Genomic DNA, 57,671 nt, shown 5'->3' with positions numbered 1-57,671 from the left:
GCTGGCCAAGTACAACGGCCGCGCCAATGCGCCGCTGGACGAACTGGCCAAGCTGTGCGGCTTTCCAGGCAAGCTGGGCATGGACGGCAGCAAGGTCTGGGAAGCCTGGAACCAGGGCAAGGCCGACGAGGTGCGCGCGTACTGCGAGACCGACGTGGTCAATACCTGGCTGGTGTACTGCCGCTTCCGCTTCCTGCGCGGCGAACTCGACCGCGTCGCCTACGACGCCGAGATCGCCCTGGTGCGCGACACGCTGGCGGCCAGCGACGCGCCGCACTGGCAGGAATACCTGGCGGCCTGGGACGCGGCATAAGGCGCGTCGGCAATCGACTGAAACAGATGGGCCGGGTGCGAAACCCGGCTGAAACCGCGCCGCCCGCACAATGGCAGCGCGTTTCAACCTTTCAGGAGATCACCATGTCCCGACACGCTATCCGTTCCACTCTGGCAGGCCTGACCCTGGCGCTTTCGGCGGGCGTCGTGGCGGCTCCCGCCCTCGCGGCCACCCAGGAAGGCCCGGCGGCCGGCCATATGAAAGAGCAGGGCCGTCACCACCACAAGAAGATGATGCGCGACGGCGTCTGGCTGCCGGGCGTCGGCCCGCTGTCCAAGGCGCAGATCGAGTCGCTCAAGCTGGACGCCAAGCAGCAGGGGCTGGTCGACCAGGCTCGCCAGGCGCAGCGCGATGTGCACAAGAGCCGCCGCGACGCGGGCGCCACGGGCCGCGACGCGCTGAAAGCGCAACTCGACAGCGGCAAGCTGGATCCGCGCGCGCTGTTGGCCGAATCGGACAAGCGGCACGAGCAGTTCCGCGCCCAGGCTACCCAGGTACGCGACAAATGGCTGGCGGTCTGGGATAGCCTGAACGAGGTCCAGCGCGGCCAGGTCACCGAGATCGCCAAGGCCAACCAGGCACGCATGAGCGAACGCCACGCCCGCATGCAGGAGCGCATGCAGAAGCGGCACGCCGAAGGCGGCCAGTCCGCCGCGCCGGCCGGCGCCGCCACGGCGAACTGATCCACGCCGATCCGCAGGAATGACGCCCCGGGGCTGCAACGCCCCGGGGCGTTTGCGTTGGCGCGCGAGCCAGCCTGGCGCGCCATGCGCCGAAACAAGGCGGAGCAGGGCCGGGGTGCACCGCTGCGGTGCGCCGCGGCGCCGTGCGCGCGCGCCATGCCGGCGCGGGCGGGCTGGCATGGAATGTGCTTTTCATGGGGTAAGCCGTCAGGGGAGGGGACTTGCCCCGCGGCTGGGAGGACGGCTGCATGCCGCGTCCTTATTCCAATCGATCAGGAACCGCACATCATGAAAAAGCCCTTGTTCGCCTTGCCCCTGGTACTGGCCGTCTGCGCCGCCGGCGCGCGCGCCGAGCCGACCGACCTGGGGGCGGGATTTTCGCTGAGCGGCAACGCCGCCATGGTCAGCGACTACCGTTTCCGGGGTTACTCGCAGACCGATTTCCGGCCTGCCATCCAGCTGGGGTTCGACCTCACCCACACTTCCGGCCTCTACCTGGGCAACTGGAATTCGAACGTCTCCGACTTCGTCTTCACCGACGGCAATCTCGAAATGGACTTCTATGGCGGCTGGAAGGGCGAGGCGGGCGGCGGCGTCGGCCTGGACGTGGGCGTGCTGCACTACTACTACCCGGGCTCCAGCTCGCCCAAGGGCGGCAACTACAACAACACCGACCTGTACCTGGGCGTGAGCTATGCGAACTACTCGCTGAAGTACTCGTACACGCCCGGCGATTTCTTCAGCACGCCCGATACCAAGGGCACCTGGTACCTGGACGGCACGGCGACGTTCGACCTGGGCGATGGCTGGGGGCTGGTCGGCCACCTGGGCTACCAGAAGCTGAAAAAGGCGCAGGACATGGACGGCGACGCGCTGGGCCACTACGTGGACTACAAGCTGGGCGTGACCAAGGACCTGAGCGGCTGGGTGCTGGGCCTGGCCGCAGTGGGCGCGACCCGCGACAATTGGCTGCCTACCAAGAACGGGCATCCCTCGGGCAGGCTGGGAGCGGTGTTTTCGGTGGCGCGGACCTTCTGAGGCGCTGCCGGGGACGTCCCGTCCGGTGGGGGACGGGGCGTCCGCTCGGACAGCCGTTTCCGGCATGGCCCGAGCTCTTTTACAATGCCGGCCTGCCTGTGTATCTGGACTGTGCGAGATGGTCGACGTTTTGAATATTGAGTCCCTGGACCTCGAGGCCCGGGGGATAGCCCACCGTGACGGCAAAGTGCTGTTCGTGGAAGGCGCCTTGCCCGGCGAGCGGGTCACGGTGCAGACGGTGCGCCGCAAGCCGTCCTACGAGATTGCCAAGGTCGAGGAGATCCTGCGCCCGTCCTCGCAGCGCGTGGCGCCGCGCTGCCCGCATTTCGGCGTTTGCGGCGGCTGTGCCATGCAGCACCTGGCGCCCGCGGCCCAGGTCGCCATCAAGCAGCGCGCGCTCGAAGACACTTTCTGGCACGTGGGCAAGCTCAAGCCGGCGCGCATCCTGCCGCCGCTCTATGGCCCGACCTGGGGCTACCGCTATCGCGCCCGCCTGTCGGTGCGCGTCGTGCCCAAGAAGGGCGGGGTGCTGGTGGGCTTTCATGAACGCAAGAGCAGCTACGTGGCCGACATGCGCGAATGCCATGTGCTGCCGCCGGCGGTCAGCCGCCTGCTGCTGCCCCTGCGCGCCATGATAGCGGCCATGTCGGCGCCGGACCGCATGCCCCAGATCGAGGTCGCGCTGGGCGATGAGGCGATCGTGCTGGTGTTGCGCCACCTGTTGCCGCTGACCGACGGCGATATCGCCGTGCTGCGCGCGTTTGCCGCCGAGCACGGGGTGCAGTGGTGGCTGCAGTCCAAGGGCCCGGATACCGTGCATCCGCTGGAGCGCGAGCATGCCGACGCGCTGGCCTATACCCTGCCGGAGTTCGGGCTGCGCATGCCTTACCGGCCGACGGATTTCACCCAGGTCAACCACGCCATCAACCGCGCCATGGTGTCGCGCGCCCTGAAGCTGCTGGATGTGCAGCCGCAGGACCGCGTGGCGGACCTGTTCTGCGGCCTGGGCAATTTCACGTTGCCGCTGGCCACCCAGGGGCGCGAGGCGGTGGGGGTGGAGGGCAGCAAGGCGCTGACCGACCGCGCGCACGAGGCGGCGGCGCGTCATGGGCTGGGCGAGCGCACCCGTTTCGCCACGCTCAACCTGTTCGAGGTCGATGTGCAATGGCTGCGCGGGCTGGGCTACTTCGACCGCATGCTGATCGACCCGCCGCGGGAAGGCGCGCAGGCTGTCGCGCAGGCGCTGTCGCTGCTGGCCCCCGGCGAGCGGCCGCGCCGCATCGTGTACGTCTCCTGTAATCCGGGCACCCTGGCGCGCGACGCCGCCATCATGGTGCACGAAGGCGGCTATGCGCTGCGCAGCGCTGGCGTCATCAACATGTTCCCGCATACCGGCCATGTCGAATCGATCGCAGTGTTCGAGTCGCTCGACGAGGCGACGGTGCTGCAAGCGCAGGCACAGGCGCGGCAGAAGGCGCGCGAGGAGGCCGAGCGCCTTGCCGAGGCGGCCGCTGCCTGAGGCGGCCGGCCGGGCGGCGGCGTTCAGCGCTGCCCGGTGTTGCTCAGTTCTTCGATGATCGGGCAGTCGGGCCGGGTGTCGCCATGGCAATGGTGCGCCAGGTGCTTCAGCGTGTCGGCCATCTGGCGCAATTCGTCCGCCTTGCGCTCCAGTGTGGCGACATGCTCGAGCGCAATGCGCTTGACGTCGGCGCTGGCGCGGCTGCGGTCGCGCCACAGCGCCAGCAGTTCGTTCATCTGTTCGACCGAGAAACCGAGATCGCGGGCGCGCCGCACGAAACGCAGCGTATGCAGTTCCGCATCGCCATAGACGCGATAGCCGGATTCGGTGCGCGCGGCAGGGCCGATCAGTCCGATGCTTTCGTAGTAGCGGATCATCTTGGCCGAAATGCCCGAGGCCTGGGCGGCGTCTCCGATATTCATGGGCAGTGTCCCTGGCCCGCCGACGGCGGGCCGGTTGCGCGCCTTCCGGCATGGAAGGCGTCGCTTCCATTCTACGCTTGACCTTCACATCATGGGAAGGTTTAAGCTCTCTCCAACGTTCGAAAACCGGACGCTGTCCGCCGGCGCAAGGCCGGCCCTCATCCAGGAGAAAACCATGACTATCGCCTTTCACGTTCCCGACATGACCTGCGGCCACTGCGTCAAGAGCATCACGCAGGCGGTGCAGCAGGCCGTGCCCCAGGCGCTGGTCCAGATCGACCTGGCGGCGCGCCGCGTGACGGTGGAAGGCGCGGCAGCGGCCGAGCCGGTTGCCCAGGCGATCCGCGCCGCCGGCTATGCCGTGCAAGCAGCTTAATCAATATTGAGTAGTCGATTGTTTATGGCTATCAATTAATTAGATTTATTAAATTTGATTAATTGATAGTCAACGGTTATCATCTCTTCATGGTGGTTGTTCCACAGAATGTCGCAAAGCTAATCCAAGGAGATATGAATGCTGCAGAATCGCGAAGGTCAACGTGTACCGAGCGTGACGTTTCCCGTCCGTGAAAACAATGCCTGGAAGCAGGTGACGACCGACGACGTCTTCAAGAACAAGACCGTCGTGGTGTTCTCGCTGCCCGGCGCCTTCACGCCGACCTGCTCGTCCACGCACCTGCCGCGCTACAACGAGCTGGCTCCCGCCTTCTTCGCCGCCGGCGTCGACAGCATTGTCTGCGTTTCCGTCAACGACACCTTCGTCATGAACGAGTGGGCGAAAGACCAGGAATCCGCCAATGTGACGCTGTTGCCCGACGGCAACGGCGAGTTCACCGATGGCATGGGCATGCTGGTCGACAAGAAGGACCTGGGCTTCGGCAAGCGCAGCTGGCGCTATGCCATGCTGGTCAAGGATGGCGTGGTCGAGAAGATGTTCATTGAGCCCGAGAAGGAAGGCGATCCGTTCGAGGTCTCGGATGCCGATACGATGCTCGCCTACGTCGCGCCCCAGGCCAGGAAGCCCGACCAGGTCGTGGTGTTCTCGAAGCCGGGCTGCCCGTTCTGCGTCGACGCCAAGGCCCTGCTCAAGGGCAAGGGCTTCGATCCGATCGAGATCCCGCTCGACAACAAGGTGCGCGGCCGTGTGATCGGCGCCGTCTCGGGTGGCGATACCGCGCCCCAGGTGTTCATCAACGGCAAGCTGATCGGCGGTTTCGACGCCCTCAAGGCCTACCTGGCCTGATGCCTGGCCGGCGGCGCTGCCGCCGCCGGCTTTTCCCTCCCTTCGTGCCGACGCTGGCCGCTTCGCGGCGGCCAGCGCGTCTGCCTGTCCGCGCGCCGCCTGGGCGGCGCGCCCGCACTCATGAGGATAATCGATGAAAACCTTGCACACTGACGTGGCCATCATAGGCGCCGGCACGGCCGGCCTGGCGGCCTATCGCGCCGCGCGCGCCGCCGGCAAGCGCGCCTTGCTGATCGAAGGCGGCCAGTACGGCACGACTTGCGCGCGCGTGGGTTGCATGCCGTCCAAGCTGTTGATCGCGGCCGCCGAGGCGGCCCATGCGGCGGCGCACGGCGGGCCCTTCGGCGTGCATATCGATGGCGCGGTGCGGATCGACGGAGCGCAGGTCATGGCGCGCGTCAAGAGCGAGCGCGACCGCTTCGTCGGCTTCGTGCTCGAGGGCGTGGAGAACATCCCGGCCGAGGACAAGCTGCGCGGCATGGCGCGCTTTGTCGAAGACACGGTGCTGCGCGTGGATGGGCACACCGAGGTGCGCGCCGGCAGCGTGGTCATCGCCAGCGGCTCGCGGCCCGCGGTGCCCCCGCCGTTCCTGGCGCTGGGCGACCGCCTGGTGGTCAACGACGACGTCTTTGCCTGGGACACGCTGCCGGCGCGCGTCGCGGTGTTCGGGCCCGGCGTGATCGGGCTGGAACTGGGCCAGGCGCTGGCGCGCCTGGGCGTGCAGGTGCGCGTTTTCGGCGTGAGCGGCAGCCTGGGCGGCATCACCGACCCGCGCGTGCGCCAGAGCGCCCGCAAGGCCTTCCAGCAGGAGTTCTACCTGGATCCGGACGCGCGCGTGCTGGAAACCAAGCGCGTCGGCGACGAGGTCGAAGTGCGCTACGTGGCGCTGGACAATACCGAGCGCACCGAGCGCTTCGACTACGCCCTGGTCGCGACCGGCCGGCGACCCAATGTCGATGGCCTCGATCTGCACAACACCAGCCTGGCGCTCGATGCGCGCGGCGTGCCGCATTTCGACCGCCATACCATGCAGGCGGGCCAGGCGCCGGTGTTCATCGCCGGCGACGCCAACGCCGACGCGCCGCTGCTGCATGAAGCGGCCGACGAAGGGCGCATCGCCGGCGAGAACGCCGCGCGCTATCCGGACGTCGCGCCGGGCCTGCGCCGGGCGGCGCTGGGCGTGGTGTTCTCCGATCCGCAGATCGCGCTGGTGGGCACGCCGTTCGCGCGGCTGGAAAGCGGCACCTTCGTGGCCGGCGAAGTCGATTTCGGCGACCAGGGCCGTTCGCGCGTCATGCTGCGCAATCGCGGCATGCTGCGCGTCTATGCCGACATCGAGTCGGGGCGTTTCGTGGGCGCGGAAATGGTCGGTCCCAGCGCCGAGCACATCGGCCACCTGCTGGCCTGGGCGGCGCAACAGTCGCTGACGGTGGCGCAGATGCTGGAAATGCCGTTCTACCACCCCGTGGTGGAAGAGGGGTTGCGCACCGCCTTGCGCGACGCCGCGGCGCGCCTGGCGCAGGCCCGCCCGCAGCGCCTGGCGGCCTGAGCCTCAGGGGTTCTCGCGGTACTGCAGCGTGAAACCGGCCCGGTCGTCCTGGGCCAGTTCGCGCGCCAGCAGCGGCATGGCCGGCTTGAGCGCGTCGTGCAGCGTCCAGGGCGGGTTGACCAGGAACATGCCGCTGCCGTGCAGCCCGAAGCCGTCGGCGGCGGGTTTGCGTACGGTCAGCGTGGCGTGCAGCCAGCTCTTGACCGGCAGCCGCTCCAGCTGGCGCGCCATCTCCGATGCCTCGCGGCGCTGCACCAGCGGGTACCAGACGACAAAGGTGCCGGTGGCAAAGCGCTTGACGCCTTCACGCACGGCAGTCAGCGTGCGCCGGTAGTCCTGCTTGTCCTCGTAGGAAGGATCGATGAGCACCAGGCCGCGGCGCGTCGGCGGCGGCAGCAGCGCCTTGACGCCCTCGAAGCCATCCGCGGCGAAGACCGTGGTCTGGCGCAGGGCGGTGCGCTCGTTGCGCCGTTCCAGGTTCCTGACCAGCACGTCCGACTCGCTCGGGTGCATCTCGAACAGGCGCAGGCGGTCGCGTTCGCGCAGCACGTCCAGGGTCAGCCAGGGCGAGCCCGGGTAATGGCGCAGGACGCCGTCCGTGTTGTAGTCGCGGATGCGGGCGACATAGTCGGCCAGCAGCGCAGGCAGGCCGGAGAGCTCCCACAGGCGCGCCACGCCGTCGGCATGCTCGGCGTTCTTGCTGGCCCAGTCGCTGCCGAGCGCGTACAGGCCGGCGCCGGCGTGCGTGTCCACCACCCAATAGGGCGCTTCCTTGCGATTCATGTAGTCCAGCACGTGGACCAGAATGGCGTGCTTGAGGACGTCGGCGTGGTTGCCGGCGTGAAAGGCGTGTCGGTAACTGAACAAGGCGGCTCCGCGTCAGACGGCGGGCCGGATGGTGGCCAGCTCGTCGGTGAAAATGGCGTCCATGCCCCAATCCAGCAGCAGCCGGGCGCGGGCCGGGTCGTTGACGGTCCAGGCGGCGATGCGGTAGCCGGCCTGGTGCACGGCGTCGACCAACTCGCGGCTGGCGTCGCGCTGGTTGATGTTCAGCGCGATGCAATCGTATTTGCGCAGCCGTTCGAGCCAGTCGGCCGGCACGCGTTCCACCAGCAGCGCGCGGGGCAGCTGCGGGGCGGCGCCGCGGGCCGCGTGCAGCGCGGGCTCGGCAAACGAGGACAGCAGCGGGGCGGGCTGGGCATCCTGCCACAGCGCGGCGGCCGCGCGCGCCACGGCCGCGCCGGTCTCGGCCTCGCGGCCCGGGCAGGGTTTGATCTCGACATTGCAGGCGATGCCGTTGGCCAGCGCATAGCGCGCCACCGCCGAAAAAGTGGGGACGGGCTCACCCGCGTACTGCGGCGCATACCAGCTGCCGGCGTCCAGCTGGGCCAGCTCGGCGTACGTCTTGGACGCCGCCGGGCCGTGGCCATTGCTGGTGCGGTCCACGTCGTCATCGTGCAGCAACACCTCGACATTGTCGCGGCTGAGCTTGACGTCGAATTCGAACATGGTGAACCCATGGGCCGCGCCGACGCGCATGGCGGCCAGGGTGTTTTCGGGCGCCAGGCGGCCGCCGCCGCGGTGCGCGATATAGGGAGAATAGGGCCAGGCGGGAAGGGGTGCGGTCATGATGCTCGGTTTCGGGAAATGGGGCTGCGCACAGCCGCGCTCAAGCCTGCAAGCATACCCCGAACGCCGCCTTCTTCCGTGCACGGCGGGGGTGGTTCGCCGGCCTGTTGGTGGTAAACTCCGGCGGCTGATCCGGTACAGTTTCCGGCACGGAGTAAGGCGAATCGGGTTCGCCTTTTTTTATGCGTTTTCTTGCGGCTTGGCGCGGCGAAGGTTCGCGCAAGCGCGGCAACAGGGGTTCCATGTTTGAAATAATTCGCACCCATCGACGCTGGATGCAACTCATCCTGCTGCTATTGATCGTGCCGTCGTTCATGCTGGTCGGCGTCCAAGGTTACGACAGTTTCATCAATCGTGAGCCCGAACTGGCCACCGTGGCCGGGCAGCCCGTCACCCGCTCCGAGTTCGACCAGGCCCACCGCAACCAGCTCGAGCAGCTGCGCCAGCGGCTGGGCTCGCAGTTCGACCCGGCCATGATCGATACCCCGGCGATGCGCGAGCAGTTGCTCAACCAGCTGATCGACCAGCGCCTGCTGGCCGTGGTCGCCGCCGACAATGGCTTCTCGGTGTCGGACGGCACGCTGCGCAACACGATCGCCGCCATCCCGCAGGTCCAGGACAACGGCCGCTTCTCGCCCGAGCGCTACCGCCAGGTGCTGGCCGCGCAAGGCATGTCCCCGACCTCGTTCGAAGCCGGGCTGCGGCGCGACCTGGCGGTGGCGCGCGTGCTCGATCCGATCAGCCAGTCGGCCAGCGTGCCGGCCGAAGTGGCCAGGTCGGTCGAAGCCGCCCTGACGCAGCGGCGCACGGTGCAGCTGCGCCAGTTCGCCGCCTCCGACTTCCGCGCCAAGGTCACCGTGTCCCCGCAGGACATCCAGGCCTGGTACGACGCCAACCAGGAGCAGTTGCGCGTGCCCGAGCAGGTCCAGGCCCAGTACCTGGTGCTCGACGAGGCGGCCGCGACCGAAGGCGTGCAGGTCAAGGACGAGGACATCGCCAGCTATTACGAGCAGAACAAGTCGCGCTTCGGCCAGCCCGAGCGGCGGCGCGTCAGCCACATCATGATTTCCATCCCGCCCGGCGCCTCGGAGGAGGCGCGCAAGGCCGCCGCGGCCAAGGCGCAGGAAATCGCTGCCCAGGCGGCCGCCGATCCGGCCGGGTTCGCCGAGCTGGCGCGCAAGAACTCGCAGGACACGGGTTCGGCCGCGCAGGGCGGCGACCTGGGCTGGGCGCCCCTGCCGGCGCCGCTGCAGCAGGCCGCGCAGGCCCTCGCCAAGGACCAGGTCTCGGGCGTGGTAGACACCCCCACCGCCTTCCACATCCTCAAGGTCACCGACTTCCAGCCGGGCTCGGTCAAGCCCCTGGCCGAGGTCAAGGACGAGGTCGTGAGCGAGATCCGCAAGCAATTGGCCTCGGCCCGCTTCGCCGACATGGCCACGGACATGACCAGGCTGGTCTATGACCAGCGCGACAGCCTGCAGCCCACCGCCGACAAGCTGGGCCTGAAGCTGCGTACCGCCGGCGGCATCACCCGCACCGGCCTGCTGCCGGCCGAGCAGGCCGGCGCCGGTTCCGCCGCCGGTGGCGACGATGCGCAACTGCTGGACAACCCGCGCGTGCGCCAGGTGCTGTTCTCGCCCGATGTGCTGCGCGAGAAACTCAATTCCGGCGTGATCGAGCTGACGCCCGATACCATGCTGGCCGTACGCGTGGCGGCGGTCGAGCCCTCGCACATTCCGCCGCTGGAGCAGGTCCGCGCCAGCATCGAAGACCGCCTGCTCGGAGAGCGCGCCGCCCAGGCTGCGCGCCAGGCCGGCGAGGCCGCGCTCAAGAGCGTGCAGGCCGACGCTTCGGCAACGCCGGAGGGGTTCGCGCCGGCCATCGTGGTCTCGCGCCAGGATGCGCAGAACCTGCCGCGCCGCGTGCTCGACGCCGTCATGCGCCAGGCGCCGTCGCCGCTGCCCGCCTACACCGGGGTGGAACTGGGCGCCGACTACGTCGTGGCGCGCATCGAGAAGGTCGAGGCGGGCCAGAGCACCGAGCAGGACCTCGACCTGCTCAAGACGCAGCTCTCGGGGGCCTGGGGCCAGGCCGAGGACGCGGCGGTGCTCAGGCAGCTGCGCGACCAGTACAAGGTGCAGATCCTGCCGGAGGCCGCCGAAGCCATCAAGGGCGACGCTCAGTCGGCCGCGGGCTGAGCCAGCATCGGCTCGAGCACGGGCCAGACATTGTCAAGCAGCGCCGGCTGGGCGTCCTCGTTGGGATGGATGCCGTCGGCCTGGAACATGGCCCGGTTGGTGGCGATTCCTTCCATGAGGAACGGCACCAGCCGGGCTTTTTCCTGTTCGGCCACGGCTGGAAAGACCTGCGCGAAGCGCTGTGTGTAGTCGCGGCCGTAGTTCGGCGGGATCTGCATGCCGACCACCAGCACCGATGCGCCGGCCTGGCGCGACGCCTGCGCCATGGCGCGCAGATTGCGCTCGGTCATGTCCAGCGCCAGGCCGCGCAGGGCATCGTTGGACCCCAGTTCCAGCACGACGACGGCCGGCGCGTGCTGGCGCAGCAGCGCCGGCAGGCGCGCCAGCCCGCCGCTGGTCGTATCGCCGCTGATGCTGGCATTGACGACGCGGTAGTTGGGGTATTGTTGCGAAACCCGCTGGGCCAGCATCGGCACCCAGCCGGACCCGCGCCGCAGGCCATATTCGGCCGACAGGCTGTCGCCGACCACCAGGACGGCGTGCGGTGCGGAACCTGTGGGCGCGGCCGCGGTCTGAGCCTGGGCCGGCAAGGTGGCGGCGAGCGCGATGGCGGCAAGGCAAGGTGCGAGCAAACGGAAAACAATGCGCATGGATAACGGCAACTCGATTGAAGTGAAAGGGCTGGGCAAGCGTGTGGCCGACGCCGGCGGTGAACTGTCGATCCTCGATGGCATCGATTTTACGGTCCGGGCCGGCAGCGCCGTGGCCATCACCGGCAGTTCCGGCTCGGGCAAGTCCACCTTGCTCGGACTGCTGGCGGGCCTGGACGTTCCCTCGTCAGGCAGCGTGCACCTGGCCGGCCAGGATCTTTTCGCCCTCGACGAGGATGGCCGGGCGCGCCTGCGCGCCAGCCATGTGGGCTTCGTATTCCAGTCTTTCCAGCTGCTGCCCAACCTCACGGCGCTGGAAAACGTCATGCTGCCGCTGGAGCTGGCCGGCCAGCCGGCGCGCGAGGCGGCGCAGGCGATGCTGCGGCGGGTAGGCCTGGGCGAGCGGCTGCACCACTACCCGCGTACGTTGTCCGGGGGCGAGCAGCAGCGGGTGTCGCTGGCGCGCGCCTTCGTGGTCCAGCCCGATCTGCTGTTCGCCGACGAGCCCACCGGCAGCCTCGATGCGGCCACCGGCGAAACCGTCATCGACCTGATGTTCGATCTGCACCGCGAGCACGGCACGACGCTGGTGCTGGTCACCCACGACCCCGAACTGGCCGCGCGCTGCGGCCGGCAACTGGTGCTGGCCGCGGGCCGCCTGCAGGACTGAGCCTCAGGTGGCCGCGGGCGCCAGGCGGCGCCCGCGGCGCCATTCCAGCACGCCGATGACGCTGCCGCTGGCGCAGATGATGGCGATGCCCAGCCAGGTGATCGCGTCGGGGAAATGCCCCCAGAAGAGCCAGCCTATGGTGGTTGCGCTGACGATCTGCAGGTACACGAAGGGGGCCAGCGTGGAAGCGGCCGCATTGCGGTAGGCGCCGATCTGCAGCAGGTGGCCCAGCGCCCCGGACACGCCGGTCGACAGCAGCAGCAGCCAGTTCCCCAGGCTCAGTTCGCGCAGCACCGGCATGGCCGGCGGCAGGATGAAGGGCAGGGCCGCGGTCAGGCACAGCGCGCCGACCGCGCCGCTCCAGATGAGCGAGGTATAGGGATCGTCGCCGGCCACCTTGCGGGTGGCGATGTACTGCGCGGCAAAGCAGCAGGCCGTCAGCAGGCCGAACATCACGCCCAGCGGATGCAGGCCGCCGTCGGGCCGGATGACGATCAGTACGCCCAGGAACGCCACGCCGGCCGCCACCCAGCGCGACAGGCGCGGCGGCTCTTTGAGCACCCAGGGCGCGATCGACAGCACGATCAGCGGCGCCAGGAAATTGATGGCGGTGGCCTCGGCCTGCGGCAGGTAGCTCAGGGTCGTGAAAAAAAGCAGGGTGGCGCAGAACATGGCCGCCCCGCGCACGATCTGTTCGCGCGGACGGGTGGCGCGCAGGATGCGCAGGCCGCGGGCGGGCAGCACCAGCGTCAGCACCAGCACCAGGTGCACCAGGTAGCGCACCCAGCACAGCACCAGCAGCGGCACGCCGGCGGCCATGACCCACTTGCCGCTCGCGTCCAGCCCCGACAGCGTCCACATGGACAGGATCAACAGCGCCACCCCGATCAGCGGGCGCGCGGTGAAGGGCGTCGGGGTGGTCGAGGCCGGCGGGCGCGCGGCCAGGCCGGACTGGCGCCGGTGCATGGTGGTCTCCTGTTTCGATCGCGGTTGCGCGGCGGCCGCCGCCGGTGGGCGGCCAATCCGGCACGGCGGTCATGATACGCTCATCCGGCTATAGGAACGGCACATGATAGACCTCAAACACATCGAGACCTTCTTCTGGGTGTCCACGCTGGGCAGTTTCCGCGCCGCGGCCGAGAAACTGAACACCACGCAGCCTGCGATTTCGCAGCGCATCGCCTCGCTGGAAGCCGACCTCGGTGTGCGCCTGTTCGAGCGCGACGCCCGCGGGGTCTCGCTGACCGGCAAGGGTCAGGAGCTGCTTTCGCATGCCGAGCGCATGCTGCAGATGCGCCACGACCTGATGCAGGCCGCGCGCGAGCAGAATGTCATGAGCGGCACGGTGCGCATCGGCGTGGCCGAAACCATCGTCCAGACCTGGCTGCCGGCGCTGATCGAACATGTGCACGCCGCCTATCCGGCCCTGGTGCTGCAGATCGAGGTCGACACCACGCATGTGCTGCGCGGGCAACTGATGGCGCGCCAGATCGACGTCGCCTTCCTGATGGGCCCCATCCTGGAGGCGCGCATGGAAAACATTCCCTTGTGCGCCTATCCGCTGGCCTGGGTGGCCAGCCCCTTGCTGGAGCTCGGCCCCGAGCCGCTGACGCTCGAGCGCATCGGCACCTTGCCCGTCATTACCTATCCGTCCAGCAGCGAGCCGTACCGCCAGGTGCGCGACATGCTCACGCGCGCCGGCGTGGCGGCGCCGCGCATGTACGGCAGCGCATCGCTGGCCATGGTGGTGCGCATGACCAAGGATGGCATCGGCACCAGCGTGATCGCGCCGGTGTTCCTCGACGAGGAACTGGCCCGCGGCGAGCTGCGCCTGCTCAACGTGCAGGCCGACCCGCTGCCCGACCTGAGTTTCACCGCCAGCTGGGTGCAGGGACCGGACAGCCACGCCGCGCGCGCCATCGCGCTGCTGGCGCAGCGCACCGCGGCCGAGCACGGCGGCGCCATCGGCGCCGGCTAGCCCCAAGGGCCTGCGTTCGCCGCTTCGGGCGCCGCAAGCGCCTAGGGGATTTCCCTGACGAAACGCCTGCTCCCGGCTGCGGGCGCGGCGTCGGCGCGTCCATGGCGCGGCTGGCCCGTCACCCCGCAAGCCACGTGGATACTGGCTTTGCGCGACACGCCCGGGCGCGGCGCCGCGAGGGTTAAGAAAAATTTATACCCCCTCATCCCAACTAACGATTGGACGCTGCCGTTGGCGTGCAGTGCAATGGCGCCGATTGACAAGGCCGATGGCATACGCGCGCCGCCAGGGTAACGGGGCCCCGGCGCGTATCCGATATCCCGCCTGCAAGGAGAGTTGCCCATGAAGAAGCCTTTTGTTTTCGCCGCCGCCTTCGCCGTGGCCGCGTTGACCGGCGCCGTGCACGCGCAGGACCTGCCCAAGACCAAGGTCAAGGTGGTCGGCGGGCTGAGCAACCTGACTGCCTACAACGATTACGAAAAGCCGTTCTGGACCAAGACCGTGCCCGAACTGTCCAAGGGGCAGGTCACCGCCGACATCAAGGGTTTCAACGAGATGGGCCTGAAGGGGCCCGAGATCCTGCGCCTCATGTCGCAGGGCGTGATCGAGTTCGGCACCGCGACGCTGGCCTATTTCGCCTCCGACAACCCCATCAACGAAGCGATCGACCTGGCCGGCCTGGCGCCCGACGTCAAGACGGCGCGCCAGGTGACCGACGCGTTCGAGCCGGTGTATGCCAAGCTGTACGGCGAAGGCGCCAACGTCAAGCTGCTGGGCATCTCCACCTATCCGGCGCAGGTGCTGTTCTGCAATGCCGAGATCACGGGCCTGGCCGACATCAAGGGCAAGAAGGTGCGCACCAGCAGCCGCACCACCGCCGAGTTTGTCGAGGCGCTGGGCGGCTCCAGTGTCACCATGGCGTTCGGCGAAGTCGTTCCGGCCCTGCAGAACAAGGTAGTCGATTGCGCCATCACCGGCTCGCTGTCCGGCTACTCGGCCAAGTGGTACGAAGTGTCGACGCACCTGTATGCCTTGCCGATCAACTGGAACCAGCAGATCCACGCCGTCAACCAGAAGGCGTGGGACAAGCTGGACCCCAAGGTGCGCACGTTCCTGCAGGACAACATCAAGAACCTGGTCGACCAGATCTGGGATGCCGCCGCGCGCCAGACGCAGGAAGGCTATGACTGCAACACCGGCGCGGCCGCGTGCCCGTATCCGGTCAAGGGCAAGATGGTGCTGGTGCAGCCTACCGACGCCGACCGGGCGTTGCTGAAGAAAGTGACCGAAGAGGCGGTGCTGCCCAAGTGGGCCGCCCGGTGCTCGGCGCAGTGCGTCAGCGACTTCAACGCCACCATCGGCAAGACGCTGGGTCTGGTCGCCAAGAAGTAAGTCCGGACGCGGGCCGGCCGGCCCGCCCCAATGCTGCAACGCGCGCCGCGGCCCGGTCGCGGCGCGCCTGGTTTTTCGCCACCGCGGGCATGCCCGCAGAGGTTCATTCATGACCCGATCCGAACATTTTCGCGCCCTGGGTGGGCTGCTGCGGCGCGCCGAGTCGCTGTCGCGCCTGGCCGTATGGGTCGGCGGCGCGCTGACCATCGCCAGCGTGCTGCTGATTTCCTTCGACGTGCTGGCGCGCAAATTCTTTGGTTTTACTACCGGAGGCGCCGACGAGCTGTCGAGCTACGCCTTCGCGATCAGCACCTCGTGGGCGCTGGCCTTCGCCACCTTGCAGCGCGCCAACGTGCGCGTCGACGTCGTCTATCAATACCTGCCCGTACGCGTATCGGCCGTGCTCGACTGGATCGCCCTGGTCGCGTTGGGCGTCTTCATGGTTTTCATGACGTATTACGCCTATGAGGTCGTGCAGACCTCCTGGGCGCAGAAATCGGCCGCCAACACGCCGTTGGCCACGCCGCTGTGGATTCCGCAAGGCCTGTGGGCGCTGGGGCTGGCGTGGATGTGCGTGACAGTGGCATTGATGCTGGTGCGTGCCTCGGCCGCGTTGGTCACTGGCGACCTCGACCTGGTCAAGGAAATCTGCGGCGTGCGCTCGGCGCAGGAAGAAGCCGAAGAGGAAGCCGCCGCCGGCGAACGCATGGTCAAGGGAGCCTCCGCATGATCGCCACCGCCCTGATCCTGCTGCTGGTCCTGATCGGCATTTCCATTCCGGTGGGCGCCGCGCTAGGCGTGCTGGGCCTGATCCTCGATCCGCTTTACTCGATGCTGCCGCTGACGCGCGCCATCGGCGAGGTGACCTGGAGCGCCAACAACGAATTCCTGCTGGTCGCCATCCCGCTGTTCATCATGCTGGGCGAGGTGCTGCTGCGCGCCGGTTTTGCCGAACGCATGTATGCCGCCATGAGCCTGTGGCTGTCCTGGCTGCCGGGCGGGCTGATGCACGCCAACATCGGCGCCTCCACGCTGTTCTCCGCCACATCCGGCTCCAGCGTGGCCACCGCCGCCACGGTGGGCACGGTAGCGATCCCGCAGATCAAGAAGTACGGCTATAACGAGCCGCTGTTCCTGGGCAGCCTGGCCGCCGGCGGCACGCTGGGCATCCTCATCCCGCCGTCCATCAACCTGGTGATCTACGGCGTGCTGACCAACTCGTCGGTACCCAAGCTGTACCTGGCCGGCATCATCCCCGGGTTCGCCATGGCGGCCTTGTTCATGATGACGGTCGTGGTGGCCTGCGTCGCCAAGCCGTCATGGGGCGGACACCGCATCCAGGCCTCCTGGGCCCAGCGCATCGCCAGCCTGGTGCACCTCGGGCCGCCCATGGCGATCTTCTTCCTGGTGGTCGGGTCGATCTACGCCGGCCTGGCCACGCCGACCGAAGCTGCCGCGCTCGGCGTGCTGGGCGCGCTGATCCTGGCAGCCTGGTTCCGCCGCCTGACCTGGACCATGCTGCGCGAGGCGATCGAAGGCACCATGCGCTCGACCGCCATGATCATGCTGATCGTGCTGGCGGCCAGCTTCCTGAACTTCGTCATGTCGGCCACCGGCCTGACCGATGCGCTGGTGCAGTCCATCACGGGGCTGGGGCTGTCGCCGGGCTGGATGCTGCTGATCGTGGTGATTTTCTATCTGGTGCTGGGCTGCTTCATGGAAACGCTGTCCATGATGATCACCACGATCCCGATCGTGGCGCCCATCATGATCGCGCTGGGCTATGACCCGATCTGGCTGGGCATCCTGATCATCGTGCTGGTCGAGGCCGCCCTCATCACGCCGCCCGTCGGCCTGAACCTGTTCGTGGTGCAAAGCCTGCGCAAGAGCGGTTCGATGACGGCCGTCATCAACGGCGCGCTGCCATTCGTGCTGGCCATGTTCGTCATGCTGGCGCTGCTGGCCTTCTTCCCCGACCTGGCGCTGTGGCTGCCGCGCGTGTTCGGGTAATCGTCCAGGGACAGGCGCGGCCATGGCGGCCGCGCGTTTTACTGCAAGGTATCAAATGAAAATCGCATTCCAAGTCCAGGCCGATGGCGCCACCCGCACTGTCGAGACCGAAATCCGCAACCTGGTCGTGGCCGGGTGGGCCGGACGCGACCGCGCCGCCATCGAACACCACATCGAGGAACTCGCGGAACTGGGCGTACCGCGCCCGAGCAGCGTGCCGCTGTATTACCGCATCGCCGAGAACCAGTTGAGCCAGGCCGGCCGCGTGCAGGCCGTCGGCCCCGATTCGTCGGGCGAGGCCGAAACCTTCGTCTTCAGCGTCGGCGGCGAACTGTACGTCAGCCTGGCCTCCGACCATACGGACCGCAAGCTGGAGGCCCATAGCGTCGCCCTGTCCAAGCAGGTCTGCGTCAAGCCGGTGGCCAGCGACGCATGGCGCCATGCCGACGTGGCCGAGTACTGGGACGAACTGGTGCTGCGCTCGTATATCGTCGAGAACGGCGCCGAGGTGCTGTACCAGGAGGGGACGCTGGCCTCGCTGCGTACGCCGCAGGACCTGATCGCCGGCTACACGCAGGGCCAGGCATCGCTGCCCGAGGGCACGGGCATGACCTGCGGCACGGTGGCCGCCATCGGCGGCATCCGCGCCTCGACCACGTTCATCATGGAGCTGCACGACCCGCGCCGCCAGCGCACCCTGCGGCACCGCTATGATGTGGAAGTATTGCCGGAAATCGCCTGAGCGGCCGGCGGGCCTTTCCTCAACCCCCAACCGCCGCGGCGCGGCACACGGATTGTTCCCATGCTACCGACGTTGACACAACAAAGCCTGGCCTTGCAGGAAGGCCGCGACACTTCCAGCGGGCTGACGCAAGCCGCCCTGGCGCGCGCCGCCGATCCGGCCGGGGAGGGCGCGCGCGTCTTTACGCGCGTGTACGCCGAGCAGGCCCGCGCCGAGGCCCGCGCGGCCGATGCGCTGCGCGCCGCCGGCGTCACGCGCTCGGCCATCGACGGCCTGCCCATCTCGATCAAGGACCTGTTCGACGTCGCGGGCGAAACCACCATGGCCGGTTCGGTCGCGCGCCAGGACGAGCCCGCCGCGGTCCGCGACGCGGTGGTGGTGCGCCGCCTGCGCGCCGCCGGCGCGGTCATCGTCGGACGCACCAACATGACCGAGTTCGCCTATTCGGGCCTGGGCCTGAACCCGCACTACGGCACGCCCCGCAACCCCTGGGACCGCGCCACCGGGCGCATTCCCGGCGGCTCCTCTTCCGGCGCGGCCGTCTCGGTGACCGACGGCATGGCCAGCGGGGCCATCGGTTCGGACACCGGCGGATCGGTGCGCATTCCGGCCGCGCTGTGCGGCCTCGCCGGTTTCAAGCCCAGCGCGCAGCGTGTGTCCATGCAGGGCGTGTTGCCGCTGTCGGCCAACCTCGATTCGATTGGCCCGCTGGCGCCCTCGGTGCGGTGCTGCGCCACGCTCGACGCCATCCTGGCCGGCGGCGACGACGCGGACATACCAGTGCCGGCCGCGCTGCTCGGCCTGCGCCTGGCAGTACCGACTACGCTCGCGCTCGACGGCCTGGATGCGCATGTGTCGGCCACTTTTGCCGCGACGCTGGCGAAACTGGCCGAGGCGGGAGCGTGTATCGACGAAATCGCCGTGCCCGAGTTCGCGCAACTGGCCGACATCAACAGCAAGGGCGGCTTTACCGCGGCCGAGGCCTGGGCCTGGCACCGCGACTTGATCGAACGCGCCGCCGATCGCTACGACCCGCGCGTCGTGGCGCGTATCCGCCGCGGCGCCGACATGTCCGCGGCCGACTACATCGATCTGCTGGCGGCCCGGCAAGCCTGGCGGGCCCGGGTCGAGGCGCGCATCGCCGGCTACGATGCCCTGGTCCTGCCGACCGTGCCGGTCGTCGCGCCCGCCATCGCCGACCTGGAAGCCTCCGATGCCTTGTTCGGCTCCACCAACCTGCTGATCCTGCGCAATCCCACGCTGATCAACTTCCTCGACGGCAGCGCGCTCAGCCTGCCTTGCCACGAGGCAGGCACCGCCCCGGTCGGGCTGATGGTCGCCGCGGCCAATGGCTCGGACCGGCGCGTGCTCGCCATCGGCATGGCCATCGAAGACCTGCTGGGCGGGTAACCATCCGGCGGGCCGGCGGTGCGCCGGCCCGTCCCTTACCATCGAGTTGCTGCCATCATGACGATTCTTTCCCTGGCCGGCGCGGGCCATCAGGCGCGCCTGGACGCGCGCGGCGGGATGCTGACCGGGCCCACGGCCAACCTCGCGCCCGGCCATGTACAGGCCAACCTGGCCATCCTGCCGCAGGCCGTGGCGGGCGACTTCCTGCGCTTCTGCCAGCGCAATCCCAAGCCATGCCCCTTGCTGGCGGTCTCCGAACCCGGCGACCCGTCCTTGCCCGAGCTCGGCCTCGATATCGACATCCGTACCGATGTGCCGCGCTACCGCGTCTGGCGCGACGGCAAGCTGGTGGACGAGCCGCTCGACGTGCGCGGCCTGTGGCGCGACGATCTGGTGGCCTTCCTCATCGGCTGCTCCTTCTCGTTCGAGGAGGCCATGCTCGAGAATGGCCTGCCGGTCCGCCACATCGAGCAGGGCTGCAACGTGCCCATGTACCGTACCAACATCGCCACGCATCCAGCCGGCCCGTTCTCGGGGCCGCTGGTGGTTTCGATGCGGCCGCTGAAGGCGGCGGACGCAATCCGCGCCATCCAGGTCACGTCGCGCTTTCCGTCCGTGCATGGCGCGCCCGTCCATCTGGGCGACCCCGCATTGATCGGCATCGCCGACCTCGGCCGCCCGGACTACGGCGACGCGGTCGAAATCCGCGCCGGCGAGATACCGGTTTTCTGGGCCTGCGGCGTTACCCCGCAATCGGTTGTCGCGGCCGTGCGTCCGGAATTCTGCATCACCCATGCGCCCGGCCACATGCTGGTCACCGATCTGCTCAACAGCCGGCTGGCCGCCTTCTGAGAGATGGGCGAACGCGCCCACGCAGTACGATTGGGAAAAGTACGGCGGACATGTGAGTTGTGTCCTATGGCTTGGATGGCATCGGTCCATTCCAATATGACGTTGTTCATTTCGCCAACGTCAGTACTGCTCCATGATCCACTGGACCAACAGCGCTCGCAGCAGCTTCGAGGCTTCCCTCAGTCCGTCCCGGCGCACCCTGCGCGCCCGGCTGGCGCCCGTCGAAGGGCCCACCGTCGCAGAACTGCGCGCCGCGCTCAAGCGCGATGAATTCATTCCCGCATTCCAGCCCGTGGTCGATGCCGGCACGGGCAGCCTGTTCGGCGTGGCCACGACGATACAGTGGGCGCACCGGCATTGGGGGCTGGTGCCCGAGCACTGCTACATGGCCGCCTTGGTGCGCGACAACCTGCATATCGCGCTGGCGCAACAGCTGCTGGCGCAGGTTTTCGACCTGGCCGCGGCCATGCGCCGCGGCAACCGCCATGTGGGGCTGTTCATCCAGCCAGAGCCCATATGCCTCATGAGCCGCAGCTACAGCGACGACGTCCTGCGCAATCTGGACCACCGCGGCCTGCCCCCGTTTGCGCTGACGCTGGCCGTTTCGCCCAGCCTGCTTCAGTCGCCCTATGGCCAGCAAAGCCTGCATAGCCTGCGGCGGCTGCACCGGGCCGGATGCAATCTGGTGCTTACCGTCAGTACGTTCGATGCCGAGTCGCCGCCGCACCTGGACGCGCTGGAAATCTGCGGCATCGCCCTGATGCCAGAACTCATGTATGCCCTGCGCCAAGGCGGCAGGGCCGGCGAGGCGTGCCGTGCCATCGCACAGCAGGCTTCGGCGCAGCGGATTCCCGTCATGGCCACCGGCGTGGTCGACGAGGCCATGGCCCAGGCCGCCGATCTGCTGCCATGCCGGTATCTGCTGGGCGACCATGTGGCCCCGCCCATGACGGGCCAGCGCTTCCTGTATTGGTACTACCGCCGCGAGATGCCGCCCAATTATCCGTAAGGTCCGCGCAAGCAGGGATGCCTGTTCGGGCGGGTGCGTCGTGGCTTCAGGGCTGGCCTTGATGCGGCCGTTGCTCCAGCCAGGCGCGTAGTTGCGTCTCCAGCGCGGCGGACTGCGCCGCAAGCGTACGTACCATGCCGTCGATTTCGGGCGAGGGGCCAGCCTGGCCTTGCGCTTTTTTCTCCAGCGCCAGCGCAGTGTCTATCATGGCCTTGGCATCGACCACGCGCGCGCCGCCGGCCAGCCTGTGCGCCATGTCCGAGACCTTCGGCCAATCGGCCTGCTGGTGCAGCTTCTGCAATTGATCGACGTCCGCCCGGTTGGTGCGAATCACTTCTTCGAGCAATTGCCGGATCAGCGCCTCATCGTTCTGCGTCAGGGCAAGAATCGACTCGGCCGAGAACGCCGCCGGGGTGGCGTCGTGCGTGGCCGGCGCGGCAGCCTGGGGCGAGGGGGGCGTGGGGAGCGCGGCCCGTGCCGCGGCTTCGTTCAAGCGTTGCCGCAAGGCGTCCACGCCGATCGGCTTGAACAGGCAGTCGTCCATGCCGGCGGCGCGGCAGCGCTGCGCTTCGTCCATCTGCGCCGAAGCCGTGAAGCCGAACAGAATGCACCGCGTACGTCCGTAACCGGGCGCGGCCTCGGCGGCGCGTATGCGGCGCGCCAATTCGTAGCCGTTGATACCGGGCATGTTGCAATCGGTGATCACGACGTCGAACGCATGCTCGTGCCACAGGGCCAGGGCGGCTTCGCCGGAGTCGGCGGCGACGACACGCTGGCCCAGGTAGTCCAGCTGCTGGCGCAGCAGCATCAGGTTGGGCTTGTGGTCATCGACGACCAGCACGCGCAGCGATACCTGCGGCTTGGATGGCGTGGCCTGAGCGGCCGCAGCGGGCGGCGTGGCCTGCGCGGATTTTTCGACCATGGTCAGCCTCAGGTCCACCGAAACCGTTGTGCCCACCCCTGGCGCGCTGCGCATGACCAGCGTTCCCCCCATCAATTCGACGAGGCGGCGGCTGATGGACAGGCCCAGGCCAGTGCCCGGCGCCGGCCCGGCCTCGGCGCTGCCGCCCACCTGCGAGAACGGTTTGAACAGCTGCCGTTGGTCGGCCTCGCTGATGCCGCAGCCGGTGTCGCTCACGCTGAACTGCACGTGCGCGGCCTCGCCGTCGGGGCGCGCGGTCACGGTAAGGACAACCTGGCCTTCGGTGGTGAACTTGATGGCGTTGCCCACCAGGTTCGAGAGCACTTGCTTCATGCGCAAGGGGTCTATCAATACATCGTCCACGCCCACGATGTCGGTCTTCAATACCAGCTCTATGCCTTTCTGGCGCGCCAACCCGTCGAAGACGCGGATCGCCCCTTCGGGTAGGGCGCGCAGCGCCGTGCGCACCGGCGCCAGGTCGAATTTTCCCGCCTCGATCTTCGCAATGTCCAGGATGTCGCCTATCAGCTCCAGCAGGCTGCGGGCCGAGTCGTACGCGACCTGGATGGACTGGCGGTCCGGCTCCTGGTCGGCCGGACGGAGCAGCGCCAGCTCCAGCATGCCGATGATCGCGTTCATCGGCGTGCGGATCTCGTGGCTCATCGTTGCCAGGAACGTGGTCTTGGCCCGGTTGGCGGCGTCGGCGCTTTCCTTGGCGTCGTGCAGCTCGCGCAGCAGCTCGGCGCGTTCGGTAATGTCGATCCAGCCGCCGATGATGCCCTTGAGTTCGCCCAGCGAGTCGCCGTACGGAACCGTCCACTGGTAGACATGGCGGGTGCGGCCGTGCAGCGTGACATCGCGGTCCTCGAAGCGCGGCTCGCGCTCGGCGGACATGCGCGTGAGCAGGAACTCGTGCATCTCGCGAGCCAGCGCCGGGTCGCCCACCACGTTGGCCTCCGGGATGGTCTTGCCCAGTACCGCATCGGCAGTCACGCCAAAGGTGTCGAGGTAGGCGTCATTGCACAACAGCATGCGGCCTTCCTTATCGCGCACATAGATGGGGTTGGGCGTGCCGTCGATGAGCACGCGCATGAATTCCAGCTGGTCGTTCAGCGCCCGCTCGGCCCGCTTGCGCTGGCGGATCTGGCGCCGCAGGTAGACGATCCAGCTCAGGAACAGCAGGGCCGACAACAGGCCCAGCCCGATCAGCAGGTAGATCTCGTTGCGGTAGGCGTACCAGGTGCGCGGATCGCCGTCGCTGCCGCGCCAGCGGCTGACGATGGAGGCGAGTTCGTCGTTCGAAATGCTGTAGAGCGCCTTGTTCAGGATGGATATCAGCTCGGTCTGGCCGCGCGCCGTCGCCAGCGCGATCTCGGCCGGCGGCAGGTCCAGCGCCGAGGCAATGCGCAGTTTTCCGGCGAAGTAGCGGTTGACGTAGTAGCTGGCGCTGATCTGCGTCTGCACGACGGCGTCGGCCTGGCCATCGGCCACCAGCAGCATGGCTTCGGTCGGGTTGTCGGCGGTCACGACCTTCGCCTGGGGATAGCGCTGCTGCAGGAGCGGGATGGCGGCGCTGTTGCGCACCATCGCAATCGTGCGGCCGTCGAGGTGATCGGCGTCGGCGGGCGCGGCGGGGTCCTGGCGCGTGACGATCACCATGCCATTGCGCACATACGGCCGGCTGAAGCTGAGGACGGATTCCCGCGCGGCATTGACGAACAGGGCGCCGGCCATGTCGGCTTCGCCCGAGCGCAGCTTGGCGATCAGCTCCTCGACCGTGTCGACGCCGATGATCTGGAAATCCAGGCCGGTGCGCAACTGCAGCAGTTGCAGCACGGCGGCACTGATGCCGCCGAACTGTTCATCGGTGCGAAACAGGGTGAAGGGCGCGAACAGGTTCAGGACCGCCACCTTGACGACCGGATGGTTTGCCATCCACTGCTGCTCGCGCGCTGAATAGGCGGGGCGCGCGAAATCGAGCGAAATGCTGCTGCCCAGGCCCCAGCGGTAGATCAGGCTGCGGCGCTCGGAGGCCGGAATGGCTTCGAGCACGGCATTGACCACCCGCAGCAGGCGGGTATTGTCGGCGCGCACGCCGAAGGATTCCCCGCCCGTCACGATCTGGGCCGGGGCGACGACGCGAACGTCGTTGAAGTAGCTTTGCGAAACGAGGTGCGAGGTGGTCAGCGCATCGCCGATGAACACGTCGGCTTGTCCATAGGCCACCGCGGCCAGCGCCTGTTCGGACGATGGGAAGTAATGCAGCGTTGCCTGGGGATAGGCCTGCTGCAGCGTTTCCCTGGGCAAGTAGTTGGCGTCAACCGCCAACCGCTGGCCTGCCAGGTCCGCGGGCGGAGCGCGGCGCGCGCCGATGGGCATGACCAGCACCGGGTGGTCGGCCGCGTAGGGAACACTCAGGCGCAGGCTCTGCAGCCGGCCCTCGATGCCATTGACGGTGCCGATGAGGTCGATCTGTCCGCTTTCCAGTGCGCCGACGGCTTGCTCGCGCGTGGGGTAGCGCAGCACTTTTGCCTGGACGCCCAGGTTGTGCGCGATGATCGCCATGTAGTCGGCCGTCAGGCCTTCGTAGCGCTCGTCATAGGTGACGTCGAACGGGGGAATGTCCGGCGCGTACACGCCCAGCGTCAGCACCCGCTTGCGCGCCAGCCAGCGCCAGTCGTCGCCGTCGAGCGTGATCTCGACGTCGGGAACGGCAGCCTTGCCGACCAGGGTCAGCTCCTGGCTTGCCTGCGCGGGCGCCCATGCCAGCAAAGCCCATGCCAATAGCGCCTGAGCCAGGCAGATCAGACTGCGGGGGTACAGGCGGTGCGGGGCGGGCATGCGCGGCGCTAGGCGAGATTGTTGCGTTTGGCGAGGTCTATCAGTTCCACCAGCGACGTGGCGTTCAGCTTCTGCAGCAGGCGCGTCTTGTAGGTGCTGACGGTCTTGTTGCTGAGGAACATGCTGTCGGCGATGTCCTTGTTGGACATGCCTTGCGCCAGCAGTTGCAGGACGGTCAGTTCGCGGTTGGACAACACGCTGATGAGCGTACTGTCGCTCTTGGCGTTGTCGCCCATGCGCATCTCGCTGAGCGTGGTGCTGGGGAAGTAGGTGTAGCCGGCCATCACCGCCTTGGCGGCATTGATGACCTCGTGCAGGTTCTCGTGTTTGCACACGAAGCCTGCGGCGCCGGAGTTCAGGCAGCGGCGGGCGAACAGCGAAGGCGGCTGGCCGGTCAGCACCAGAACGCGTAGCGGCAACCCCAGCGATTGCAGCCGGGCGATGACTTCCAGCCCGTCCAGCTTGGGAATGCCGATGTCGAGTACGACGAGGTTGGGAATTTTCTCGCGGGCGATCTTGAGTCCGTCGATACCGTTATCGGTTTCGCCGATGACTTCGAATCCTTCCTTTTCCATCAGGACCCGGACGGCGAATCTCAGTACAGGGTGATCGTCAATGATGAGGACTTTGTTGTACATGATAAGAAGAATATGCTTTAAGTTTCGTGGCGAGAAAAAAATCCTGCAACGCATAATGCATTGATGCGTCAAAGGAATGGCTGCGAAATTTCACATTCTCCTATACGTCAGCAAGCGACGATACGGGCATGAGTACTGCTAAACAGTATCCTACACCCAAATAGGAAAATTCTGAATTCCCGTGCGGGCGCCCGCGGCGAGCCAGGGGAGCGGGTTGTCGGCGCGTGCCCATGCGTGCCGCACAAGGTTTGATGGTTGGTATAAGAATTTTCCTACAAGCCCTGCAGAAATATCCGCTGATGGATGGGCGTATTACTGACTGACGAAGTGCTGAGGTTTATCCAGACTACTGCGCTGGATTTCAAAACCTAAAACGAGCAGGCCGATAACGGATTCTGCCGATTACTTCACTTCGCTGGTCGGAATATGAACACGAACCTGTATAGGCTGGTCTTCAGCCATGTTCGCGGCATGCTTGTTCCCGTGAGCGAGCATTGCACCGTCGGAAACACCTCCTGTGGGCGCACGCGTGGTCAAGCGCGAAGCGGGGCCCGCGCCACGAGCCTGTCCGTAGCGCCCAACGCGCTGGCCTGGGCCCTGATGTTGGCGTGTGCGGGCCTTCCGTTAGTAACGCACGCCCAGGGCTTGGTTCCTCAGGGGCAGACACAGGTGCTGCAGGGCGGCAACAAGGTTCCCGTTGTCAATATCGCCAACCCAAATTCCGGCGGCGTCTCGCACAACAAGTTCCAGCAGTTCAACGTCGCCAACCCTGGCGTGGTCTTCAACAACGGCCTGACCGACGGCGTATCCAGGATCGGCGGGGCGCTGACCAAGAACCCCAACCTGACTCGCCAGGCCTCGGCCATTCTTGCCGAAGTCACGGGCACTTCGCCCAGCCGCCTGGCCGGTACGCTCGAAGTCTATGGCAAGGGCGCCGACCTCATCATCGCCAACCCCAACGGCATCAGCGTCAACGGCCTGAGCACGCTCAACGCCAGCAACCTGACGCTCACGACGGGTCGTCCCAGCGTCAACGGCGGCCGCATCGGCCTTGATGTCCAACAGGGCACCGTCACGATCGAACGAGGCGGCGTCAATGTCACCGGCCTGGGCTATTTCGACGTGGTGGCGCGCCTGGTCAAGCTGCAGGGCGCCGTGTCGAGCGAGCAGGGCAAGCCCCTGGCCGATATCGCGGTGGTCGCCGGCGCCAACCGGTACGACCACGCAACCCGCCGCGCCACGCCGATCGCCGCAGGCGCGCGCGGCGCCGCCGCTGGCGCCTACGCGATCGACGGCACGGCGGCGGGCGCCATGTACGGCAAGCACATCACGCTGGTGTCCAGCGATTCAGGCCTGGGCGTGCGCCAGCTCGGCAGCCTGTCCTCGCCATCGGCCATCACCGTGTCGTCGCAGGGCGAAATCGCGCTGGGCGACGCCACGGTCCAGCGCGGCCCGCTCAGCCTCAAGGGCGCGGGAGCCGTGTCGGCCGGCAAGCTGGCCTCCGGTGGCGCGGTGCGCGTCGCGGGCGGCGGAGCGGTGAAGATCGCGTCGGCCAGCAGCGTTGGAAACCTCGCGGTGCAAGGCGGCGGCAAGGTGCAGGCCACGCTGTTGAATGCCGGGGGGACGTTGCAGGTGTCGGGCCGCCAGGCCGTCCAGCTTGGTACGGCGAGCAGCCGCCAGGTGCTGTCCGTGAACGCGGGCGGCGCCCTCAAGGCGGACCAGCTGTCGGCGACGGGACGGCTCGAGGTGGACGGCAAGCAGGCCGTCACGCTGGGTTCGGCCGCCAGCCGCAACGCGCTGTCGGTGCGTGCCGGCGGCGCCCTCAAGGCGGACAAGCTGTCGGCAACGGGACGGCTTGAGGTGGACGGCAAGCAGGCCGTTACGCTGGGTTCGGCCGCCAGCGGCGACGCGTTGTCCGTGAGCGCGGGCGCCGCGCTCCGGGCCGACAAGCTGTCGGCGACGGGGCGGCTCGACGTGGACGGCAAGCAGGCCGTCACGCTGGGTTCGGCCGCCAGCGGCGACGCGTTGTCCGTGAGCGCGGGAGCCGCGCTCCGGGCGGACCAGCTGTCGGCGACGGGGCGGCTCGACGTGGACGGCAAGCAGGCCGTCACGCTGGGTTCGGCCGCCAGCGGCGACGCGTTGTCCGTGAGCGCGGGCGCCGCGCTCCGGGCCGACAAGCTGTCGGCGACGCGGCGGCTCGGCGTGGACGGCAAGCAGGCCGTCACGCTGGGTTCGGTTGCCAGCGACGGTGCGCTGTCGGTAAGCGCTGGCGGGAACCTGCAGGCGAAGCAATTGGTCTCCAATGCCGGACTGGACGTGCGCGGCCAGCGGGAGGTTTCGCTGGAAGCGGCGTCCAGCGTGCGCGGCATGACCGTGGCTGCCGCAGGGACATTGGCGGCGCGCAATCTGCAGTCCAAGGGCGCCATCCGCGTACAGGGTGGAGAGGCGGTCAGCGTGGCCAACGCGAACAGCGACGCGGAACTGCACGTGTCCGGGCGCGGCCAGGTGGATCTGGGCGATCTGAGCGCAGCGCGCGGCGCGGATATCACCGGCGAGCAACGCGTCAGCATCGGCCGTGCGCACAGCGATGGCGATGTGAATGTCGCCGCGCGCGGCGCCTTGTCGATCGATAGCATGACGGCCCTCGGTGCGATCGGCGTCCAGGCAGGCGACAGCGTGTCGGCCAAGGATATGCGCAGCCGTGGCGCCGTCACAGTCAGCGGCGGCGGCTCCGTCAACCTGGGCGATGTCCAGTCGGATGGGCAGGTCCGCGCCACCAGCGCGGGCGCCATGACGGTGCGAGACGCCGCGGCTGCCGCCGACCTTGCGCTGCAGGCCGGCGGCGCATTGCAGGCCGGATTCCTGAAATCGGCCGGCGCCATGACCGTGAACGGCCGCGATGCGGTGCGACTGGATGGCGCGCAGGCGGGCGGGCAACTGCGGGTTTCCAGCGACGGGCAGGCTGCGTTGGGCAGCCTCGCGGCCAAGGGCGCGCTGACGGTATCGGCCGCGCGCGCGGCGACCGTGGCCGAGTTGAAGTCGCTGGACAGCATCTCCGTGACGGGCGGCGAACGCGTATCGGTTCAGAGCGTCAACAGCGCGTCCAGGGTCGCCATTTCGGCGCACGGCGCGCTGGAGGTAGGCAAGGTTTCCGCCAAGAGCGGTATCGGGATCGAAGGCTGGGGCGCGGTCGCAGCGGACTCCCTCGGTTCCGACGGCGCGATCAGCGTGTCCGGGCGCGATGCGGTCAGGGTCGATCACGCCCGCAGTCTTGCCGACATTTCGCTGGGGGCGGAAGGCGGCGCCACGTTGGGCGCGGTGGAGGCCGCCGGTTCGATCGACGTGCGCGGCGGATCCACGGTGGCGGCGAACTCGCTGCGCGCCAATCGCGACGTTCGGGTCAGCGGCAAGGACGCGGTGCGCGTAACGGCCGCCACCAGCGGGGGCGGTCTGCATGTGTCGAGCGGCCGCCAGCTCGATCTGGGCGCCGTGCAGGCGCGCGGCGCGCTGGCCCTGGACGGCGGCGCCGGCGTGGCGCTGCAATCGGCCAAGGCTGGCGGCACGCTGCATGTGCAGGGTGGCGAGCACCTGGATCTGGGCACGTTGGCTGCTGTAGGGGCCGTGGACGTCAATGGCGCGGGAGACGTGCGCGTTGCGAAGCTGGTGAGCGATGCAGGCGCCGATCTGCAAGCGGGGCGCTCCATGACGCTGGGTACCGTCGACACGACCGGCGATCTGCAGGCGCGCGCGCAGCAGGCGCTGGAGCTCGGGTCGGTCAAGACCGAAGGCGGCCTTCAGGCCGCCGCCGGCGGGGCCCTCAGCCTGGCGGCGGCGGAAGTCGCAGGGGCGCTGGAGCTCTCGGGCCACGGCGTCACCGTGGACCGGGCCAGCGCCGGCCGGGCACGCATCGACAGCACCGGTTCGGTCGGCATCGGCGCGCTGAAGGCAGGCGCTGTCGAGGCCGCTTCGCCACGGCGGGCGCGCCGCGCGCTGCGGCAGGATTTCTTCACGCCCGGCAGCGTGGTGGTCCGCGCCCAGGGCAATGTCACGGTCGGGCGCGGCGATCCGCATCAGGGCGTGCTGGCCCAGGGCGACATCGTCATGGATGCGAAGGGCGGCACCTTGCTGCTGCGCAACGACGTCTTGACCGAGAACGGGACGGTCACCATATCGGCCGATTCGGCCGTGCTCGAGCATTCCACCATCGAGAGCAAGATCAGCCAGAGCGCGCTGGCTGCCGAGGGGGACAAGGGCAAGCCGGCGGTGTCGGTGAAGGTCGCGAAGAAGCTGTTTCTCAATGGTACGTTGCGGGCCGTCAACGACAACGAGGAAACCATGCCCGGGCGCCAGATCGACGTCGTGGACGGACGTCCGCAGATCACCGACGCGGTCACGGGCGAAGAGCGTAAGGACGAATCGGTTGTGTCCGACGCCGCGCTCGTGGCCGATGGCGGTCCGATCGTGGTCGAGGCCGGCGAGCTGGTCAGCCATGCCGGCGGTATCGGCAACGGCCGCAACAAGGGGGATGGCGCCGACGTCACCGTGCGCACGACGGGCAACGTGATGAACAAGGGCTACATCTCGGCCGGCAAGCAGGGCGTGCTCGAGGTGGGCGGCACCTTGACGAACGAGTTCCTGGTCAGCTCGGACGGCACCCAGCGTATCGAGGCGCAGCGCATCGAGAACAGGGGCACCTTCCAGAGCCAGGCGCCGGCCGGCACGGCCGGCGCCCTGGTGGTCAAGGCTGCCGAGGCCATCGTGCACGACGGTGTCATGGCTACCGAAGGCGAGATGCAGATCGCTGGCAAGGGCGGCAGGTCTCCGGCCGTCACCGCCGGCGCAAAGGCGACGACCAGCGCGAACAAGCTGAGCGCCGACGTGGCGAGCTGGGACAACGCGGGAAGCCTGGATATCAAGAAGGGCGGCGCGCGGGTCACGGCGACCGGGCGCTACGCCGAGCACGGCAAGGTTTCGATACAGGGCGATTACACGGTCTCGGCCGACGCCATCGCGCTGGCGGCGCAGATCACCCAGCGTGGCGGCGCCGCGGACCTGACCTCGCGGCACGATACCCGTTTCTCCAACAACATTCGCCTGATGGGGCCGTTGCAGGTCAGCGCTGGCGGCGCGGTGTCCAACACCGGCAATCTGAAAGTGCGCGAGGGCGTGCGCGTGACGGCGGCGTCGTTCGACAACGAGGCCGGGGCCGAGGTCATGGCCAAGAGCGCCGCGCTAACGACTTCCGGGGCCGTGCGCAACGCGGGCAAGATGCAGGTCAAGGAGGCCGCCACGATCGTTGCCGCCAGTGTTTCCAATCCCGGCACATTCACGGCCGGCAAGGATCTCACTGTTACTTCGCGCGGAGGATTCGACAACGACGGCAAGATGGAGTCCAACAAGGACATCGTCATCAAGACGGAACAGTTCGGCAATGCCGGGATTCTCGATGCCAAGCATGATCTGACGGTCACGGCGAGCGGGCAGGCGGACAACCGGGGCAGCCTGAAGGCCGGCCACGATTTCACGGTGCAGGCCCAGCGTATCGACAACAGCGGCACCATGGCCGCCGGCCACGACGCCACGCTGAAGGCGCCGCACCTGCGCAATACGGGGCAGATCGTGGCGGGACACGACATCCATATCATCAACAGCGCCAAGCTGGAGAACACCGGGCGCGTGGATGCGCGCAACGATCTCGTGCTGGATGTGGCGGATTTCACCAACACGGGATCCCTCTACGCCGAGCATGACGCGACGCTGACGCTTGCGCAAGGCACGCAGCGCGATCTGGTGGTGGACCAGGATCATATTCTGCCGGTTGCGCAGGAAACCTTGCGGGTCAAGGCCAAGTCGCTGACCACCGAAATCGAGACCGGCAATTCCGGCAGCCTGATCGCCGAGGTGCAGGAAAATATCGACAACAAGCAGGCCATCGTCGTCGGCAAGGACCTGACGCTGAGTTCGGCGCACGGCAATGTGGCCAACGAAGCGAACGCGCTGCTGTGGGCCGCCGGGGACCTGACCGTCAAGGCGCAGAACATCACCAATGAACGGGCCGCGCTGATCGAGGCGGGCGGCAACGCCAGGCTGACGGCGGCCGTTGCCTTGCTCAACAAGCTGGGCCGCATTCGCGCGGGCGAGGACATGCATCTGGATGCGCCGCGCATCGAGAACACCGCGAAACTGAGCGGCGAGGTGCAACGCAAAGGCGTGCAGTACGTCGGGGGAGGCACGTATGGCCGGTGGAGCGGTATCGGCTATGTCAACTACCACTTGAGTTCCGGCTCCGGCGCTATCGCGGCGCCGTGGTACGGCAGTGATCTGACGGCGGAACAGTCGCTCATCGAGGTCGGCAAGGATCTCTATCTGAATGCCGATGCGCGCAAGGACGAACATCGCCGTCTTCTCAATGAAGGCGTGATCCAGGCGGTCGGCCATGGCCACATCGGCGGCGACGTGGACAATCGGTCGGTCATGCGCACCGTGTCCGCCATGGAGTATTTCAAGACGCCTCTCCCGGTGAGCCTGACAGCCCTGGACAATCGTGCCGGCTTGTCTCCGGCGAGCTGGAACTTCAACTCCACGTATGAACTCCTGGATTATCTGCTGGACCAGAATCGCTACGAGTACATTTGGGGGGTGTATCCGACCTACACCGAATGGTCGGTCAATACGCTGAAGAACCTCAACCTGGGCTACCAGGCCAAGCCGGCTCCCACCGCGCCGCCGATGCCCAAGATGCCCACGCTCGATCTGCGCGGGCACACGCAGGAGTCGGCCGAAGGCCGGAAGATCTTTGCCGAGTACAAGAAGCAGCAAGGCGAGTACGAGAAGGCGAAGGCGGCCGTCCAGGCCGTGGAGGCTTACGGCGAAGCCACTCGGCGCGTCCATGATCAGCTGGGCCAACGTTATGGTAAGGCCCTGGGCGGCATGGACGCCGAGACCAAGGAGGTCGATGGCATCATCCAGGCGTTTGCCGCGGATCTGCGAACGGTCTATGCGAAGCAGGCCGACCAGGCGACCATCGACGCGGAGGCGGACAAGGTCGCCCAGCGCTACAAGTCGCAGATCGACGCGGTGCAGCTGGAGGCGATCCAGCCTGGCCGGGTCATGCTGGCCAAGGCGCTGTCGGCCGCGCTGGGAGCCGATTGGCGCGCGCTGGGCCACGCCGAATTGATGCAGCGCTGGAAGGATTTCAAGGCGGGCAAGCGCGGCGCGAACATCGCGTTCTATCCCAAGGAGCAGACCGTGCTGGCCGCCGGCGCCGGGCTGACCCTGTCCAACGGGGCGGTCCACAACGGCGAGAACGCCGCGCAGAATCGCGGCCGGCCGGAAAACCTGAAAATCGGCGCACACTCGGCGACTTCGGTGGGCGGCTCGTTCGATGCCTTGCGCGACGTGGGGCTGGAAAAGCGGCTGGATATCGACGATGCGCTGGCTGCCGTGCTCGTGAATCCGCATATTTTCACGCGGATCGGGGCGGTCCAGGCATCCCTTTCCGACGCCGCCGCAGGGCCGGCGCTGGCGCGCCAGGCCAGGCAAGCGCCGGGGACCGACGGCATGGTGGATGCGCGAGGGCTGGGCAGCGCCGACGCGCTCGCTTCCCTGGCCAGCCTGGACGCGGCGCAAGGGCTGGAGGTATCCGGCAGGCGCAATGCGCAGGTGGCCGACGCCCGGCTTGCCGGGCCGAGCGCCGTCGCGGCGCCGGCCGTCGGGGCGGCCGATGTCGGCGTGGAGCCTGTCGCGGGGGACCAGGTCGACCAGCCTGTCGTGGCGGTCGGGCTCGAGCAGCCTGCCGCGGCGGTCCGGGTCGCGCCGCCAGCCGTCGCGTTGCCGCGGCCGCTGTTCGAAACCCGCATCAAGTTTATCGACCAGAGCAAATTCTACGGCTCGCGTTATTTCTTCGAGCAGATCGGCTACCAGCCCGATCGCGCCGCGCGGGTGGCGGGCGACAACTATTTCGATACCACGCTGGTGCGCGAGCAGGTGCGGCGCGCCCTGGGCGGCTACGAAAGCCGCTTGCCCGTGCGCGGTGTCGCGTTGGTGGCCAAGCTGATGGATTCGGCCGGGACGGTCGGCAAGGCGCTGGGCCTGAAGGTGGGTGTCGCGCCGACCGCGCAGCAGCTCAAGCAGGCGGATCGCGATTTCGTCTGGTACGTGGATACCGTGATCGACGGCCAGAAGGTCCTCGCTCCCCGGCTGTACCTGACCGAGGCGACGCGCCAGGGCATCACGGATCAGTACGCCGGCGGCGGGGCGTTGATTGCCTCCGGCGGCGACGTGAACGTCGACACGAACGGCCATGACGTCAGTTCGGTCAACGGGCTGATCCAGGGCAAGCGCGTCAAGGTGGATGCCGGCAAGGGTAAGGTCCTGGTGGCCGACAACAAGGGGATGGGCAGCGGCATCGAGGCCGATGACGAGGTCGACGTCTCAGCCCAGGATATCGACATCGAGGGCGGCAAGCTGCGCGGCAAGGATGTCAAGCTCAAGGCCGACACGGTCAAGGTCGCGACCTCGATGCGTTACGACGACAAGGGCAGGCTGGCGGCGCGCGGCGACGGTGCCCTGGATGCCCAAGGCGGCCAGCTGCATATCGAGGCCAAGCGCCTGGAGACAGCCGGCGCGACGCTCAAGGGCAGCAAGGTGAAGCTGGATGTCGATGACGTCAAGCTGGGCGGCGTGTACGAGGCGGGGTCCAGCTACGAGAACAAGAGCTCGACGCCGCTGGGCAGCCTGTTCGCCATCCTGTCGTCGACGACGGAAACCAACCAGTCGGCGCGCGCGAACCATTACGGTACGCGCATCGCAGCCGGCACGCTGGAAGGAAAGATGCAGAACCTGGAGATCGAGGGCGGTTCGGTCGAGGCCGCGCATACGGACCTGTCCGTGGCGCGCGACGCGAGGTTCAAGGCCGCCGCGGATTTCTCGCACGCCGAGCACGAGAAGGACGTGCGCCAACTGTTTGTCAGCGCCAAGGCGGGGGCTGGCGGCTACGAGGCGGGTTTCAGCCTGGGCAGCGAAAAAGGTCTGGAGGCGCACGCCGGCCGCGGCAAGACCGCGGGCGCTGAAGTCAGGGTGGGTTATCAGGCATCGCACGAGCAATCCTCGGAAACCGAAAAGTCCTATCGCAACGCGAACCTCAATTTCGGTGGAGGCTCTGTCGAGGCTGGCAATGTCCTGGATATCGGCGGCGCCGACATCAACCGGAACCGGTACGGCGGCGCCGCGGAGGGGAAAGCAGGGGCCGAGGAGGCCTTGCGCATGCGCGCCAAGAAGGTCGAGTCCACCAAGTACGTCAGCGAGCAGACGAGCCAAAGCTCCGGCTGGAGCGTGGAGGTGGGAGCGACGGGCAGTGCCCGTTCCAGCGTGCTGACGGCCGCCACGCGCCTGGGCGACAGCGTGGCGCAGAATGTCGAGGACGGCCGCGAGATCCGCGGCGAGCTGATGGCTGCGCAAGCCGCCGCGGAGGCCACGCAACTGGTAACCGCCGACACGGCGGCGCTGGCGGTAAGCCTCGGAATCAGTGCCGACTTCGACAGCAGCCAGAGCCGCTCCACGTCGCAGAATACCCAATATCTGGGTGGGAACTTGTCCATCGAGGCCACCGAGGGCGATGCGACGCTGGTGGGCGCGAAGTTCAGCGGCGGTGATCAGGTCAGCTTGAAGGCAGCGCAGAGCGTGAACCTCATGGCGGCCGAATCGACCTACGAGTCGCATTCGGAAAGCCACAACTTCCACGCCTCCGCCGACGCGAACCTTGGCGCCAACGCCGTGCAAGGCGCCGTTGGCCTGGGGTTGACCGCGGGCATGGGGACGTCGCATCAGATTACGAGCGAAACCGGCAAGACCTATGCCGGGAGCTCGGTGGCCGCAGCGAACGTGTCGATCGATGCAGGCAAGGATCTGAATCTTTCCGGGTCCCGCGTGCGGGGCCAGCGCGTTGTTCTGGGTGTCGAGGGCGATATCAATGCGACCAGCAAGCAGGACGAACGCAATTACAACTCCAGCGGTGGCGGTTGGGATGGCTCCGCAGGCGTGGCGATTCAGAATCGTACGCTGGTTGCGCCCGTGGGGTCTGCCGGCTTCAATTTCAATACGGAACACGACAATTCGCGCCTGACCAATGACGGGGCGGCGGGTGTCGTTGCCAGCGACGGGTTGACGGGCCATGTAAAAGGCGACGCTAACCTGACCGGCGCGACCATTGCCGATTTGTCGGGCGAGGGCAATTTCAAGGTCGACGGCGCGGTCAATGCGCAAAATCTGAAAGATTACCGCGACAAGGACGGCGGCAGCGGCGGCCTGACGGTGGGCATTTCGTCCACTACGCTGGCGCCCACCGTGGGCGTTGCGTTCGGCAGGGTGGCCGGAGAGGATTACCAGGCCGAGCAACGCGCCACGATCGACGTCGGTCAAACCAAGGATCCGTCGCGCCTGCAGGTCGGCGGCGGCATCAAGGGCGCCCTCAATGAGGATGCTGCGAAGGCCACGGTCGTTCAGCGCAACAAGCACTGGGCCGGCGGCGGGTCGGAATTCTCGGTGGCAGGCAAGTCACCGAAGAAGAAGAACCAGGTCCGCCCGGTGGAGACGCCGACGCCCACGCCGGATGTCGTGGATGGACCGCCCAGCCGCCCCGCTACGCCGCCGGCGTCGCCGCAGCCGATTCGCGCGACGGTCGAGATCAGTTCGCCGCCGCCGACGTCCGTGGCTAAGGTGGAAGTTGTGCCGCGGCCGAAGGTCGAAACGGCCCAGCCGCTTCCGCCCCGGCCGGTGCCGGCCAAGGCGGTGCCGGTGGTGCCTCCCAAGGTGGAGGTCGCCAAGGTGGAGGTCGTGCCGCGGCCGAAGGTCGAAACGGCTCAGCCGCTTCCGCCCCGGCCGGTGGTGGCCGAGAAGGTGACGACGCCGGCGGTCCAGCCCCAGCTTGCCAAGGTGGAGACGGTGCAGCCGGTGAAGCCCGAAACCGCCAAGCCGTTGCCCAAGCCGCTGCCGGTGGCGAAGGTGCAGGAAGCGCCGCCGCCGGTCGTGGCGACCACCCAGCCGCTGCCGCCTGTCAAGGCGCAGCAGGCGACCCCTGGTCCCGTGGCGGAGGCTGGCAAGGCTACGGTTACGACGGTGCAGGTGCAGAGCGCGCCGGCCAAGCCGGCCCCGGTGGTCAAGCAGGCGCAGCCCGCGCCCGCGCCCGCGCCCGCGCCCGCGCCCGCGCCCGCACCGAAGCCCAAGCCCAAGCCCAAGCCCAAGCCCAAGCCCAAGGCCGAGCGTCCGAAGCCGGGCAAGACGACGCCCTTGAGCGGGCGCCACGTGGTGCAACAGCAGGTGCAGGTCTTGCAGCGGCAAGCGAGTGACATCAACAACACCAAGAGCCTGCCTGGCGGGAAGCTGCCCAAGCCGGTCACCGTGAAGCTGACAGACGAGAACGGCAAGCCGCAGACGTACACGATTAACCGGCGCGAGGATCTGATGAAGCTCAACGGCAAGGTGCTGTCCACCAAGACGACACTGGGCCTGGAGCAGACCTTCCGCCTGCGGGTCGAGGATATCGGCGGCAAGAACTACCGGGTTTTCTATGAAACCAACAAATAGGTAGTCGCTGCCCGCCGTCGGCCCGGCGCATGGGGATTCGCAGGGTTCTCATGCGCCGGTCAATGCCGGCCAACGGCGCCGCCTTTCCACCCTATTGCAGCCCATCCTTTCGGATGGGCTTTTTGTTGAAATTTCCTACACGATCAATTGAATTGGACTACGCGTAATTGCGCGTAGGACTGCAGGAAAGTTGGATGAGAATTTTTAGAATTCTTCCCGTTGTTGATTTGTTTCCTTCATCTCTAGATGAATATTCCCAGGCATCGGGCTCCATTCCTGGATTCGTTTTTCACGGAGCGCCGATCGCCTGGTTTTCGGATTAACAGGGGTCGATCATGAATCTCAAATTTGCAGGAATCGCACTGGGCCTGACCGCCTGTGCATTGACGTACCAGCATCAGGTTTTCGCGGCGGACGGCACGCTCGTGATTACCGGCGCCATCACGGATACGACGTGCAAGATCAATGGCGCGGAGCCTCCCACCAACATAGCGGTGCAATTGCCGACCATTTCGCGTACCGCGCTCAAGGACGTAGGGTCGACGGCAGGCGGGACAGTTTTTGACGTGAAACTGACCGAGTGTCCGCAGGCATTGAATGGTCAGCAAGTGGGATTGTTCTTCGAACCTGGTGGCACGGTTGACTATACGTCGGGAAATCTGTTTGCGTACCGGGCCGATAGTCAGGGCGTAGAACAGGTGCCGCAGACGAAAGCCGACAACGTGCAATTCCAGCTTGCCAATCTGGATGGTTCCGCCATTCATTTGGGTCGCAACAAGGGTGCGCAGGCTGCTCAGACGTTTCTGGTATCGCAGACGGCAGGGTCGTCGACGTACGGGACGACCCTGCGCTATCTGGCACGCTACATCCGTTCGGGCGCTGGCTCCATCGTTGCGGGGAATCTCCGCAGCCAGGTGGGGTTCTCCGTGATGTATCCGTAGCCCGTGAAAGAGGGGCCACCCATTGCGGGGGGCCCCGGTACGGGATGGTCGGCTTGTCACGAGATTCTTGTTTTCCATTTCTTTCTTTTCACGCGGTCGCAGCGCCAGCTTGATGCATGCAAAGCATCGATAGCTACGAACGGCCGCGATTCTTGAATCATGAATACATACGCTTGTGACGGGGCGCTCGCGCAGAGCCGGCCCCAGGGATGGTTTACGCCTGCATTTACGGTAAAGCGGCAAGGCAGCATGGCGCGCTGGCGCCGGCGGCTGGGCGTCGCGGCGCTGGGCGCCGCCATGCTGGCGAGCCTGGCGCCGGCCGCCCGGGCCAGCCTCGTCATCACGGGTACGCGCGTGATCTACAACGCGGGCTCGCCCGAGACCACGGTGAAGATGAGCAACGAGGGGCAGGCCCCCGCGCTGATGCAGGCATGGATCGATGACGGCAATGCCGAGGCGAAGCCGGACGAAGTCCAGGTGCCGTTCTTCCTGACGCCTCCGCTGGCGCGGGTGGACCCTGGCAAGGGGCAGACCTTGCGCATTTTCTTCAATGGCTACCCGGATGGCAAGACGCTGCCGTCCGACCGCGAATCGGTCTTCTGGCTGAACGTTCTCGAAGTGCCGCCCAAGGCGACGCCCGAGGAAGGCCACGGGGTCCTGCAGCTGACCATCCGCTCGCGCCTGAAGCTGTTCTATCGGCCCAAGGGCCTGCCCGGCAACCCGCTGACGGCCGCCGCCGACCTGACCTTCAAGCGCAAGGCCAACGGCGTGCTGGAGGTGCACAACCCGACGCCGTACTACGTGAACCTGCAAAAGCTGGAGGTGGGCGAGAACGGCGCGCACGGCAGCAAGACGCCGTGGATGCTGGCGCCGCTTTCCTCGGATGAGCTGCGGCTGAAAGGGACGGGGGCCAAGTCGGTGCAGTACTGGGCCATCGACGACTTCGGCGGCGTGACGCCATATCAGGCGGCCATAGCGGACTGACAAGACGGGGGCATCGGGACTGGCGCGCGTCTTGGGGACGTTGCCGAAACCGACGCTGAATCATGAAACAGATACCACTGATTCTCGCGATGAGCCTTGCCTTCGCCGCCGCGGCGAAGGGCGAATCCGCGCCGGATATGCAGGCGGCGGTCAACTTCGACTCGGCCATGCTGTGGGGCGGCGCCAATGGCGCGGATCTGAGCCGATTCAACTACAGCAACGCGCTGCGGCCGGGCAACTACATCGTCGACATTTACGCCAACAACTATCCGCTGATCCGGCAGCAGGTTCGATTCGTCGCGGCGCAGACGTCCGGGCAGGGCTTGAAGACGGCGCCGGCGGTGGCGTGTTTCACCTATGGCCAGCTGGAAGCGATGCAGGTCCGGCTGCGCGCGCTCGATCCGGCCTTGGTCGCCGACCTCAAATCCAGCGGGCGCTGCGAGGTGCTGGGCAAGCTGTTTCCGGATAGCCGCGAGTCGTTCGATTTCGGCGAGAACCGCCTGGAAGTCAGCATTCCGCAGGCCTATACGATCAACCGCTTCCGGCGCGACATCTCGCCCGATGAGTGGGATAGCGGCATTACCGCGTTCCGCCTGGGATACCAGTACAACTATGCCGATTACATCGGCGGCTTGCGCGCGGGGCGGCGGCTGGACCTGAACCTCTACAGCGGGTTCAACTTCAAGGGCTGGTATCTGCGCAACAGCTCGACGCTGGGATGGGGCCAGGGCCGCTTCACGCGCCGCAGCCAGCGCACCAGCCTGCAGACGGATATCCCGTCCTGGCGGGCGCGCCTGGTGTTCGGCGACGTGTTCTCCAGCGGCGAGTACTTCGCGCCGTACTCGATGCGCGGCATGCTGGTCGGCAGCGATACCGCCATGCTGCCGTACTCGGAGCGGCTGTACCGGCCCACCATACGCGGCGTTGCGCGCACCCGGGCCAACGTCAAGGTGTATCAGGCCGGCGTGCTGGTTTTCCAGGACGCCGTGCCTCCCGGGCCGTTCGCGATCGACGATTACAGTCCGGCCTCGTATGGCGGCGACCTGCGGGTGGTGGTGACCGAGGCGAATGGCGCGGTCCAGACGTTCACCGTGCCGTACGCCAGCGCGGTGCGCCTGATCCTGCCGGGCCAGACGCAGTGGTCGTTCAGCGCCGGGCGCTATCGCAACTATCGCAACGATGGGCAGGACCGTCCCTGGGTGACCCAGGTGACGGGCCGCCATGGCGTGGCCGACGGCGTCAACCTGTACGGCGGCCTGCTGATCGCCCAGGCGTACCAGGCCGGCCTGGCCGGCCTGAGCTGGAACACGCCCTGGGGGGCAATGGCGGCGGACGCCACGTTGTCGCGCAGCCAGTTGTCCACCACGGGCAATGCCAACGGGTCGAGCCTGAGGTTCTCCTACAGCAAGACCTTGTCCGGCACCAACACGGCGATCCGGCTGGCCACGTTGCGCTACTCGTCGAGCGGGTTCTGGAATTTCGCCGATGCGGTCAATGCCGGTCCGGCCGAGACGAACGGGCGCAACGGGCGGTTCGGACTCTATTCGCTGCTGGGCCGCGAGCGGCCGCGCGGCGATTTCAGCGTCACGCTGAGCCAACCGCTGGGTGGATACGGCAGCCTGTACGTGTCGGCGCTGCGGCGGACCTACTGGGGTTCGTCGCGGGTCGACCAGCAGACCCAGCTGGGCTATTCGACCCAGGTCGGCCGCGTAGGCGTGAACCTGGATGTCTCGCGTACGGAGAACCGTCGCAGCACCGAGCATCAGGTCATGCTGAATCTTTCCATTCCGCTTTATGGCGCGACCTCCAGCGGCGTGGTGACGGGATCGCTGGCGCGTACCGGTTCGGCGCCCGTACAGCAAAGCGTCAACTACAGCGGCATGTCGGGCGAGCGCGACCAGTACACCTATGGCCTGGGCGTGCAGCGCGCCGGCACGAGCGCGCAGTACGCGTTGAACGGCTCCTGGTCAGGCACGTACGGGGAGGTAAGCGGACAACTCACCCATGGGCGCAGCTACAGCCAGTACCAGATCAATGGCAGCGGCGGCTTGGTGGCGCACGCGGGCGGCGTGACCTTCGGCCAGTACCAGGCGGGCACCATCGGCCTGATCCAGGCCGAGGCGGCGGCAGGCGCAAAGGTCGTCAATACGCGCAACGCCGCCGTGGACCGCAGCGGCTATGGGCTGGTGTCGCTGACGCCGTATTCCCTCAACGAGGTCGAACTGTCTCCGCAGGACCTGCCCCTGGACGTCCAGCTGGAGTCCACGGTGGAGCAAGTCATCCCGCGGGCGGGCGCCGTCGTGGCGTTGCGCTTTCCGACGCGTCACGACGTCGCCGCCATGCTGGTTGCCGAACCCGGCAGCGAAGGCGCGCTGGCATTCGGCACCGAAGTGCGCGACGGCGCCGGCAAGGTGGTGGGCGTGGCCGGCCAGGGCGCAAGCGCGCTGGTCAGAGGCGTGTCGGCATCGGGCACGCTGGAGGTGACGCGCGCAGACGGGTCGATATGTCGCGCCACGTACGACTTGAAATCGGCCGGGCACGCCGTGCACGGCCTGCCGCGCATTGCGCTGGCGTGCGCGCCGCAAGGCGGCGGCGAACGTGGTGCGCGGGCGGCGGTCCAGGCCGTGGCGCAGCCGGCACCTATCTCCATTTCGGGCAAAGATCATGAGCCAGATATTCGCTGACCGCCGGGCCGCCGTGCCCGCGCGCGTAATTTCCTTCTGCGGGGCCGCGCTTGCCGTCTGGGCAGGCCTGGCCGTGCAGCCCGCCATGGCCGTCGATCCGCCGGTGGACTGCGGCCGGGCGCTAGGCTTGCATTTCTGGTCGAGCACCTCGCTCATCTCCGACCAGACACCCGATGGGACGCTGATCGGCAAGCCCGTGGTCGGGCGGTCTCTGCTGTCCAAGAGCTGCGAGGTGCCTGACGACATCAAGGACGAACTCAGCGACAAGCATGACGGCGAACCGGTCGACATCGTGCTGGAACTGGGCAGTAGCTACAAGATCCGGCCGCAGTCCTATGGCCATCCGGGCATCGTGGTCGACTTGCCGTCCGGCTCCACGGAGGAGACCGGCATCGCCATCTATATCGATTTCGGCAGTTCGCCGATGCAGAAGGTCGGCGAACGGCAGTGGCTGTATCCCCAGAAAGGCGAAGTGCTTTTCGACGCGCTCGCCATCAACGGCGACAACGCGGAGGTTCGCTATCAGGCGATCAAGGTGGGGCCACTCAAGCGGCCGCGCAAGCTGGTGCTGTCGCAGTTTCCGAATCTGTTCACCTACAAGTGGGTATTCATGCGCGGGACCAGCCAGGAGCGCGTGCTGGCGACGGGGACCATAAGCACCGACGTCGCCACCAGCACCATCGACCTGAAAACCTGCCGCTATACCTCGCAGACGGTCAGCCTGCCCACCATCCAGCGTTCCGCGCTGACCGGCGTCGGTACGACCCTGGGCACGACCGATTTCCAGATGCCGTTCTGGTGCTATGGCCGGCCAAGGGTATCGGTGTACATGAGCGCGGCGAATACGCAGACCGGCGTCGACGGCGTGGCGTTGCCGGCTACCGGCCAGGCGGCCGGCATGGCCAGCGGCGTAGGCGTCCAGTTGATCAATGGCAAGACGCAGCAGCCGGTCAAGCTGGGCCTGCAGGGCAAGATCGCCTTGCCCGAGGCGCAGCAGACTGAGTCGGCGACGTTCTCGCTGCCCATGAAGGCGCAGTACTACCAGACCTCCACTTCAACCTCGGCGGGCAAGCTGTCCGTCACCTACGCCGTGACCTTGAACTATGACTGACGCAACGAACCGTTTCCGGCCGGGCCTGGTTGTTCGGGCGCTGGTCCGGGCAGGCCTGCTGTTCGCCGTGGCCGCCTGTGCGCAGGCGCAGCTGCTGCCCGGCGCGCGCGACCTCAACCGTATCGACGATCGCCAGCGCAAGGAGCAGCTGCAGCGCGATATCGAGCGCGCCTTGACGCGGCCTCCGGTGGAATTGAATCCACAGTCCGAGGCCGCTTCGCCGGCGCGCAAGCCGGACGCCACGTCCGGCCACACCGTGACGGTACATGCCGTGGACCTGGACTTCGGCGTCGAGGGCCGGCTGTTCGACCCCACGCCGTTGGTTCAGGACTACCTGAACCGCCCGCTGGACAACGAGCAGCTGTTCCTGCTGGTCAAGGCATTGAGCGCGGCCCTGTACGACCGCGGCTACGCGACCAGCATCGTGACTTTCGTGCCGCCGGGCGTGGTGGACGGCGTGCTCAAGCTGAAGGTGGAATGGGGCCGCATCAAGGGCTGGCTGATCGACGGCAAGCCGCTGGAGAGGACACGCGACCGCATGATGGTGTTCTCGGCCATGCCAGGCTGGCAGGACAAGGTGCTGAACGTATTCGATATCGACCAGGCGATCTATAACATCAACAATGGCGGCAAGACCGGCAACATCACCATCGTTCCCGCGGACGAATACGGCTATTCCTATCTCGATCTGCAATTGCAGCGGCGCGCGCTGCCCCGCGTCTCGCTGGGCATGGACAACTCCGGCCCCGGCACGCCCGAGAACGGCCGCTACAAGTACAACGCCTCGGTGACGGCCAACGACCTGCTGGGCCTCAACGACACGCTGGGCCTGTATATCGGCAACCGCTACTATCGCGACGCCGGCCATGACGCCGAGCGCAATTACGATTTGATGTACAGCGTGCCGCTGGGGCGTACTCGCCTGGATCTTCAGACCGGCTACAGTACCTATCGCAACCTGCTCAAGACCCGCTACGGGCAATACCAGTCCGCCGGAAATTCGCGCAGTTTCGGACTGAAGGCCACCCGCCTGCTTTACCGCGATACGCGGTCGCAGTTCAGCGTGTATGGCGGTCTCAAGCTGCGCCAGAACAAGAACTATCTGGCCGGCACGCGCCTGGACGTCAGCAGCAAGCACTACAGCGACGTCACGGTGGGGATGCAATACTCCACCCAGCGAGGCGCCAACGCCTATTTCGGCGACCTGTCTTTCACGCGCGGGGTGGGCATCAACAACGGCAAGTATGCCGCCTACGATGAGCGCGGCCCGCAGGGCAATGTGTCGCGGCTCAACGGCAGCCTGGCCTGGACGCGCTACATGGCGCTGGCCGATCAGCCGTTGCAGTGGACGTCGCAGCTGGGTTTCCAGTACTCGCGCCAGCAGCTGCTCAACAGCTACCAGATCACCGTGGGAGACGAGTACACGGTGCGCGGCTACAACCTCAGGACGTCGCAAAGCGGTGACAGCGGCGCGTACCTGAGCAATACGCTGACGGTGCCGGTGCAGTTCAGCCTGTTCGGCAAGCAGGCGTCGATGGCGCCGTTCGCGGGCGTGGATGTGGGGGTGCTCAAGAGCAATCACCCCGACGCGCGCACGATACGCATGGCGGGCCTGGCGGCCGGCGTGCGGTTCGACCTGCCGTATGCGCGGTTGTCGTTCACGTATTCGAAGCCCGTGGGCGCGCAGCCCGGCGGCGCGCCGCGCGCGCCGGTCTGGTACATCAACGCCGGCCTCAGTTTCTGAGCCCGGCGAGAACGCGGCCGCGACGCTACAGCGTCATGTGCTGCGGCAGCCAGGTGGCGATGCCGGGCAGGTAGTACAGCAGCAGCACGGCCACGATCATCAGGAAGAACATCGGCAGCGAGGCGCGGGCGATGTAGGGCAGCTCGCGTCCGCTCATGCCGGCGAGCACGAACAGGTTGAAGCCGACAGGCGGGGTGATCTGCGCCATCTCGACCACGAACACGATGAAGATGCCGAACCAGATCAGGTCGATGCCGGCGGCCTGCACGGTGGGCAGCAGCACGCCCATGGTCAGGACGACGATGGAGATGCCGTCCAGGAAGCAGCCCAGCACGACGAAGAACACCATCAAGGCCATGATCAGGCCGAACTGGGACAGGCCCAGCCCGCCGATCCACTCGGCCAGCGCGCGGGGCAGGCCGATGTAGCCCATGGCCAGGGTGAGGAACTGGGCGCCGGCCAGGATGAGGGCGATCATGCAGTACAGGCGCGTGGCGCCCAGCAGCGAGGTCATGAAGCTGGCGCGTGTGAGCGAGCCCTGCAGGGCCGACAGGATCAGCGCGCCGACCACGCCCACGGCCGCCGCCTCGGTGGCGGTGGCGATGCCGGTGTAGATGGAGCCGAGCACCGCGCCGATGAGCAGCAGCACCGGGATCAGGTGGCGGGACTGCTTCAGCTTCTGCATGAGCGAGATGCCCGGGTCGGCGGCAGGCACGGCGCCGGGGTGCCGGATGGCCCACCAGGCGATATAGCCCATGAACAGCAGCGCCAGCAGGAGACCGGGGAAAATGCCGGCGATGAACAGCTTGGCGATGGAGACGTCGGCCGCCACGCCGTAGACGATCATGATGATGGACGGTGGAATCAGCAGGCCCAGGGTGCCGGCGCCGGACAGCGTGCCGAGGATCTTGTCCTCCGGATAGCCGCGCCGCGTCAGTTCGGGGATGGTCATCTTGCCCACCGTGGCGCAGGTGGCGGCCGACGAGCCGGAAACCGCGGCGAAGATGGCGCAGCCGATGACGTTGGTGTGCAGCAGCCGGCCGGGCAGCCGGTTCAGCCACGGCGCGAGGCCCTTGAACAGGTCCTCGGACAGGCGGGTGCGGAACAGGATCTCGCCCATCCACAGGAAGAGCGGCAGGGCGGTCAGCGTCCAGCTCGACGAGGCGCCCCAGATCGTGACGGCCATGGCGTCGCCGGCCGGCCGGCTGGAGAGGACTTCCATGCCGATCCAGGCCGTGCCGGCCAGGGTGAGGCCAACCCAGACTCCGCAACCCAGCAGCGCGAAGATCGAGACGACCAGCAGGGTGACGATCAGGATTTCATTCATGGATTTGCTGCGATTTTGCGAAGCCCTGCCCACGGACGCGCCGCACGAGTTCATCGAGCAGGGCGATGAAGAACAGGATGGTGCCGGCGGCCATGGTCAGCTGGGGAATCCATAGCGGCGTGGCGTCGTTGGCGGTGGAGATGTCGTTGAACAGCCAGGAATCGTGGGCCAGCTTTACGCTGAACCAGGCGAAGGCCGCAGCCAGGATGGCGCCGACGCAAAGCGCGAAGATGTCGAGCCGGCGATGGCCGGGCGCCGAGAGCGCGTTGAGCAGCAGGGTGACGCGGATGTGTTCGCCATGCTTGAAGGTGCTGGCCAGGGCCAGGAAGCCGGCGGCTGCCATGAAATACCCGGCATAAGCGTCGGTGCCGGGTATGTTCAGGCCCACTTGGCGGGCGATGATGGCCGCCAGCACGGAAACCAGCACGCCGATGGTGCACAGGCCGGCCAGCAGGCCGGCCGCGCCGTACAAGCGATCCAGGAAACGGCGCATCGTGCTTTATTGCTTCCGATAGGCGTCGATCATGGCCTGTCCGTCGGCGCCGGCTTTCTTGAGCCAGTCGTCGAGCATGCGCTTGCCGACCTCGGTCAGGCCGCTCTTGAGTTCGGCGGTGGGCGCGATGATGGCCATGCCGTTCTTGGCCAGTTGCTCCTTGTACCAGCTGTTCTTCTCCTGCGACAGTTTCCAGCCGCGCTCTTCGGCCTGCGCGCCGGCCTTCTTGAGGGCTTGCTGGGTGGCGGGGTCGAGCGCGTCGAAGGCCTTCTTGTTGACCAGCACCGCGTTCTTGGGCAGCCAGGCCTCGGTGTCGTAGAACTTCTTGATGTACTCGTAGGTCTTGGTGTCGAAACCGGTCGAGCCGGACGACATGTACGAGTCGATCACGCCGGTGGCCATCGCCTGCGCCAATTCGGCCTGCTGCACCGTTACCGGTTGCGCGCCGACCAGTTCGGCGATCTTGGCCGTCACCGGGCTGTAGGCGCGCCACTTGAGGCCCTTCATGTCGGACACTTGCTTGATGTCGCGGTTGGCGAAAATGCCCTGGGGCGGCCAGGCGACCGAGTAGAGCAGCATCATGCCCTGCGAGGCCAGTTTCTTCTCGAGGAAGGGTTTCTGGGCCTGGTACAGCTTGAACGAGGCATCGTAGCCGGTGGCCAGGAACGGCAGGCCATCCAGTTCGTAGACCGGGTCTTCGTTGGCGAAGTTGGTGAGAAGGATTTCGCCGATCTGGGCCTGGTTGCCCTGGACCGCGCGCTTGATTTCGGGCGCCTTGTAGAGCGACGCATTGTTGTGCAGCGTGATTTTCAGCTTGCCGCCCGACAGGCTGTCGACGTCCTTGACGAACTGGGTCAGGTTCTCGACATGCAGGTTGCTGGCGGGATAGGCGGTCGGCAGATCCCATTTGGTCTGGGCTTGCGCGCCCGCGCCGAAGGCGAGAACAATGGTGCCGGCCAGCAAGGAGAGCTTCTTGTACATGGAGACGTCCTTCGTAATGGAATTTTCGAATTGCGGCATACCGCGGAGCACACCGCAAGGCATGGGCAACCACGGGCGGGCGATGGCAGCCGCGCCCTTGAAACGCTGCAATTCTAAGTCCCCGTGCGCGCCGCTACACGGTCCCGCGCGGGCTTTAGGGGTAATTCCTAGGTAAGTCGGCCCATCGGCCGAATTGTTTTAGGCTTGAATCGTCGTGGCGGCCCGGCGGCGCCTTGCCCTGGGGCAGGCGCCGCCGTTCGCGGCTACCGCATCGCCAGCGGCAGCGCGGTCACGATCGCCGGAAATATCGTGATGATCGCCGTGGCCAGCACCAGCAGCAGGAAGAACGGAAAGGCCATGCGCACCAGCTCGAACAGGTTGCGTCCGGTAATGCCCTGGATCACGAACAGGTTGAAGCCCACCGGCGGGGTGATCTGCGCCATCTCGACCACCAGGATCAGGTAGATGCCGAACCAGATCGGGTCGATGTCCGCCGCCTGGATGGCCGGCATGAGCACGGCGGTGGTCAGCACGACGATGGATATGCCATCGAGGAAGGCGCCCATCAGGATGAAGAAGACGGTCAGCACCGCGATCAGTCCATACTGGCTCAGGCCCAGCGACGAGATCCACTCGGCCAGGTTGGCCGGCAGGCCGGTGAAGCTCATCGCGCTGGTGAGATAGGCCGCGCCCAGCAGGATGAACGAGATCATGCACGAAGTGCGGGTCGCGCCCATCAGGCTGTCGATGAACGATCTGCGGTTGAGCGACTTGCCCCAGGCGGCGATCGCCAGGGCGCCGATGACGCCGATCGTGGCCGCCTCGGTGGCGGTCGCGATGCCGGCGTAGATCGAACCGATGACCCCGGCGATCAACGCCACCACCGGCAGCAGCAGGCGCAGGCGGGCCAGCATGGTGAGCCAGGGCACCGCGGGCTCGCGCGGCGGTACCCGCGCGGGATTGCGCAGCGACCATACGCCGATGTAGCCGGAGAACAGCGCCATCAGCAGCAGGCCGGGCAGGATGCCGGCGATGAACAGCTTGATGAGCGAGACCTGGGCCGCCACGCCGTAGACGATCATGACGATGGACGGGGGGATCAGCAGGCCCAGCGTGCCGGCGCCGGCCAGCGATCCGATGGCCAGGCCGTCGTCATAGCCGCGAGCCTTGAGCTCCGGCAGCGAGATGCGGCCGATGGTCGCGGCGGTGGCGGCGGACGAGCCGCTGACCGCGGCGAAAATCCCGCAGCCCAGCACGTTGACATGCACCAGGCGGCCCGGCAGGCGGCGCACCCAGGGGCCCAGTCCGCTGAACATGTCCTCGGCCAGGCGGGTGCGGTAGAGGATTTCACCCATCCAGATGAACAGCGGCAGCGCGGTCAGGGCCCAGTTGGCCGAGGCGTCCCAGCTCTTGGTGGCGAAGATGATGCCGGCCGGCGCGTCGGTGAACAGCAGCAAGGCCACCAGGCCGCTGGCCACCAGCGCCAGCGATACCCATACGCCGGCGGCCAGCAACAGCAGGAGGCTGGCGATGAGCACCAGGCTTTGCGCGAGCTCACCCATGAGCGGTCTCCTCGGGTTGCCGGCCGCGCGCCACCATGGCCAGGCGCCGCGCCAGCATCAGTGTCAGCAGGGCCAGGCCGATGGGCATGCAGATCTGCGGAATCCACAGCGGCACGCGCAGCATGCCCTGGGCCACCTCGTCGTAGGCGAACGATTCGTGGACGAAGCCGGCCGCCTGCCACGCGGCCCAGGCAGACAGCGCCAGGCCCAGGGCCGTGGCCGCCAGTTCGTAGGGACGGTGAGCGGTCTTGGGCAGGAACTGCAGCAACAGGGTCACGCGGATATGGTCGCCGCGCAGCATGGCGTAGGGCAGGGCCAGGAACACCGAGGCCGCCATCGACCAGGCGGCGAAGTCGTCGGCCGCGGGGATCTGCATGCCGAGCAGGCGGCTGGCGATCTGCGCGGCGACGATGGCGCCGATCAGCGCCAGGAACAGCGCGGCCACGGCGCCGCTGGCGACGGCGATGCGATCGAGTATGGGCATGGCGTCGTCCGGCTCACTTGCGGTAGGCATCGAGCAGCTGCTGGCCGTCGGCGCCGGCTTTCTTGCTCCAGTCCGAGACCATGGTGGCGCCGATGGCCTGCAACTCCTTGGCCAGCTGCGCAGGCAACGGCTCGACGCTCATGCCGTTGCGCGCCAGGGTGTCGGTGAGTTCGCGAGTCTTGGCGCGCGCGGTCTGCCAGCCCCGGATTTCGGCCTTGGCGCCGGCATCCAGCACCGCCTGCCGCACTTCGGCGGGCAGGCGCTGGAAGGCCCGTTTGTTGGCGATGACGAAGCTCTGGGGGATGAACGCCTGGGCATCGTAGTAGTACTTGACGTAGTCCCAGGCCTGGCTGTCCACGCCGGTGGCGGGCGAGGTGAGCATGGCGTCGATCACGCCGGTCGAAAAGGCCTGCGGGACCTCGGGCGTCTGCACGGTGGTGGGCACCGCGCCCATCAGGGCGGCCATGTGGCTGGTCGATGCGCTGTAGGCGCGGAAACGCGTGCCCTTCAGGTCGGCCAGCGCGGCGACCGGCTTCTTGGTGTAGATGCCCTGCGGGGGCCAGGGCGACCCGTACACCAGCACGATGCCTTGCTTGTCCAGGCGCTGGGTCAGCAGGGGGCGCGTGGCTTTCCACAGTTTTTCCGACTCGTCGAACGAGGAGGCCAGGAACGGGACGCTGTCGATTTCGAACAAGGGGTCTTCGTTGCCCAGCGCCGAGACCAGCACCTCGCCGATCTGCACCACGCCCTGCTGCACGCCGCGCTTGACTTCGGGACGCTTGAGCAGGGTGCTGTTGGACTGCACCTTGATCTCCAGCGCGCCGGCGGTGGCGGCCTTGACCTCGTCGGCGAACTGGCGTGCGTTCTGGGTCAGGTAGTTGGCGTCGGGCTGCTCCGCCGTCATGGTCCAGCTGGTGGCGGCCTGCGCGCCGGCCGAGAAGGCGAGGGCGGCGGCAAGTACGGCGAAGGTCGTTTTCATGTCGGTCTCCTGGGGCAGGTTCAAGGGGCGGCGCGCAGATCGTCGGCGCGCAGGTCCCACAGCAAGTGGAAGGTCTGGATGCCGTCGGTGGGCAGTTCCAGCTGTTCGGCCAGCGAGCGGGCGGCGGCGGCGGCGGCCGGCTCGGTGGTCGCGTCGATGATCAGGACGGGGTCGAGCACGCGTGCGGCGGGGTCTTCGGAAGGCAGCGGGGTGGACAGCTGCGGATCGGGGGTCAGCACGCGCAGCGCCAGGACGCCTTCGATCTCCTGTGCGCTGGCGGCCAGCGCGGCGGCGCGGGCGGCGAGTTCGACGCTGCCCAGGCGCAGCAGGCCCAGCGCCGCGCCGGTGCCGACGCCTGCCAGCGGCGAAACCACCATGACGCGCCGATTGGTGTCGCGCATGCGCGCGAAATTGGCCAGCGACCACGGCGTCTGGCGTTCGAACGCCTGCCGGTACGCGGCGCTGCCGAATACATGCAGGTTCTCGGTGCGGTACAACGCCAGGTAGCGCCGCCGGCCGTGCTGCGAGCGATAGCGGCGGGCCCAGCGAAAGCCCGCGATGCCGGCGCGCTCGGCCATGTGTTCGCGGTCGTACCACTGGTTGAAGTCTTCTTCGTGCGCGGGGTCGATGTCCGTCCAGATGAACAGTTCGCCCATGGCGTCGCGGTCGTGCCGGATAGGTGCTGCCACGTGTTTCTCCATCGCGCGGCCTGGATGGGCCGTCATGGAGGCTGATTCTCGGCACCGGCGCCGGCAGCGGCAAACGGTTTATTCCGGTGCGGCGGGTTAAGAAAAAGTTATCGCGCGCGCGGCCCGCGCGGCGCCGCCGCCGGCGTGGCGGCAAGCCTGGGCGCGCTGGGGGAAAACCCCGAAGGCGGCGCGCTCCGGCGTCACAGCGCCAGCACGCCGCTGTCGAGCGGCGGCAGCGCGTCGTCGTTGTGCTGCGCGTACAGGCGCATCTCGTCCAGGGCCAGCCGTACCACCGCCTCGGCCAGGCCGGCCACGCGGTCCGGCCGCCAGCTGGCCACCAGCCGCAGATGCGGCAGGTCGGGCGTGCAGCACACTTGCCGGTAGCGTCCGGCCGCCAGGCCGGGACGCACCGCCGCCAGCGGCAGCGTGGCCGCGCCCAGGCCTGCCTCGATGAATTGCGTGCACGCGGCGATGGACGAAACGAAATGGATGCGCCCGGCCTGCACGCCCGCCGCGTCCAGCACGTCGAGCAGCTGCAGGTGCGGCTGGGAATGGCGCGGAAAGGTGACCAGGGGATGGGTGGCCAGTTCGGCGACGCTGGCCTGCGCGGGAATTCCCGCCGCGGGGCTGCAGATCCAGCCCATTTTCAGCATGCCCATGTCGCGGTTGCGCACATCGTCGCCCACGATGGGGTCGGTCTGCAGGGCGACGTCGATGCTGCCGTGCTTGAGCAGGTCTTGCAGCCGCCGGGTCGATTCGGCGGTCAGCTCGATCTCCAGCTCCGGGTGCGTTTGCGACAGGCGGCGGATGAATGGCGTGAACCAGGTATGGACGATGGATTCGACCACGCCCAGGCGCACGCGGCCGCGCAAGGTTCCGCTGCCGCGCAGGGCCTGGCGCATGGCGTGGTCGGTATCGAGCATGCGCTGGGCGTAGTCGAGCAGCGTGCGCCCGGCCGGCGTCAGCCGCGTGTCGCGGCTGCCCCGCTCGAACAGCAGTTCGCCCAGGTCGTTCTCGAGCGCGGCAATGCGCCCCGAGATGGCGGCCTGGGTCAGGTGCAGCTTGCCCGCGGCGGCCTTGAAGCTGCGCAGCTGGGCGACCCAGATAAAGGTTTCGAGAAAGCGGATATTCATGGCGTTCCCCGTGCGCGAGTCGCGGCGGCCGGGTTGCGCGGGTAATCCCCAGTGCGCCGGCCGGGCGTTGCTGTGTGTTTTTTGTTGATGAAATATAGATAAATTATTAGTATTTCGTCTACAAGAACTTTCGGCCACCCGTCATGAGCAGCACGCCCCTGATCGCTTCTTCCGCCCATCTGGCCAGCGGCCGCGCGCCCGATCTGTCCGAGGTCGAGTTCGGCCTGATGATCGCCAGCCATGCCTTCAACCGCTGGACGGTGCGCTGCATGGCGGCGGCCGGCCTGCCGGACCTGACCGCCAACGACGTCATGGTGATGCACCACGTGTACCACCGCCAGCGTCCCAAGAAACTGGCCGACATCTGCTTCACGCTGAACGTCGAGGATACGCACATCGTCAGCTATTCGCTCAAGAAGCTGGAGCGCCACGACGTGGTGCGCGGCGATCGCAGCGGCAAGGAGGTGTTCTACAGCGTTACGCCGAAAGGAGCCGACATCATCAAGCGCTATGCCGAGGTGCGCGAGCAATGCCTGCTCGATGGGCTGGAGGCGGGCGCAGCCGGCGGGCTGGAGTTCACGCGCCAGCTGGCGCATACCCTGCGCTCGCTGTCGGGGCTGTACGACCAGGCCGCGCGGGCGGCCACCTCGCTGTAAATCCATCATGCATCGGCGCGCGCCCGCCGGGCGGGGCGCGGCCTTTCCCCCTGTTACGCCTGCTAATCCGAGGACGCTATGAAGTGGCAATTCTGGGTTGACCGTGGAGGCACGTTCACCGATATCGTGGCGCGCCGGCCAGACGGCGCCACCGTGACCGCCAAGATGCTGTCGGAGAATCCCGAGCAGTACCGCGACGCGGCGGTGGCCGGCATCCGCAAGCTGCTGGGCATCGCGCCGGGCCAGCCGGTGCCGGCCGACCAGGTCGAGTGCGTCAAGATGGGCACCACGGTGGCGACCAATGCCTTGCTCGAACGCAAGGGCGAGCGCACCCTGCTGGTGACCACGCGGGGATTCCGCGACGCGCTGCGCATTGCCTACCAGAGCCGGCCGCGCCTGTTCGACCGCAACGTGCAGCTGCCCGAGATGCTGTACGAGGCGGTGGTCGAGGCCGACGAACGGCTCGATGCCGACGGCACGGTGGTGCGCGCGCTGGCGGAGGACGGCCTGCGCGCCGACCTGCGGCGCGTGTTCGACGATGGCATCCGCGCCGTCGCCATCGTGTTCATGCACGCCTGGAAGGAGGGCGTGCATGAGCGGCGCGCCGCCGCCATCGCGCGCGAGATCGGCTTCACGCAGGTGTCGACCTCGCACGAGGCCAGTCCGCTGATCAAGTTTGTCTCGCGCGGCGACACCACGGTGGTCGATGCCTATCTGTCGCCCATTCTCATGCGCTATGTCGAGCAGGTGGGCAGCGAGTTGCCTGGCGTGCGCCTGATGTTCATGCAATCCAGCGGCGGCCTGACCGACGCGCACCGTTTCCGCGGCAAGGACGCCATCCTGTCCGGTCCGGCCGGCGGTATCGTCGGCATGGTCCGCACCAGCGAGCTGGCGGGCTTTGACCGCGTGATCGGCTTCGACATGGGCGGCACGTCCACCGACGTGTCGCACTACGCCGGCGAGTTCGAGCGCGAGTTCGAGACGCTGGTGGCCGGCGTGCGCATGCGCGCGCCGATGATGAGCATCCATACCGTGGCGGCCGGCGGGGGATCCATCCTGCATTTCGATGGCGCCCGGCTGCGCGTCGGCCCCGATTCGGCCGGCGCCAATCCGGGGCCCGCGTGCTACCGGCGCGGCGGCCCGTTGGCGGTGACCGACTGCAACGTTCTGCTGGGCAAGATCCAGCCCGACTTCTTCCCCAGCGTGTTCGGCCCCGATGCCGACCAGCCGCTGGATGTGGCGGCGGTGCGCGCGCGCTTCGCGGCCATGGCCGAGGAGGTGCGGACGGCCACGGGGCGCGAGATGAGCGCCGAGCAGCTGGCCGAAGGTTTCCTGGAGATCGCCGTGGGCAACATGGCCGAGGCGATCAAGCGCATCTCGGTGCAGCGCGGCCACGACGTGACCGAGTATGCGTTGACCACTTTCGGCGGCGCTGGCGGCCAGCATGCCTGCCTGGTGGCCGACGCGCTGGGCATGACGACGGTGTTCGCCCACCCGCTGGGCGGCGTGCTGTCAGCCTATGGCATGGGGCTGGCCGACCAGACGGAAATGCGCCAGAAGACGGTGGAGCAGGTGCTCGACGCCGCGCTGATGGCGCAACTGGAGGCCGGCCTGGACGAGCTCGCCGGACAGGCCAGCGCGGAGCTGCTGCGCCAGCACGTGCCGGCCGACAAGGTGGCGGTGCAGCGGCGCCTGCACCTGAAGTACCGCGGCACCGATACCGCGCTGGAGGTCGCGTTCGGCCCGCTGGAGCAGGTGCGCGCCGCGTTCGAGGCGGGCTACCGCCAGCGCTACTCGTTCCTGATGCCCGGCCGCGAACTGGTGGTCGAGACCATTTCGGTCGAGGCCACGGGCGGCGGCGAGGCCGCCACCGAGGCACCGGTGACGCGCACGCGTGCCGCGCCGCTGGCGGCGCGCCGCACGATACGCATGTTCAGCGCCGGACAATGGCGCGAGACGCCCCTGTACGTGCGCGAAGATCTGGCGCCCGGCGACATGATGGCCGGACCGGCCATCATCTCCGAGCCGAACCAGACGACGGTGATCGAGCCGGGCTGGCAGGCCGAGGTCACGCCGCGCGACCACCTGGTGCTTCGGCGCGTGCAGGCGCGCGCGCAGCGCCGCGCCATCGGCACGCAGGCCGACCCGGTCATGCTCGAGGTCTTCAACAATCTGTTCATGTCGATCGCCGAGCAGATGGGATACCGGCTGCAGAACACCGCCTACTCGGTCAACATCAAGGAACGCCTGGACTTCTCGTGCGCCATCTTCGACGCCGCGGGCAACCTGATCGCCAACGCGCCGCACATGCCGGTGCACCTGGGCTCGATGGGCGAATCGATCAAGACGGTGATGCGCGCCAATGCGTCGCGCATGCGGCCGGGCGACGCCTATGTGGTCAACGATCCGTACCACGGCGGCACGCACCTGCCCGATGTGACCGTCATCACGCCGGTGTTCGACCGCGCCGGCCGGGACATCCTGTTCTTTGTCGGCTCGCGCGGGCACCATGCCGACATAGGCGGAACGACGCCGGGCTCGATGCCGCCGGACTCCCGGACGGTGGAAGACGAAGGCGTGCTGTTCACCAATTTCCAGCTGGTGGGCAACGGCGAGTTCCGCGACCGCGAGGCGCGCGAGATCCTGGCCTCGGGGCGCTGGCCGGCGCGCAATCCGGACCAGAACATCGCCGACCTGCATGCGCAGATCGCCGCCAACGAGAAGGGCGTGCAGGAGCTGCTGCGCATGTGCGACCACTTCGGCCTGGACGTGGTGCGGGCCTACATGGGGCACGTGCAGGACAACGCCGAGGAGGCGGTGCGGCGCGTGATTTCGGTGCTGAAGGACGGGCGCTATACCTATCGGCTGGACAACGGCGCGGTCATCGAGGTGGCCGTGCGCGTCGACCGCCAGGCGCGCAGCGCGGTCGTCGATTTCACCGGCACCTCGGGCCAGCTGGAGAACAACTTCAATGCGCCGGGCGCGATCGCGGTGGCGGCGGTGCTGTACGTGTTCCGGACCCTGGTCGATGACGAGATCCCGCTGAACGCAGGCTGCCTCAAGCCGCTGGAGATCATCATCCCGGAGGGGTCGATGCTGCGCCCGAACCCGCCCGCGTCGGTGGTGGCGGGCAACGTCGAGACCTCGATGTGCATCGTCAATGCGCTGTATGGCGCGCTGGGCGTGCTGGCGGCCAGCCAGGGCACCATGAACAATTTCACGTTCGGCAATGCGCGCTACCAGTACTACGAGACCATCTCGGGCGGCACGGGCGCCGGGCCGCTACGCATCGACGCGGCGGGCCCCGCGGATGCCGGTTTTGCCGGCACGTCGGTGGTGCAGGCGCACATGACCAATTCGCGCCTGACCGATCCCGAAGTGCTGGAGCTGCGCTTTCCGGTGCGGCTGGAGTCGTACGAGATCCGCCATGGGTCGGGCGGAGCCGGCCGCTATCGCGGCGGCGACGGGGGCGTGCGCCGAGTGCGCTTCCTGGAGCCCATGACGGCCGCCATCCTGTCGAACAACCGCCGCCATGCGCCGTTCGGCCTGGCGGGCGGCGGGGCAGGGGCGATGGGACGCAACTACGTGGAGCGCGCCGACGGCCGCGTCGAGCCCCTGGGTCCGCAGGACAGCGCAGAACTGGCCGCCGGCGACGTGTTCGTCGTCGAGACGCCCGGCGGAGGAGGCTACGGCCCGGCCTGAGCGGGCGCCGGCCTCACGCGGCCGGGCACACCGTCACGCGCAAGGCGGGCTGGTCGCGCCGGTCATGCACCTGCAGGGTCAGCCCGCCATCGCGCATTTCGAACAAGGCGGTGGCCAGCGTGTTTTCCTCGTCAGGGTCGTCGGCGCCGCAGCGCAGGATGGGCAGCTCGCCTTCGCGATCCAGCAGCGTGGCCACCAGGCGCGCGCCATCGACGGGCGGCTGCCAGTGGTCCATCAGGTTCTCGATGTGGCGCTGGCGGCTGCGCGACGAATCGGTCACGATCTGGCCGATGGCCTCGCTGCCAGGATGCACCAGGTGGTTGGCGTGCCCGTTGCCGCGCGCGACCTCGCCGATCGAGCAGGCCGCCGGGGAGGCCTCGACGCTGTAGAGGCGCGGCTCGCCGGCCGCGCCCAGCGTGTGGTGAAAACCGCCGGCGCGCGGATGATCGCGCAGCACCGCCAGCGCGTCGTCCAGCGTGGCGCAGTCGAGCACCGCGCGCGCCAGCAGCATGCGCGGCACCCCGGCGTGCCGCTGGCGGATGCGCACATTGTTGATCGTCTGCACCAGCCCGGCGCGGTTGGCGCCAAAGGTGTGGCCGGGCAGCGAGCCGGGATAGTAGAAGCTGATGTAGCCGGGGGCGTCGTCGGTCCGCACGTCCACCATGTGGCAGCGGCCGTACAGGAACGGATCGCCGTCTTCGTTGTGCGCGATCCAGCGCGCGTCTTCGTCGCCGCGCCATGCGATCGACGTGCAGCCGTCCGAGGTCTTGTGCAGCAGGTCGCCGCGGCAGTTCCACAGCAGTATGTCCACCAGCGGCATGCGCAGGCCTTCGGCCAGCCCTTCGAGCTCGTCCCAGATTTCCGGCAAGGCCTGGCTGGCTTCGTGCGC

General features: G+C 67.6%; 41 protein-coding genes (2 of these 41 only partly in view). 25 read left to right on the top strand and 16 right to left on the bottom strand.

What is annotated here, in order from left to right:
• The 4 genes from EL288_RS13160 to rlmD form a co-directional block, all read left to right on the top strand.
• Positions 1 to 313: the final stretch of a 3'-5' exonuclease gene (locus EL288_RS13160; RefSeq protein WP_010926717.1), read on the top strand. Its footprint begins 467 nt before the window's first position; 313 of the gene's 780 nt are visible here — the last part of the coding sequence; its start codon lies beyond the left edge, outside the window; its stop codon occupies positions 311 to 313.
• Positions 314 to 417: 104 nt separating this feature from the next.
• Complete coding sequence (locus EL288_RS13155; protein WP_033447505.1) at positions 418 to 1,017, top strand: hypothetical protein; 600 nt, start codon at positions 418 to 420, stop codon at positions 1,015 to 1,017.
• Between the two features lie 288 nt (positions 1,018 to 1,305).
• A complete protein-coding gene (locus EL288_RS13150) occupies positions 1,306 to 2,055 on the top strand; it encodes a TorF family putative porin (protein ID WP_010926716.1) in 750 nt (249 codons plus the stop codon).
• Between the two features lie 118 nt (positions 2,056 to 2,173).
• Positions 2,174 to 3,574 carry a 23S rRNA (uracil(1939)-C(5))-methyltransferase RlmD gene (gene rlmD / locus EL288_RS13145; RefSeq protein ID WP_010926715.1) on the top strand — a complete coding sequence of 467 codons (1,401 nt, stop codon included), beginning with the start codon at positions 2,174 to 2,176 and terminating at the stop codon, positions 3,572 to 3,574.
• A gap of 23 nt (positions 3,575 to 3,597) precedes the next feature.
• Here rlmD and cueR read toward each other — a convergent pair whose 3' ends face one another.
• A complete protein-coding gene (gene cueR / locus EL288_RS13140) occupies positions 3,598 to 3,996 on the bottom strand; it encodes a Cu(I)-responsive transcriptional regulator (RefSeq protein WP_003811033.1) in 399 nt (132 codons plus the stop codon).
• Positions 3,997 to 4,171: 175 nt separating this feature from the next.
• Between cueR and EL288_RS13135 the strand changes: the two genes are divergently transcribed.
• From EL288_RS13135 to EL288_RS13125, 3 genes are all read left to right on the top strand, one after another.
• The gene (locus tag EL288_RS13135) at positions 4,172 to 4,372 is read left to right on the top strand and encodes a heavy-metal-associated domain-containing protein (protein ID WP_003811035.1); all 201 of its coding nucleotides are present in this window, start codon (positions 4,172 to 4,174) and stop codon (positions 4,370 to 4,372) included.
• Positions 4,373 to 4,510: 138 nt separating this feature from the next.
• Positions 4,511 to 5,239 carry a redoxin family protein gene (locus EL288_RS13130; RefSeq protein ID WP_003811037.1) on the top strand — a complete coding sequence of 243 codons (729 nt, stop codon included), beginning with the start codon at positions 4,511 to 4,513 and terminating at the stop codon, positions 5,237 to 5,239.
• 133 nt (positions 5,240 to 5,372) lie between these two features.
• Positions 5,373 to 6,788 (top strand): dihydrolipoyl dehydrogenase, encoded by a 1,416-nt coding sequence (locus EL288_RS13125; RefSeq protein ID WP_003811039.1) that lies wholly within the window; start codon positions 5,373 to 5,375, stop codon positions 6,786 to 6,788.
• Between the two features lie 3 nt (positions 6,789 to 6,791).
• Here the strand turns inward: EL288_RS13125 and EL288_RS13120 are convergent, their stop codons facing one another.
• Both EL288_RS13120 and ugpQ read right to left on the bottom strand, forming a co-directional pair.
• The gene (locus EL288_RS13120; RefSeq protein ID WP_010926714.1) at positions 6,792 to 7,655 is read right to left on the bottom strand and encodes a 23S rRNA (adenine(2030)-N(6))-methyltransferase RlmJ; all 864 of its coding nucleotides are present in this window, start codon (positions 7,653 to 7,655) and stop codon (positions 6,792 to 6,794) included.
• A 12-nt stretch (positions 7,656 to 7,667) separates the two neighbouring features.
• On the bottom strand, positions 7,668 to 8,417 hold the full coding sequence (gene ugpQ / locus EL288_RS13115) for a glycerophosphodiester phosphodiesterase (protein WP_003811044.1): 750 nt from the start codon (positions 8,415 to 8,417) through the stop codon (positions 7,668 to 7,670).
• A 182-nt stretch (positions 8,418 to 8,599) separates the two neighbouring features.
• Between ugpQ and EL288_RS13110 the strand changes: the two genes are divergently transcribed.
• Positions 8,600 to 10,615 carry a SurA N-terminal domain-containing protein gene (locus tag EL288_RS13110; RefSeq protein ID WP_010926713.1) on the top strand — a complete coding sequence of 672 codons (2,016 nt, stop codon included), beginning with the start codon at positions 8,600 to 8,602 and terminating at the stop codon, positions 10,613 to 10,615.
• On the opposite strand, the gene EL288_RS13105 is transcribed toward EL288_RS13110, so the two are convergent.
• Positions 10,597 to 11,265, bottom strand: a complete 669-nt coding sequence (locus EL288_RS13105; protein WP_033447512.1) for an arylesterase — start codon at positions 11,263 to 11,265, stop codon at positions 10,597 to 10,599. The genes EL288_RS13110 and EL288_RS13105 overlap by 19 nt on opposite strands.
• On the opposite strand from EL288_RS13105, the gene EL288_RS13100 reads away from it, so the two are divergent.
• Positions 11,264 to 11,935, top strand: a complete 672-nt coding sequence (locus EL288_RS13100; protein WP_010928863.1) for an ABC transporter ATP-binding protein — start codon at positions 11,264 to 11,266, stop codon at positions 11,933 to 11,935. The genes EL288_RS13105 and EL288_RS13100 overlap by 2 nt on opposite strands.
• Positions 11,936 to 11,938: 3 nt before the next feature.
• On the opposite strand, the gene EL288_RS13095 is transcribed toward EL288_RS13100, so the two are convergent.
• Complete coding sequence (locus EL288_RS13095; protein WP_003811052.1) at positions 11,939 to 12,901, bottom strand: DMT family transporter; 963 nt, start codon at positions 12,899 to 12,901, stop codon at positions 11,939 to 11,941.
• 103 nt (positions 12,902 to 13,004) lie between these two features.
• Between EL288_RS13095 and EL288_RS13090 the strand changes: the two genes are divergently transcribed.
• The 8 genes from EL288_RS13090 to bvgR all read left to right on the top strand — a co-directional run bounded on the left by EL288_RS13090 (position 13,005) and on the right by bvgR (position 21,328).
• Positions 13,005 to 13,913, top strand: a complete 909-nt coding sequence (locus EL288_RS13090; RefSeq protein WP_003811054.1) for a LysR family transcriptional regulator — start codon at positions 13,005 to 13,007, stop codon at positions 13,911 to 13,913.
• A gap of 342 nt (positions 13,914 to 14,255) precedes the next feature.
• The gene (locus EL288_RS13085; protein WP_010926712.1) at positions 14,256 to 15,305 is read left to right on the top strand and encodes a TRAP transporter substrate-binding protein; all 1,050 of its coding nucleotides are present in this window, start codon (positions 14,256 to 14,258) and stop codon (positions 15,303 to 15,305) included.
• Positions 15,306 to 15,414: 109 nt separating this feature from the next.
• Positions 15,415 to 16,035 carry a TRAP transporter small permease subunit gene (locus EL288_RS13080; RefSeq protein WP_003811059.1) on the top strand — a complete coding sequence of 207 codons (621 nt, stop codon included), beginning with the start codon at positions 15,415 to 15,417 and terminating at the stop codon, positions 16,033 to 16,035.
• Positions 16,032 to 17,315, top strand: coding sequence for a TRAP transporter large permease (locus EL288_RS13075; protein ID WP_003811061.1), 1,284 nt, complete (start codon positions 16,032 to 16,034; stop codon positions 17,313 to 17,315). The genes EL288_RS13080 and EL288_RS13075 overlap by 4 nt, the downstream gene beginning before the upstream one ends.
• A 55-nt stretch (positions 17,316 to 17,370) precedes the next feature.
• On the top strand, positions 17,371 to 18,057 hold the full coding sequence (locus EL288_RS13070) for a DUF2848 domain-containing protein (RefSeq protein ID WP_033447514.1): 687 nt from the start codon (positions 17,371 to 17,373) through the stop codon (positions 18,055 to 18,057).
• 60 nt (positions 18,058 to 18,117) lie between these two features.
• Positions 18,118 to 19,467: an amidase gene (locus EL288_RS13065; protein WP_010926711.1), complete on the top strand. Its 1,350-nt coding sequence runs from the start codon at positions 18,118 to 18,120 to the stop codon at positions 19,465 to 19,467.
• A 57-nt stretch (positions 19,468 to 19,524) separates the two neighbouring features.
• Positions 19,525 to 20,319, top strand: coding sequence for a putative hydro-lyase (locus EL288_RS13060; RefSeq protein WP_010930607.1), 795 nt, complete (start codon positions 19,525 to 19,527; stop codon positions 20,317 to 20,319).
• Between the two features lie 133 nt (positions 20,320 to 20,452).
• Positions 20,453 to 21,328, top strand: coding sequence for a virulence regulation phosphodiesterase BvgR (gene bvgR, locus EL288_RS13055; protein WP_003811069.1), 876 nt, complete (start codon positions 20,453 to 20,455; stop codon positions 21,326 to 21,328).
• Positions 21,329 to 21,374: 46 nt separating this feature from the next.
• Here the strand turns inward: bvgR and bvgS are convergent, their stop codons facing one another.
• Both bvgS and bvgA read right to left on the bottom strand, forming a co-directional pair.
• Complete coding sequence (gene bvgS, locus EL288_RS13050; protein WP_126621965.1) at positions 21,375 to 25,091, bottom strand: virulence factors two-component system sensor histidine kinase BvgS; 3,717 nt, start codon at positions 25,089 to 25,091, stop codon at positions 21,375 to 21,377.
• 8 nt (positions 25,092 to 25,099) lie between these two features.
• Positions 25,100 to 25,729: a virulence response regulator transcription factor BvgA gene (gene bvgA / locus EL288_RS13045; RefSeq protein WP_010930609.1), complete on the bottom strand. Its 630-nt coding sequence runs from the start codon at positions 25,727 to 25,729 to the stop codon at positions 25,100 to 25,102.
• Positions 25,730 to 26,155: 426 nt separating this feature from the next.
• Between bvgA and EL288_RS13040 the strand changes: the two genes are divergently transcribed.
• The 6 genes from EL288_RS13040 to fhaC all read left to right on the top strand — a co-directional run bounded on the left by EL288_RS13040 (position 26,156) and on the right by fhaC (position 44,776).
• Positions 26,156 to 37,312, top strand: a complete 11,157-nt coding sequence (locus EL288_RS13040; RefSeq protein ID WP_126621964.1) for a two-partner secretion domain-containing protein — start codon at positions 26,156 to 26,158, stop codon at positions 37,310 to 37,312.
• A gap of 335 nt (positions 37,313 to 37,647) precedes the next feature.
• Positions 37,648 to 38,253, top strand: coding sequence for a fimbrial protein (locus EL288_RS13035; RefSeq protein WP_003811078.1), 606 nt, complete (start codon positions 37,648 to 37,650; stop codon positions 38,251 to 38,253).
• Positions 38,254 to 38,502: 249 nt separating this feature from the next.
• Positions 38,503 to 39,237, top strand: coding sequence for a molecular chaperone FimB (gene fimB, locus EL288_RS13030; protein WP_138142578.1), 735 nt, complete (start codon positions 38,503 to 38,505; stop codon positions 39,235 to 39,237).
• 62 nt (positions 39,238 to 39,299) lie between these two features.
• On the top strand, positions 39,300 to 41,921 hold the full coding sequence (locus EL288_RS13025) for a fimbria/pilus outer membrane usher protein (RefSeq protein ID WP_015039980.1): 2,622 nt from the start codon (positions 39,300 to 39,302) through the stop codon (positions 41,919 to 41,921).
• Positions 41,902 to 43,032: a fimbrial protein gene (locus tag EL288_RS13020; protein ID WP_172607924.1), complete on the top strand. Its 1,131-nt coding sequence runs from the start codon at positions 41,902 to 41,904 to the stop codon at positions 43,030 to 43,032. Before EL288_RS13025 ends, EL288_RS13020 begins: the two co-directional genes overlap by 20 nt.
• Positions 43,025 to 44,776: a filamentous hemagglutinin transporter protein FhaC gene (fhaC, locus tag EL288_RS13015; RefSeq protein ID WP_126621963.1), complete on the top strand. Its 1,752-nt coding sequence runs from the start codon at positions 43,025 to 43,027 to the stop codon at positions 44,774 to 44,776. Before EL288_RS13020 ends, fhaC begins: the two co-directional genes overlap by 8 nt.
• A gap of 25 nt (positions 44,777 to 44,801) precedes the next feature.
• Here the strand turns inward: fhaC and EL288_RS13010 are convergent, their stop codons facing one another.
• The 8 genes from EL288_RS13010 to EL288_RS12975 form a co-directional block, all read right to left on the bottom strand.
• On the bottom strand, positions 44,802 to 46,103 hold the full coding sequence (locus EL288_RS13010) for a TRAP transporter large permease (protein WP_010926703.1): 1,302 nt from the start codon (positions 46,101 to 46,103) through the stop codon (positions 44,802 to 44,804).
• On the bottom strand, positions 46,096 to 46,596 hold the full coding sequence (locus EL288_RS13005) for a TRAP transporter small permease (RefSeq protein ID WP_003811089.1): 501 nt from the start codon (positions 46,594 to 46,596) through the stop codon (positions 46,096 to 46,098). Before EL288_RS13005 ends, EL288_RS13010 begins: the two co-directional genes overlap by 8 nt.
• 6 nt (positions 46,597 to 46,602) lie before the next feature.
• A complete protein-coding gene (locus EL288_RS13000) occupies positions 46,603 to 47,577 on the bottom strand; it encodes a TRAP transporter substrate-binding protein (RefSeq protein WP_010930616.1) in 975 nt (324 codons plus the stop codon).
• 263 nt (positions 47,578 to 47,840) lie between these two features.
• Positions 47,841 to 49,139, bottom strand: a complete 1,299-nt coding sequence (locus EL288_RS12995) for a TRAP transporter large permease (RefSeq protein WP_003811093.1) — start codon at positions 49,137 to 49,139, stop codon at positions 47,841 to 47,843.
• Positions 49,132 to 49,623, bottom strand: a complete 492-nt coding sequence (locus tag EL288_RS12990; RefSeq protein WP_003811094.1) for a TRAP transporter small permease — start codon at positions 49,621 to 49,623, stop codon at positions 49,132 to 49,134. Before EL288_RS12990 ends, EL288_RS12995 begins: the two co-directional genes overlap by 8 nt.
• 13 nt (positions 49,624 to 49,636) lie before the next feature.
• Positions 49,637 to 50,602 carry a TRAP transporter substrate-binding protein gene (locus tag EL288_RS12985; protein WP_003811098.1) on the bottom strand — a complete coding sequence of 322 codons (966 nt, stop codon included), beginning with the start codon at positions 50,600 to 50,602 and terminating at the stop codon, positions 49,637 to 49,639.
• A 20-nt stretch (positions 50,603 to 50,622) separates the two neighbouring features.
• Positions 50,623 to 51,327 carry a DUF4286 family protein gene (locus tag EL288_RS12980; protein WP_003811100.1) on the bottom strand — a complete coding sequence of 235 codons (705 nt, stop codon included), beginning with the start codon at positions 51,325 to 51,327 and terminating at the stop codon, positions 50,623 to 50,625.
• Positions 51,328 to 51,491: 164 nt separating this feature from the next.
• The gene (locus EL288_RS12975; protein ID WP_003811101.1) at positions 51,492 to 52,424 is read right to left on the bottom strand and encodes a LysR family transcriptional regulator; all 933 of its coding nucleotides are present in this window, start codon (positions 52,422 to 52,424) and stop codon (positions 51,492 to 51,494) included.
• Between the two features lie 143 nt (positions 52,425 to 52,567).
• Here EL288_RS12975 and EL288_RS12970 point away from each other — a divergent pair, with 143 nt between their 5' ends.
• Together EL288_RS12970 and EL288_RS12965 are read left to right on the top strand one after the other, a co-directional pair.
• Positions 52,568 to 53,080, top strand: a complete 513-nt coding sequence (locus EL288_RS12970) for a winged helix DNA-binding protein (protein ID WP_003811104.1) — start codon at positions 52,568 to 52,570, stop codon at positions 53,078 to 53,080.
• A 78-nt stretch (positions 53,081 to 53,158) separates the two neighbouring features.
• Complete coding sequence (locus EL288_RS12965; protein WP_126621962.1) at positions 53,159 to 56,782, top strand: hydantoinase B/oxoprolinase family protein; 3,624 nt, start codon at positions 53,159 to 53,161, stop codon at positions 56,780 to 56,782.
• 13 nt (positions 56,783 to 56,795) lie between these two features.
• On the opposite strand, the gene EL288_RS12960 is transcribed toward EL288_RS12965, so the two are convergent.
• Positions 56,796 to 57,671, bottom strand: the 3' portion of a protein-coding gene (locus EL288_RS12960) for a C45 family autoproteolytic acyltransferase/hydolase (protein ID WP_033468011.1). Its footprint extends 156 nt past the window's final position; the window shows 876 of its 1,032 coding nt (coding positions 157-1,032); its start codon lies beyond the right edge, outside the window; its stop codon occupies positions 56,796 to 56,798.

It is taken from the genome of Bordetella bronchiseptica, assembly GCF_900636925.1.
In the GTDB taxonomy this organism is placed as follows: domain Bacteria; phylum Pseudomonadota; class Gammaproteobacteria; order Burkholderiales; family Burkholderiaceae_B; genus Bordetella; species Bordetella pertussis.
Note: the sequence above shows the minus strand (reverse complement) of the source record. Positions and strands in the feature narration are given on the sequence as shown.

Coding starts and splice junctions, on each gene's coding strand:
- EL288_RS13155 (WP_033447505.1), top strand. CDS start 418: ATGTCCCGACACGCTATCCGTTCCACTCTGGCAGGCCTGACCCTGGCG.
- EL288_RS13150 (WP_010926716.1), top strand. CDS start 1,306: ATGAAAAAGCCCTTGTTCGCCTTGCCCCTGGTACTGGCCGTCTGCGCC.
- rlmD (WP_010926715.1), top strand. CDS start 2,174: ATGGTCGACGTTTTGAATATTGAGTCCCTGGACCTCGAGGCCCGGGGG.
- cueR (WP_003811033.1), bottom strand. CDS start 3,996: ATGAATATCGGAGACGCCGCCCAGGCCTCGGGCATTTCGGCCAAGATG.
- EL288_RS13135 (WP_003811035.1), top strand. CDS start 4,172: ATGACTATCGCCTTTCACGTTCCCGACATGACCTGCGGCCACTGCGTC.
- EL288_RS13130 (WP_003811037.1), top strand. CDS start 4,511: ATGCTGCAGAATCGCGAAGGTCAACGTGTACCGAGCGTGACGTTTCCC.
- EL288_RS13125 (WP_003811039.1), top strand. CDS start 5,373: ATGAAAACCTTGCACACTGACGTGGCCATCATAGGCGCCGGCACGGCC.
- ugpQ (WP_003811044.1), bottom strand. CDS start 8,417: ATGACCGCACCCCTTCCCGCCTGGCCCTATTCTCCCTATATCGCGCAC.
- EL288_RS13110 (WP_010926713.1), top strand. CDS start 8,600: ATGCGTTTTCTTGCGGCTTGGCGCGGCGAAGGTTCGCGCAAGCGCGGC.
- EL288_RS13100 (WP_010928863.1), top strand. CDS start 11,264: ATGGATAACGGCAACTCGATTGAAGTGAAAGGGCTGGGCAAGCGTGTG.
- EL288_RS13105 (WP_033447512.1), bottom strand. CDS start 11,265: ATGCGCATTGTTTTCCGTTTGCTCGCACCTTGCCTTGCCGCCATCGCG.
- EL288_RS13095 (WP_003811052.1), bottom strand. CDS start 12,901: ATGCACCGGCGCCAGTCCGGCCTGGCCGCGCGCCCGCCGGCCTCGACC.
- EL288_RS13090 (WP_003811054.1), top strand. CDS start 13,005: ATGATAGACCTCAAACACATCGAGACCTTCTTCTGGGTGTCCACGCTG.
- EL288_RS13085 (WP_010926712.1), top strand. CDS start 14,256: ATGAAGAAGCCTTTTGTTTTCGCCGCCGCCTTCGCCGTGGCCGCGTTG.
- EL288_RS13080 (WP_003811059.1), top strand. CDS start 15,415: ATGACCCGATCCGAACATTTTCGCGCCCTGGGTGGGCTGCTGCGGCGC.
- EL288_RS13075 (WP_003811061.1), top strand. CDS start 16,032: ATGATCGCCACCGCCCTGATCCTGCTGCTGGTCCTGATCGGCATTTCC.
- EL288_RS13070 (WP_033447514.1), top strand. CDS start 17,371: ATGAAAATCGCATTCCAAGTCCAGGCCGATGGCGCCACCCGCACTGTC.
- EL288_RS13065 (WP_010926711.1), top strand. CDS start 18,118: ATGCTACCGACGTTGACACAACAAAGCCTGGCCTTGCAGGAAGGCCGC.
- EL288_RS13060 (WP_010930607.1), top strand. CDS start 19,525: ATGACGATTCTTTCCCTGGCCGGCGCGGGCCATCAGGCGCGCCTGGAC.
- bvgR (WP_003811069.1), top strand. CDS start 20,453: ATGATCCACTGGACCAACAGCGCTCGCAGCAGCTTCGAGGCTTCCCTC.
- bvgS (WP_126621965.1), bottom strand. CDS start 25,091: ATGCCCGCCCCGCACCGCCTGTACCCCCGCAGTCTGATCTGCCTGGCT.
- bvgA (WP_010930609.1), bottom strand. CDS start 25,729: ATGTACAACAAAGTCCTCATCATTGACGATCACCCTGTACTGAGATTC.
- EL288_RS13040 (WP_126621964.1), top strand. CDS start 26,156: ATGAACACGAACCTGTATAGGCTGGTCTTCAGCCATGTTCGCGGCATG.
- EL288_RS13035 (WP_003811078.1), top strand. CDS start 37,648: ATGAATCTCAAATTTGCAGGAATCGCACTGGGCCTGACCGCCTGTGCA.
- fimB (WP_138142578.1), top strand. CDS start 38,503: ATGGCGCGCTGGCGCCGGCGGCTGGGCGTCGCGGCGCTGGGCGCCGCC.
- EL288_RS13025 (WP_015039980.1), top strand. CDS start 39,300: ATGAAACAGATACCACTGATTCTCGCGATGAGCCTTGCCTTCGCCGCC.
- EL288_RS13020 (WP_172607924.1), top strand. CDS start 41,902: ATGAGCCAGATATTCGCTGACCGCCGGGCCGCCGTGCCCGCGCGCGTA.
- fhaC (WP_126621963.1), top strand. CDS start 43,025: ATGACTGACGCAACGAACCGTTTCCGGCCGGGCCTGGTTGTTCGGGCG.
- EL288_RS13010 (WP_010926703.1), bottom strand. CDS start 46,103: ATGAATGAAATCCTGATCGTCACCCTGCTGGTCGTCTCGATCTTCGCG.
- EL288_RS13005 (WP_003811089.1), bottom strand. CDS start 46,596: ATGCGCCGTTTCCTGGATCGCTTGTACGGCGCGGCCGGCCTGCTGGCC.
- EL288_RS13000 (WP_010930616.1), bottom strand. CDS start 47,577: ATGTACAAGAAGCTCTCCTTGCTGGCCGGCACCATTGTTCTCGCCTTC.
- EL288_RS12995 (WP_003811093.1), bottom strand. CDS start 49,139: ATGGGTGAGCTCGCGCAAAGCCTGGTGCTCATCGCCAGCCTCCTGCTG.
- EL288_RS12990 (WP_003811094.1), bottom strand. CDS start 49,623: ATGCCCATACTCGATCGCATCGCCGTCGCCAGCGGCGCCGTGGCCGCG.
- EL288_RS12985 (WP_003811098.1), bottom strand. CDS start 50,602: ATGAAAACGACCTTCGCCGTACTTGCCGCCGCCCTCGCCTTCTCGGCC.
- EL288_RS12980 (WP_003811100.1), bottom strand. CDS start 51,327: ATGACGGCCCATCCAGGCCGCGCGATGGAGAAACACGTGGCAGCACCT.
- EL288_RS12975 (WP_003811101.1), bottom strand. CDS start 52,424: ATGAATATCCGCTTTCTCGAAACCTTTATCTGGGTCGCCCAGCTGCGC.
- EL288_RS12970 (WP_003811104.1), top strand. CDS start 52,568: ATGAGCAGCACGCCCCTGATCGCTTCTTCCGCCCATCTGGCCAGCGGC.
- EL288_RS12965 (WP_126621962.1), top strand. CDS start 53,159: ATGAAGTGGCAATTCTGGGTTGACCGTGGAGGCACGTTCACCGATATC.